Annotated in this window: 61 protein-coding genes and 1 tRNA gene (1 of these 62 only partly in view); 42 read left to right on the plus strand and 20 right to left on the minus strand. The window is 41.4% G+C overall.

The features are described from left to right. The first annotated feature begins 153 nt into the window (after window positions 1-153). From ACC612_RS13130 to ACC612_RS13145, 4 genes are all read left to right on the plus strand, one after another. The gene (locus ACC612_RS13130; protein WP_371855030.1) at window positions 154-315 is read left to right on the plus strand and encodes a hypothetical protein; all 162 of its coding nucleotides are present in this window, start codon (window positions 154-156) and stop codon (window positions 313-315) included. A gap of 74 nt (window positions 316-389) precedes the next feature. Next, a complete protein-coding gene (locus ACC612_RS13135; RefSeq protein ID WP_371855031.1) occupies window positions 390-992 on the plus strand; it encodes a hypothetical protein in 603 nt (200 codons plus the stop codon). Further along, a complete protein-coding gene (tsaA, locus tag ACC612_RS13140) occupies window positions 989-1477 on the plus strand; it encodes a tRNA (N6-threonylcarbamoyladenosine(37)-N6)-methyltransferase TrmO (protein ID WP_371855032.1) in 489 nt (162 codons plus the stop codon). The genes ACC612_RS13135 and tsaA overlap by 4 nt, the downstream gene beginning before the upstream one ends. Further along, window positions 1474-2256, plus strand: a complete 783-nt coding sequence (locus ACC612_RS13145) for a nitrilase-related carbon-nitrogen hydrolase (protein ID WP_371855110.1) — start codon at window positions 1474-1476, stop codon at window positions 2254-2256. Before tsaA ends, ACC612_RS13145 begins: the two co-directional genes overlap by 4 nt. A 31-nt stretch (window positions 2257-2287) precedes the next feature. On the opposite strand, the gene ACC612_RS13150 is transcribed toward ACC612_RS13145, so the two are convergent. Together ACC612_RS13150 and ACC612_RS13155 are read right to left on the minus strand one after the other, a co-directional pair. Beyond that, window positions 2288-2608 (minus strand): hypothetical protein, encoded by a 321-nt coding sequence (locus tag ACC612_RS13150; protein WP_371855033.1) that lies wholly within the window; start codon window positions 2606-2608, stop codon window positions 2288-2290. A gap of 131 nt (window positions 2609-2739) precedes the next feature. After that, complete coding sequence (locus tag ACC612_RS13155) at window positions 2740-3594, minus strand: PHP domain-containing protein (protein ID WP_371855034.1); 855 nt, start codon at window positions 3592-3594, stop codon at window positions 2740-2742. Between the two features lie 437 nt (window positions 3595-4031). On the opposite strand from ACC612_RS13155, the gene ACC612_RS13160 reads away from it, so the two are divergent. Then, window positions 4032-6767: a tetratricopeptide repeat protein gene (locus tag ACC612_RS13160; RefSeq protein WP_371855036.1), complete on the plus strand. Its 2736-nt coding sequence runs from the start codon at window positions 4032-4034 to the stop codon at window positions 6765-6767. A gap of 238 nt (window positions 6768-7005) precedes the next feature. Here ACC612_RS13160 and ACC612_RS13165 read toward each other — a convergent pair. Next, window positions 7006-7079: transfer RNA gene (locus tag ACC612_RS13165), tRNA-Thr, on the minus strand. A 71-nt stretch (window positions 7080-7150) separates the two neighbouring features. Between ACC612_RS13165 and ACC612_RS13170 the strand changes: the two genes are divergently transcribed. From ACC612_RS13170 to hisC, 16 genes are all read left to right on the plus strand, one after another. Beyond that, window positions 7151-7702 (plus strand): aldolase, encoded by a 552-nt coding sequence (locus ACC612_RS13170; protein ID WP_371855037.1) that lies wholly within the window; start codon window positions 7151-7153, stop codon window positions 7700-7702. 78 nt (window positions 7703-7780) lie between these two features. Beyond that, on the plus strand, window positions 7781-8389 hold the full coding sequence (locus ACC612_RS13175; RefSeq protein ID WP_371855038.1) for a CDP-alcohol phosphatidyltransferase family protein: 609 nt from the start codon (window positions 7781-7783) through the stop codon (window positions 8387-8389). A gap of 178 nt (window positions 8390-8567) precedes the next feature. Then, window positions 8568-9104 (plus strand): 4Fe-4S dicluster domain-containing protein, encoded by a 537-nt coding sequence (locus ACC612_RS13180; RefSeq protein ID WP_371855039.1) that lies wholly within the window; start codon window positions 8568-8570, stop codon window positions 9102-9104. Continuing rightward, window positions 9101-10015, plus strand: a complete 915-nt coding sequence (gene hdrB, locus ACC612_RS13185; RefSeq protein ID WP_371855040.1) for a CoB--CoM heterodisulfide reductase subunit B — start codon at window positions 9101-9103, stop codon at window positions 10013-10015. Before ACC612_RS13180 ends, hdrB begins: the two co-directional genes overlap by 4 nt. 135 nt (window positions 10016-10150) lie before the next feature. Next, entirely contained in the window at window positions 10151-12136 is a 1986-nt protein-coding gene (locus tag ACC612_RS13190) for a 4Fe-4S binding protein (protein WP_371855041.1), read from the plus strand. A 2-nt stretch (window positions 12137-12138) separates the two neighbouring features. Further along, entirely contained in the window at window positions 12139-12567 is a 429-nt protein-coding gene (locus ACC612_RS13195; protein WP_371855042.1) for a hydrogenase iron-sulfur subunit, read from the plus strand. After that, window positions 12568-13719 carry a Coenzyme F420 hydrogenase/dehydrogenase, beta subunit C-terminal domain gene (locus ACC612_RS13200; RefSeq protein WP_371855043.1) on the plus strand — a complete coding sequence of 384 codons (1152 nt, stop codon included), beginning with the start codon at window positions 12568-12570 and terminating at the stop codon, window positions 13717-13719. Further along, complete coding sequence (locus tag ACC612_RS13205) at window positions 13716-15167, plus strand: molybdopterin-dependent oxidoreductase (protein WP_371855044.1); 1452 nt, start codon at window positions 13716-13718, stop codon at window positions 15165-15167. Before ACC612_RS13200 ends, ACC612_RS13205 begins: the two co-directional genes overlap by 4 nt. After that, a complete protein-coding gene (locus ACC612_RS13210; protein WP_371855045.1) occupies window positions 15167-15355 on the plus strand; it encodes a hypothetical protein in 189 nt (62 codons plus the stop codon). Before ACC612_RS13205 ends, ACC612_RS13210 begins: the two co-directional genes overlap by 1 nt. 229 nt (window positions 15356-15584) lie before the next feature. After that, window positions 15585-16025, plus strand: coding sequence for an archease (locus ACC612_RS13215; protein ID WP_371855046.1), 441 nt, complete (start codon window positions 15585-15587; stop codon window positions 16023-16025). 116 nt (window positions 16026-16141) lie between these two features. Further along, window positions 16142-17602, plus strand: coding sequence for an RtcB family protein (locus ACC612_RS13220; protein ID WP_371855111.1), 1461 nt, complete (start codon window positions 16142-16144; stop codon window positions 17600-17602). A gap of 269 nt (window positions 17603-17871) precedes the next feature. Then, window positions 17872-18405, plus strand: a complete 534-nt coding sequence (locus tag ACC612_RS13225; RefSeq protein WP_371855047.1) for a PUA domain-containing protein — start codon at window positions 17872-17874, stop codon at window positions 18403-18405. A 104-nt stretch (window positions 18406-18509) separates the two neighbouring features. Continuing rightward, on the plus strand, window positions 18510-19361 hold the full coding sequence (locus ACC612_RS13230) for an acyltransferase (RefSeq protein ID WP_371855048.1): 852 nt from the start codon (window positions 18510-18512) through the stop codon (window positions 19359-19361). A gap of 20 nt (window positions 19362-19381) precedes the next feature. Continuing rightward, a complete protein-coding gene (locus ACC612_RS13235) occupies window positions 19382-19711 on the plus strand; it encodes a hypothetical protein (protein ID WP_371855049.1) in 330 nt (109 codons plus the stop codon). Window positions 19712-19776: 65 nt separating this feature from the next. Further along, on the plus strand, window positions 19777-20934 hold the full coding sequence (locus ACC612_RS13240; protein ID WP_371855050.1) for an acetylornithine transaminase: 1158 nt from the start codon (window positions 19777-19779) through the stop codon (window positions 20932-20934). Beyond that, on the plus strand, window positions 20921-22003 hold the full coding sequence (gene hisC / locus ACC612_RS13245) for a histidinol-phosphate transaminase (RefSeq protein WP_371855051.1): 1083 nt from the start codon (window positions 20921-20923) through the stop codon (window positions 22001-22003). Before ACC612_RS13240 ends, hisC begins: the two co-directional genes overlap by 14 nt. Window positions 22004-22025: 22 nt before the next feature. On the opposite strand, the gene ACC612_RS13250 is transcribed toward hisC, so the two are convergent. The 4 genes from ACC612_RS13250 to artA are packed head-to-tail and all read right to left on the minus strand — an operon-like array spanning window position 22026 to window position 24503. Beyond that, entirely contained in the window at window positions 22026-22397 is a 372-nt protein-coding gene (locus tag ACC612_RS13250) for a dihydroneopterin aldolase family protein (RefSeq protein WP_371855053.1), read from the minus strand. After that, window positions 22390-23070, minus strand: coding sequence for an archaetidylserine synthase (locus tag ACC612_RS13255; protein ID WP_371855054.1), 681 nt, complete (start codon window positions 23068-23070; stop codon window positions 22390-22392). Before ACC612_RS13255 ends, ACC612_RS13250 begins: the two co-directional genes overlap by 8 nt. Continuing rightward, window positions 23067-23684, minus strand: a complete 618-nt coding sequence (locus tag ACC612_RS13260; RefSeq protein WP_371855055.1) for a phosphatidylserine decarboxylase — start codon at window positions 23682-23684, stop codon at window positions 23067-23069. Before ACC612_RS13260 ends, ACC612_RS13255 begins: the two co-directional genes overlap by 4 nt. Then, window positions 23685-24503 (minus strand): archaeosortase A, encoded by an 819-nt coding sequence (gene artA / locus ACC612_RS13265; RefSeq protein WP_371855056.1) that lies wholly within the window; start codon window positions 24501-24503, stop codon window positions 23685-23687. A 61-nt stretch (window positions 24504-24564) separates the two neighbouring features. Here artA and ACC612_RS13270 point away from each other — a divergent pair, with 61 nt between their 5' ends. The 6 genes from ACC612_RS13270 (at window position 24565) to ACC612_RS13295 (ending at window position 28226) form a co-directional block, all read left to right on the plus strand. Continuing rightward, a complete protein-coding gene (locus ACC612_RS13270; protein WP_371855057.1) occupies window positions 24565-24981 on the plus strand; it encodes an NUDIX domain-containing protein in 417 nt (138 codons plus the stop codon). Beyond that, entirely contained in the window at window positions 24959-25273 is a 315-nt protein-coding gene (locus ACC612_RS13275) for a transcription factor S (RefSeq protein WP_371855058.1), read from the plus strand. The genes ACC612_RS13270 and ACC612_RS13275 overlap by 23 nt, the downstream gene beginning before the upstream one ends. A gap of 102 nt (window positions 25274-25375) precedes the next feature. After that, window positions 25376-26113, plus strand: coding sequence for a proliferating cell nuclear antigen (pcna) (gene pcn / locus ACC612_RS13280; protein WP_371855059.1), 738 nt, complete (start codon window positions 25376-25378; stop codon window positions 26111-26113). Window positions 26114-26116: 3 nt separating this feature from the next. Continuing rightward, entirely contained in the window at window positions 26117-27175 is a 1059-nt protein-coding gene (priL, locus tag ACC612_RS13285; protein WP_371855061.1) for a DNA primase regulatory subunit PriL, read from the plus strand. A gap of 77 nt (window positions 27176-27252) precedes the next feature. Continuing rightward, window positions 27253-27951 (plus strand): PspA/IM30 family protein, encoded by a 699-nt coding sequence (locus tag ACC612_RS13290; RefSeq protein ID WP_371855063.1) that lies wholly within the window; start codon window positions 27253-27255, stop codon window positions 27949-27951. Next, complete coding sequence (locus ACC612_RS13295) at window positions 27948-28226, plus strand: hypothetical protein (protein WP_371855064.1); 279 nt, start codon at window positions 27948-27950, stop codon at window positions 28224-28226. The genes ACC612_RS13290 and ACC612_RS13295 overlap by 4 nt, the downstream gene beginning before the upstream one ends. Window positions 28227-28256: 30 nt before the next feature. Here the strand turns inward: ACC612_RS13295 and ACC612_RS13300 are convergent, their stop codons facing one another. The 3 genes from ACC612_RS13300 to ACC612_RS13310 are packed head-to-tail and all read right to left on the minus strand — an operon-like array spanning window position 28257 to window position 31070. Beyond that, entirely contained in the window at window positions 28257-28820 is a 564-nt protein-coding gene (locus tag ACC612_RS13300; RefSeq protein WP_371855065.1) for a hypothetical protein, read from the minus strand. Continuing rightward, window positions 28820-29701, minus strand: coding sequence for a zinc metalloprotease HtpX (htpX, locus tag ACC612_RS13305; RefSeq protein WP_371855066.1), 882 nt, complete (start codon window positions 29699-29701; stop codon window positions 28820-28822). The genes ACC612_RS13300 and htpX overlap by 1 nt, the downstream gene beginning before the upstream one ends. Before the next feature lie 55 nt (window positions 29702-29756). Continuing rightward, on the minus strand, window positions 29757-31070 hold the full coding sequence (locus ACC612_RS13310; protein ID WP_371855067.1) for a cobyrinate a,c-diamide synthase: 1314 nt from the start codon (window positions 31068-31070) through the stop codon (window positions 29757-29759). 83 nt (window positions 31071-31153) lie between these two features. Between ACC612_RS13310 and moaA the strand changes: the two genes are divergently transcribed. Next, entirely contained in the window at window positions 31154-32080 is a 927-nt protein-coding gene (moaA, locus tag ACC612_RS13315; RefSeq protein ID WP_371855068.1) for a GTP 3',8-cyclase MoaA, read from the plus strand. A 2-nt stretch (window positions 32081-32082) separates the two neighbouring features. Then, window positions 32083-32235, plus strand: coding sequence for a hypothetical protein (locus tag ACC612_RS13320; RefSeq protein WP_371855069.1), 153 nt, complete (start codon window positions 32083-32085; stop codon window positions 32233-32235). Between the two features lie 20 nt (window positions 32236-32255). Here the strand turns inward: ACC612_RS13320 and surE are convergent, their stop codons facing one another. From surE to ACC612_RS13340, 4 genes are all read right to left on the minus strand, one after another. Then, a complete protein-coding gene (gene surE, locus ACC612_RS13325; protein WP_371855070.1) occupies window positions 32256-33041 on the minus strand; it encodes a 5'/3'-nucleotidase SurE in 786 nt (261 codons plus the stop codon). A 104-nt stretch (window positions 33042-33145) separates the two neighbouring features. Next, a complete protein-coding gene (locus ACC612_RS13330) occupies window positions 33146-33562 on the minus strand; it encodes a hypothetical protein (protein WP_371855071.1) in 417 nt (138 codons plus the stop codon). A gap of 106 nt (window positions 33563-33668) precedes the next feature. Further along, entirely contained in the window at window positions 33669-33944 is a 276-nt protein-coding gene (locus ACC612_RS13335; RefSeq protein WP_371855072.1) for a hypothetical protein, read from the minus strand. A 476-nt stretch (window positions 33945-34420) separates the two neighbouring features. After that, complete coding sequence (locus tag ACC612_RS13340; protein ID WP_371855073.1) at window positions 34421-34696, minus strand: hypothetical protein; 276 nt, start codon at window positions 34694-34696, stop codon at window positions 34421-34423. Window positions 34697-34943: 247 nt separating this feature from the next. On the opposite strand from ACC612_RS13340, the gene alaS reads away from it, so the two are divergent. Next, complete coding sequence (gene alaS / locus ACC612_RS13345; protein WP_371855074.1) at window positions 34944-37718, plus strand: alanine--tRNA ligase; 2775 nt, start codon at window positions 34944-34946, stop codon at window positions 37716-37718. Between the two features lie 49 nt (window positions 37719-37767). Here alaS and ACC612_RS13350 read toward each other — a convergent pair whose 3' ends face one another. After that, a complete protein-coding gene (locus ACC612_RS13350; protein WP_371855076.1) occupies window positions 37768-39570 on the minus strand; it encodes an ATP-binding protein in 1803 nt (600 codons plus the stop codon). A 184-nt stretch (window positions 39571-39754) separates the two neighbouring features. Between ACC612_RS13350 and ACC612_RS13355 the strand changes: the two genes are divergently transcribed. Together ACC612_RS13355 and ACC612_RS13360 are read left to right on the plus strand one after the other, a co-directional pair. Next, window positions 39755-40858, plus strand: coding sequence for a response regulator (locus tag ACC612_RS13355; RefSeq protein WP_371855077.1), 1104 nt, complete (start codon window positions 39755-39757; stop codon window positions 40856-40858). A gap of 99 nt (window positions 40859-40957) precedes the next feature. Next, on the plus strand, window positions 40958-41326 hold the full coding sequence (locus ACC612_RS13360) for a response regulator transcription factor (protein ID WP_371855078.1): 369 nt from the start codon (window positions 40958-40960) through the stop codon (window positions 41324-41326). Between the two features lie 14 nt (window positions 41327-41340). On the opposite strand, the gene ACC612_RS13365 is transcribed toward ACC612_RS13360, so the two are convergent. After that, window positions 41341-42357, minus strand: a complete 1017-nt coding sequence (locus ACC612_RS13365; protein ID WP_371855079.1) for a methyltransferase domain-containing protein — start codon at window positions 42355-42357, stop codon at window positions 41341-41343. Window positions 42358-42530: 173 nt separating this feature from the next. Here ACC612_RS13365 and ACC612_RS13370 point away from each other — a divergent pair, with 173 nt between their 5' ends. The 6 genes from ACC612_RS13370 (at window position 42531) to flaJ (ending at window position 48853) form a co-directional block, all read left to right on the plus strand. After that, window positions 42531-43796, plus strand: coding sequence for a FlaD/FlaE family flagellar protein (locus ACC612_RS13370; protein ID WP_371855080.1), 1266 nt, complete (start codon window positions 42531-42533; stop codon window positions 43794-43796). Then, on the plus strand, window positions 43786-44217 hold the full coding sequence (locus ACC612_RS13375) for a hypothetical protein (RefSeq protein ID WP_371855081.1): 432 nt from the start codon (window positions 43786-43788) through the stop codon (window positions 44215-44217). Before ACC612_RS13370 ends, ACC612_RS13375 begins: the two co-directional genes overlap by 11 nt. Window positions 44218-44281: 64 nt before the next feature. After that, window positions 44282-44806, plus strand: coding sequence for a flagellar protein G (locus ACC612_RS13380; protein WP_371855082.1), 525 nt, complete (start codon window positions 44282-44284; stop codon window positions 44804-44806). 17 nt (window positions 44807-44823) lie between these two features. Beyond that, window positions 44824-45519, plus strand: coding sequence for an ATPase domain-containing protein (locus tag ACC612_RS13385; RefSeq protein WP_371855083.1), 696 nt, complete (start codon window positions 44824-44826; stop codon window positions 45517-45519). 17 nt (window positions 45520-45536) lie between these two features. Then, window positions 45537-47189 carry a type II/IV secretion system ATPase subunit gene (locus ACC612_RS13390; RefSeq protein ID WP_371855084.1) on the plus strand — a complete coding sequence of 551 codons (1653 nt, stop codon included), beginning with the start codon at window positions 45537-45539 and terminating at the stop codon, window positions 47187-47189. Window positions 47190-47200: 11 nt separating this feature from the next. Next, window positions 47201-48853: an archaellar assembly protein FlaJ gene (gene flaJ, locus ACC612_RS13395; protein WP_371855085.1), complete on the plus strand. Its 1653-nt coding sequence runs from the start codon at window positions 47201-47203 to the stop codon at window positions 48851-48853. Window positions 48854-48880: 27 nt separating this feature from the next. Here flaJ and ACC612_RS13400 read toward each other — a convergent pair whose 3' ends face one another. The 4 genes from ACC612_RS13400 to ACC612_RS13415 are packed head-to-tail and all read right to left on the minus strand — an operon-like array spanning window position 48881 to window position 53793. Next, the gene (locus ACC612_RS13400; protein ID WP_371855087.1) at window positions 48881-49879 is read right to left on the minus strand and encodes an isocitrate/isopropylmalate family dehydrogenase; all 999 of its coding nucleotides are present in this window, start codon (window positions 49877-49879) and stop codon (window positions 48881-48883) included. Beyond that, window positions 49876-50742, minus strand: coding sequence for a hypothetical protein (locus tag ACC612_RS13405; protein ID WP_371855088.1), 867 nt, complete (start codon window positions 50740-50742; stop codon window positions 49876-49878). The genes ACC612_RS13400 and ACC612_RS13405 overlap by 4 nt, the downstream gene beginning before the upstream one ends. 8 nt (window positions 50743-50750) lie before the next feature. After that, window positions 50751-51239: a 3-isopropylmalate dehydratase small subunit gene (locus ACC612_RS13410; protein ID WP_371855089.1), complete on the minus strand. Its 489-nt coding sequence runs from the start codon at window positions 51237-51239 to the stop codon at window positions 50751-50753. Window positions 51240-51291: 52 nt separating this feature from the next. Further along, the gene (locus ACC612_RS13415; RefSeq protein ID WP_371855090.1) at window positions 51292-53793 is read right to left on the minus strand and encodes an oligosaccharyl transferase, archaeosortase A system-associated; all 2502 of its coding nucleotides are present in this window, start codon (window positions 53791-53793) and stop codon (window positions 51292-51294) included. Between the two features lie 271 nt (window positions 53794-54064). Here ACC612_RS13415 and ACC612_RS13420 point away from each other — a divergent pair, with 271 nt between their 5' ends. The 4 genes in view from ACC612_RS13420 to ACC612_RS13435 are tightly spaced (each overlapping or abutting the next) and all read left to right on the plus strand, a layout consistent with a single transcriptional unit that may run on beyond the window. After that, entirely contained in the window at window positions 54065-55153 is a 1089-nt protein-coding gene (locus ACC612_RS13420) for a glycosyltransferase family 4 protein (protein WP_371855092.1), read from the plus strand. Beyond that, window positions 55140-56030: an NAD-dependent epimerase/dehydratase family protein gene (locus tag ACC612_RS13425; protein ID WP_371855093.1), complete on the plus strand. Its 891-nt coding sequence runs from the start codon at window positions 55140-55142 to the stop codon at window positions 56028-56030. The genes ACC612_RS13420 and ACC612_RS13425 overlap by 14 nt, the downstream gene beginning before the upstream one ends. Beyond that, window positions 56014-57006 carry an SDR family NAD(P)-dependent oxidoreductase gene (locus tag ACC612_RS13430; protein ID WP_371855095.1) on the plus strand — a complete coding sequence of 331 codons (993 nt, stop codon included), beginning with the start codon at window positions 56014-56016 and terminating at the stop codon, window positions 57004-57006. Before ACC612_RS13425 ends, ACC612_RS13430 begins: the two co-directional genes overlap by 17 nt. After that, window positions 57006-57261, plus strand: partial view of a sugar phosphate nucleotidyltransferase gene (locus ACC612_RS13435; protein WP_371855097.1) — the 5' portion only. Its footprint extends 446 nt past the window's final position; the window shows 256 of its 702 coding nt (coding positions 1-256); the start codon lies at window positions 57006-57008; its stop codon lies beyond the right edge, outside the window. The genes ACC612_RS13430 and ACC612_RS13435 overlap by 1 nt, the downstream gene beginning before the upstream one ends.

Below are 57261 nucleotides of genomic sequence, written 5' to 3' on the forward strand. Positions count from 1 at the left end.
ACAAGGAGATCTGTTCAAAAATACTGCTCTCTGGCTGTACTTTTAGTGGGGATGACCATAAACCTCGGCATTAATGAAAAGAAGGCTTTACAAGCCTTTGCTGAGTGAGGATACTACAAGGACCCTAATATTGATAAGGACTGGCATGCTTTTATGAACGTAATAACTAATGATATGTTCAATGTAAAAGTTACAGTAGATTCAAATCCGCCTGTTTCTCAAGATATATTTTATCCAAGCAGTGGGTATATTATCATTAACATAAAAAATTCAGAAGTAGAAATGGGTGTAGCTCATGTAAATTATATCCCTTAGTAATATACCATCTCACTCTATTCTTTCACAGACCGATAAATATATCCAATTCTGTTACCAATCTGTCAGATACCATGCCACAGAATCTTAATGAAAAGATAAATGATGTGCTTGCAGATCGACAATTGTCAATAAGTGCTATCACCAGGGAACTTAAGGAAAAGGGTTTCGTTGAGCATAGGCTGGTATTGACGGGATACTTGCGGGCCCTTCGTGATCTTAAGAAATTGCAGGAAATTGAAGTCCCGCCGTCCAAAGTATACAAACGCCTAGAATCTCAGGAAAAGTCAACAGACATTTATTCTCTTATAGGTGATCAGATAAAGAATCTGGATATGGAGATACGTCTCCCTCTTGCTGTTTGTATTCTGTCTAAGTTATTTAAGCGACCAGTGTTCAGGGAAGAACTTGCACATCTTGGTATCAATAATAAGACTGTAGCTAATTACCTGGAATCTTCTTCCTGCATGGTAACTGTTTCAAGGGATGAGAACCTGAAACTCTATCGTAGTGGGATCACAAGGATTTCAATACCTGTAAACGATCCTGCATATGAAATAGAGGCCGAAGATGCAAAAATGGTCACTATGGCAAATATGGTGCTGCTGGAAACTATAAAGGATCTTGTGGATATAAGCGGGCTTACTCCTAAGACAAAGCAAACAAAGCTTTTATGATATCATTTGTGAATGCATCATCTATTGGTCTAAATAGTAATCTATCAGGCAGTGATAATTTGGAAGATAGGCAAAATTCTCTTATTCAAATGCAGCCCATTGGATATGTGCATAATAAGTTCAAAGAAGCTGTTTTTGATGAGAATATGTATTCTTCGATATCACATATAGTCTTGAAAGTAGAGCTACAGGATGGTCTTAAAAATATAACTGATTTCTCTAAAATCTATGTGTTATTTTATTTTGACCGCTCAGAAGATTACAAACTAATACAGAAGCGTCGTTATGATGGTAAGATGTCTGGTGTTTTTGCTTCAAGGTCTCCTAAAAGACCTAATGGTATAGGTCTTACGTTAGTGGAATTGCTGGAAGTTAAAGGGAATGTACTTACTGTCAGGGGTCTGGATGTTATTGATGGCACTCCGGTCCTGGATATAAAGCCGTTTATAGAAGATGTAACAGGTGATAGGGTACGACCTGCATAAACATAGCATGCGTGCAAATGGAAGTGGCACACTGTTCAAAAGCTGACAACTTAAAGAAAGCAATAACTATGGCAGAGAAGGCTGTGTTATCAGGTGCCGATATCGTCATATTCCCAGAGGTTTTCTCTACTGGCTTTTGTTATGAAAAAATAACTTCTCTTGCAGAGTCTTCTCCATATCCGTCTCTAGATGAACTTATTGAGTTATCAAAGAACAAAGAATGTGTTATTATAGGCTCTATCATTGAAAAGCAGTCTATTTCAGATAGTTTTGCATACTACAATCTTGGTTTCTGTGTGGAACATGGAAAGCTCATAGGTATTTATCGCAAATCTCATCCTTTCAAACAGGAACGCAAATATTTTACCGCAGGGGATAGCATCCTCCCCATTACTCTTGAAAAATATGGTCTTACAATTGGATTGGAGATCTGTTATGAATTGCGCTTTCCTGAAGTTGCCAGGAAACTAGCCCTTGCAGGTGTTGACTTTCTGGTTACTATAGCTCAGTTTCCGAATCCACGAAAACATGCATGGAGGACTCTTGCTCTTGCCAGAGCTATTGAGAATCAGATGCCTCACATAGCCTGCAACGTAGTCGGTTCTTCTCCCACTTCCTCATTCTTTGGAGGTTCTCTTATCATTGATGCAGCAGGGAATGTGCTTGCAGAGGCAGATGATAAAGAATGTATCATTATGCATGCAATTGATACTGAGAATACTTCAAAGGTCAGATCAGATATTCCTGTTTTCTTAGACAGGCGTGCAGACCTTTATTGATCTTTTTTATTAAGACGAAACTTTTTTCAATTCACTCATCAAATTTTATGCTGACGCTTCCCATTTTACGAGCCAGAGTTTTGGAAAGCATTCCTGATTCCATTCTACAAACATGCAGCACAGCACAGGGGACTAGGCAGATAGGTGTACATTGTAATTCTTGGGCTTTGTTCATTACATAGTTATCTTTTATAGCCATTGTTTCCATGATGGGAATTTCCACGTGAGACATTTTTTTTATTTTCTCACAGGGGGTTTCAATATCGATAATAATATTCTTCCCGTCCAGTTTTCCATGAACTTTGTGCACAAACCCGCATATATTGGAATTTACTGTAACGCTTGAAGGCATGTGTTATCAACTCCCTTTTACTCAACTCCTAAATTGTATATTAATCTTATTTTTGCTGTGACTGTAAAAAGAAGTGATGAAATGAAATAGGCCAGGTCCTTAAATAAGAATTATTTGATCTACAGATAGCCCTACACTGTAGATTCGGACACAGCTATCGGGGATTTTGAGAGCATCTTTATGAGTTTTTCCTGATCATAGTGGAAGTTATGGATATTGTATCCCCCAAGTGGGCATCTGCCAGTCCTGCCAGGGCCATGGTAATCGGAGCCACCTGTCATGAGCAAACCGTATGAACGGCATAGTTCTAGCATAGATTTGACTTGTTGCCAGTTGTTTTTTCCATAGAATACTTCGAAACCATCAATACCACACTTTACGAAATGGTCCACTACATCAGCAAGTAATGGCAAACTGTTATACTGGTCCAGCGTACGGATCAAGTGTGCTCCAATAGCTTTTCCACCTGCTCTATGAATTATGTCAATAGCTTCTTCTATCTGGAACTTTTCAACATCTATGAAGCACTGAGACTTTTCAGTGAGCCACAAGTCATGAAATTCATAAGTGGACATGTCTCTGTTGACAACTGCAAGTGCAATATCATGCTTTGTGATAATGCCCTTTGTTGCTTCAATACGTGCGTAGTCAACAAGCCATCCATGGGAAGATAGCAGGTCCACAAGTTCATCAGCATATTTCCATGCACGCTTTTTTGTAATCTCAAGCTTCTTTTGAAGATATGCATCATCTTGGTCAAAACCGTAACCTAGTAGATGTATTTCAATACCCAGCGGGTCAAAGTTAGTTGTGAACTCTATGCCCGGAATAAATTGTAGTCCCAATTTTTTGCATTCCCTTTCTGTAGATTCAAGTCCATCTATCGTATCATGATCAGTGACACTGATAGCTTTCAATCCCATATCCCTTGCTTTTGTGACTAATTCTGAGGGGTAAAGGTCTCCGTCGGAATAGATGGTATGCATGTGCATATCTGAAATAATTTGAATACTAACACCTCACTCGTATTTTTTGCTGTTGGCTTATAATGAATTTAATGTAAATAGATTATAGCAAAATGTATAGGCTATATTGATTCTGTTTTCTAGAATGGTGATCGTTTTTTATAATAACTGCTTTTGCAAGATTTTATCCCATATTTCGAAGTTGAAATGGGATTGCAGTTAGCGTATCGTTCCAGCACTGAATCAGCGCCTATTGGATAGTTTTCTCTCACGTTTTTCCTCTCCTCGAGTAATCAGTAATATATTTTAATTAGTATATAAAACTCCCCGTATGTATAATTCGCTTAATATAAAAAAGTTCAGAGGCATATGAATTTCACATTGTCATATATTAAAATGAATAGGATACTTATAGTATGAACTTGATTTTATAACAGATAAAAGCTGAATGAATAGATATGTCTAGCAGAGAAAGAGATATGGCTATAAGATACCTCAATAAAGGGGTATCTTTGAAGGAGAAAGGCCTTCATGCAGAAGCACTTGAGAATTTCAAAAGGGCAGAAGATCATTCATGGAGTGCTTCATCTCCAGCTCTTCTGGCTACGGTCATGCAGAACCTTGGAGAACTGCTGCAGACTATGGGTGATGAGAATGAAGCTTTTGATCAATATTCTCATGCAGTTGAAAAATTAGAACGGCTGGTTGAAGGTAATCCCTCTTTTAAAGAGCAATTAGCTATTACTCTTAGCAAGTATGGGTCTATGCTTGTGGATAGAGGAAAAGAAGCAGAAGCTAAGGCTGTGTACGAGAAAGCTATTGTTCTTTACAGGGAGCTTCGCAGAGAATTTCCACGAAATGTGCAGATTCGATCCAATATGGTTTCTACTTTGAACAACTTGGGCGGATTGCTTGCAGATATGGGCCTGATTGATGAGGCTCAATGGAAGTTCGATAAAGCATTAAAAATGCTTGATAACAAGCAGTGTGTTGCAGAGAATTATACCCATTGCTTTGAGAAAAAGGCCATGGTGCTGGAAAATCTTGCTAATTTGTTGAGTGAGAAAGGAGAACCTGAACAGGCAAGAGAGGCTCTTGAAAAGGTACTTAATATCTATTTCTCCCTGCTCGATCAGGGTCATATGCCAGATCTTTACAGAGAAAGAGTTGCTTCAGTTCTCAATAGAATGGCTCATTTACTGGTATCTCTGAACAGAAAGGAGGAGGCATTGCAAAGTTACAACTCTCTGGTGCAGATGTATGATGAACTTGCAGGTGTAGAGCCAGAAAATGCTGATCTTAATGTTGAAAAAGCATTAGTTTTGAGTAACATGGCCGATCTTCTTGAAGGGCTGCATAAGGAAAAAGAAGCCGTCGACAAATATGAGGAAGCACTGGATATACTGCTCAAATTGAAGAATGAGCTGAAATCTGAGAAGTATTCTTCAATTATCATTCCTATACATCTGAATCTTGGAAAATTGTTCATTTCTCAAGGCAAAGTTACGGAAGGTCTTGAAAAACTGGACGGTGCTTTTGTTATCATATCCTCTTCCTCAGAGGAACAGGATCTTCCTATCATTGACCTTGGCTATTCTTGCCTCATGCATGCATGTGAAATATTATCCGAAAAATCAGATGATGAAAATCCGATATTTTTCGAAAAACTGCTAGATCTGCATAGCAAGCTTGGCATGTACACGATCCCTTCTCAAGGTATGTTGTGCAAGGCGAAGATAATGGAAGCTCTCGGAAGGGCACAGCTGAATAGTGGAAAAAGTGAAATTGCTATCGGAAACCTTACTGAAGCTATAGACATATACCGAGAACTTATGAATATGGGTGATCATTCATCAGAAATATCTGATTTGTCAGATCTAATAGAAGCAAACATGTCTTGCATTACGGAAGATGATGAACTTGATGTCATCTCTTGTGAAATAAGTGATATTTTGGAAGAGGAAGATGTTGAGCCTGAAATGATAGAAGCAAACATGTCTTGCATTACGGAAGATGATGAACTTGATGTCATCTCTTATGAAATAAGTGATATTTTGGAAGAGGAAGATGTTGAGCCTGAAATTATCGCAGAGAATGGGAGCATTATGGATACACAGGAAAGATTAGCCGACCTGGCACTTGATAAAGGAAGATATGAGCAGGCATTTGATCTATATCTGGAACTATATTCTGCCGATAAGTCAAGGGAAGGTTTGCTTAAAAAAGCTGCAGTTGTACTGGGAAATCTGGAAGCTGATATGCATCTTAACAGACGGTCAGGTAGTATTCTGAAGGACATGGAATTCCTTGTTAAAGGATATACTGCGCTTGCTGGCTTTGAGCCTTCAAACTCTGAACATAGGCGTAATCTTGCAGCCATTGAAAAAGAGATGGGAAGCATGTTGCTTGACACTGGGCATGTGGACGAAGCGAGACAGAGTCTAGTGAAAGCTCTTGACAATTATCTCTTGCTACTAGGTATGCCAGGTAACAAGCATCATCTTAAAGGTACTTATGCGGTCCTGAAGGAGCTTACGGCTCTTTTGCCAACCATTGGTGACAAGGAAAGGGAACTCAAATGCCAAGAGAAGATCTCTAAGAGTTATTCTCTGATGTGTGAACTTGATCCTAAGGATGCAGGGCTTGTCGAAGACCTTGCGACTTCCCTTGATCATCAGGCTTCGTTATTAGCAAGCCTGGATAGAAAAAAGGATGCTTATGAGATTCTTAATCAGGCTCTGGATAAATATGAATTACTTTATCAGCTCGAATCTTCCTACAAACATGCTGGAAAGGCTGCTGTAGCCATGAACAATATGGGTGCATTGCTTGCCAAGATGGGTAAAAAGGAGGAAGCAAAGCAGATGCTTGAGGATGCTTTGAGGATCTATAACTATTTGCTTGATCAGGAGCCTGACAACACAGAGCACATGGTGCATGCAGCCTGTACTTTGGATAATATGGGTACTCTTTTTGGGAACATGGACAGGCTGGAGGATGCAAAGCATATGTACCAATCAGCTTTGCAGATGTATATGGATATTACTGGTGTTAACCCGGATGATACTTCATGCAATGAGTATGCGGCCACTACAATGGAAAATCTGGGTTCTGTGCTGGAACGCATGGGCAGGCGCGACGATGCCAAGTGGATGTACGATAACGCGAATAAATTGAGAATTGGAGAGGCTTGATTTTTCCTTCTCTTTTTTTCATCATATCGAATCTACTCTTCTTTTTCTATATGGGTTCTGAAGAAGGTATCAGGAAGGTCCAACTACAATCATTTTAAATTCTCATAATACAATTATAAAAGATTTAACTACACTTTCTACAAAGAGATATATGCAGATGTACACCTGCTTGCAATATGTGTGTATGTGCATACACATATATTATAAAATATTTAAACGTCAGCTCAAAAAATCCAAAAGCCCCGGGCGTGATTTGAACACGCGACCTAGTGATTACAAGTCACTCGCTCTGCCGGGCTGAGCCACCGAGGCATATATTTATGGATTGTATGCTCTACATAGCATAATAACAGATAAATTTTATGGTATTTTCAGGTGTGATCATGTGGCAGGATATATCTCGGATAGGCAGAAAGCTGGTGCAGGGTGGTCTTGTGGAGTCATATTTTGGCAACATCAGTGTTCGTATGGGGGACAAGATGCTCATTACCCGAAGTGGTAGCGCACTGGATGAGCTTACACCTGACAAGGTGATAGAAGTGGACGTATGCGGCACTTGTGCTCTGGATGTGCTTGCTTCTTCCGAAACTGTGGTTCATCGGGCTATTTACAACAACACTTCAGCATTAGCCATAGTGCATGCTCATTGTCCCTATGCTGTAACCATGTCTTTGCTAGAGGGGGAAGGCTGCATCGCCCCACTTGATAGTGAAGGCAGGTACTTTCTCGGTGATATTCCTATAGTTCAGGGTGGTATCGGCTCCGGGGAGCTTGCCGGCAACCTTGTGGAAGCCCTCTCTGTTTACAAAGCTGCTATTGTACATGGGCACGGTACATTCGCTATTGGTAGGGTTCTCGATGAAGCTTACGTGCTCACCACGCAAGTGGAGCACTCCTGCCGCATCAAGTACATGCACGACCTAATGCGCAAGTAAACTGACTCTCAAAAAATAGTTCCAGTTAGAAAAACGAAAGAAAGACATTAATCTGAAAAAGCCGTTATAGCATCACACATGACTTCTGATTCCCTACGTCCATATGTTACGCAGTTAATTTCACCCCTTGCACATAGGGTAGCAGATGCAGGTATCACTCCAAATCAGATATCTCTGTTCTCGCTGATATTTGCCGTATTATCCGGGATTTTTTATTATTACTCGTTTTCAAATCCTTTCTTAGTATTGGCCGGTGCTTTTATGGTTTTCCTCAACTCTGTATTTGATGCTATTGATGGTCTTATGGCAAGATATCTCAAAACAGCCGGTCCAAAAGGAGACTTTATTGATCATGTAATAGACCGCTATGCCGATGTCATAATTATTTGCAGCATCTTCTTTGCAGGTCATGTGCAGTGGCAGATAGGGGTCATTGCTATAGTGGGTGTCCTCATCACCAGTTACCTTGGAACTCAGGCTCAGGCTCTGCATCTTGGAAGGTATTATGGAGGTATAATGGGAAGGGCAGACCGGCTTTTGCTTATCATGGCAGCATCTTTGATCTATTTTGCATACCCTCATCAAGTATTCATGTTCAATCCCTTGGGCTGGGTCATGGTAATAATTGCGATTACAAGCCACATTACAGCTTTCCAGCGCATCTGGCATATCTGGCAACAACTCTAAATTAATTATTTTCTCCATTGACTTGTTTTTTACTTCTCAACTGTAGATCTTTTTATTGCACTGTGTGGTCTCATCATCATTATGATGGAAACAGCCCCGAAAGATATATAATAGATAATCATGTACGATAGTTGTCAACAAAACTAATCATTTATCATGAAGGTTGGGTGCTTTAAAAATGACATCAAATATTGAACGCTGCTACCAATGTGGGCAATGCACCGCTGTTTGCCCGATGGCTGAACAAGAACAGGCCTACAAAATCCGCAGATTCCTGCAGTTGGAAAAAATTGGTAAAAATAGTGAAGGGCAGATGAATATTCCTTTCATATTCTACTGTACGACCTGCTATAAGTGCCAGGATAATTGTCCTCAGGGCGTAAAAATAGTTGATGCTGTATTAGCTATCAGAGAAGCCGCAGTTCACAATGGGACCATGCTGCAATCACACAGAAAAGTCGCTCAGATGCTTATTGCCAGCGGCCATGCAGTTCCAGTGAATGAAGAAGCCAAAAAGAGAAGGCTGAACTTGGGTCTGAGCGAACTGCCTCCAACTGTGGCAAGTTCAGAAAAACAGCTTGCTGAAGTCAAGATATTGTTGCATCTTTCTGGCTTTGACCAGTTAGTTGCTGAAAAGACTGAAGAAAACTTACCTACAATTAAATCAATGGCTTTCAAGACTTGTAACCAGGTTTTTGCTGAGGGAAAGGCATGACCGAACTTTCCTTGTTTTTGGGATGTGTCGCACCTAACAGATATCCTGGTATAGAAGCTGCAACCAAAAAAGTGTTCTCAAAGTTAGGCATAGGTCTTGCAGACCTTGAAGGAGCATCATGCTGCCCAGCTCCGGGAGTATTCAAGTCCTTTGATAAACTTACATGGTTGACTCTGGCATCGAGGAACATCACACTGTCTGAAAGAAAGAATGATGACATTCTTACTGTATGTAACGGATGCTTCAGTACTCTTAAGGATGTCAATGACATGCTTAAAGAGGATCCAAATCTTAAAAAAGATGTCAATTTGAAGCTTTCAGAGGTCGGGCGCGAGTTTAAAGGCACCCAGGATGTGAGGCATGTAATTGAATATCTCTATCAGGAAGTCGGTACTGACAGGATAAGAGAAGCTGTTACGAATCCATTGAACCTCAAAGTTGCTGTGCACTATGGATGTCATCTAATTCAGCCACTGAAGGAATCACATGTTGAGATAGCTGAAAACCCTACATTCTTTGATGAACTTGTGGAAGCAACAGGTGCCACAAGCGTGGACTACGAAGATAAGATCAGCTGCTGTGGTGCTGGAGGAGGGGCAAGGACTGCAATTCTCGATTCAACTTTGAAGATGGCAGAAAAAAAGCTCGAGCACATGACAGAGGCCGGAGCAGATTGTGTTGTCAATGCATGTCCGTTCTGTCACCTGCAATTTGATGCGGGTCAGGCAGAGATCAATCAGAAATTCGGAAAAAACTATCATCTCCCTGCATTGCATTATATGCAACTTCTGGGACTTGCCATGGGTTTCTCTCCTGAAGAACTGGGTATCTCACTTAATGTAATCGATAGTACTAGTTTTATTGATAAGATAAAAATGATAACTTGTGATAAAATATGTGCTACAACGTAATGTCAGCACCATATATACTTTTAATTATATATCACATTTTAAACCATGCATATATTTATAAAACTAATCTTTTACAGATAACTGGCAATTAATGATCATATAAGCTATGCTACCGGATCAGCCCGGAGATAAAATATGGCCCAAGACGAATCAATCACTGAAACTGAAAATGCGAAAGACGTCCGAATCGGAGTCTTTGTATGTGAGTGCGGCACGAATATAGGCGGTGTTGTTAACTGCCGCGCTGTGGCAGATTATGCTGCCACATTACCCGATGTTGTACACTCCGTGGTCAATAAATATACCTGTAGTGACGCAGGACAGTCAGAGATCAAACAGGCGATAAAGAATCATAATCTTAACCGTGTTCTTGTAGCTTCATGCACTCCCAAGACTCATGAGCCTATCTTTAGGGCATGTGTGGAAGAAGGTGGTCTTAATCCGTACCTTTTTGAATTCGTAAATATCAGGGAGCACTGCAGCTGGATACACATGCAGGATAAGGATAGCGCCACAAAGAAAGCAAGTGAACTGGTACGCATGGGTGTTTCCAGGGCCCGGCTTCTCGAACCACTTCAATCCAATGAAGTTCCTGTCACGAATAAAGCTCTTGTCATTGGTGCAGGTGTTGCAGGAATGCAGGCTGCTCTTGACATTGCTGATATGGGATACAAAGTATACCTGGTTGAGAAGAATCCCTCTATTGGTGGAAAAATGGCTCAGCTTGACAAGACATTCCCCACCAATGACTGCAGTATCTGTATCCTTGGACCAAAGATGGTTGAAATTGCAAGGAACAAAAATATTGAACTCATGACCTATTCCGAAGTAGAGGAAGTGGATGGTTATGTAGGTAATTTCAAAGTCAAGGTAAAGCACAAACCGCGCTTTATTGACACAACTACTTGTACTGGTTGTGGATTATGTGTGCAGAAATGTCCTGTAGAGGTACCTTACTTTGAATTTAATGAAGGTATAGGAACCCGTAAAGCTATTTATGTTCCATTCCCCCAGGCAGTTCCACTAAGGGCAGTTGTGGACAGGTCTGTCTGTATAGACTGTGGTGCCTGTATCAAGACATGTGAGAGCCACTCAATTAATATGGAACAAAAGGAAACGTTCTCTGATATTGAAGTAGGCGTTATTGTTGTTACTACAGGTTATGATATCTACGATCCGGAACCAAAACACGACTTTGGTTACGGTCTATGTGATAATGTTGTCACAGGTATGGAGCTGGAGCGTCTTCTCAATGCCAGTGGACCTACCATGGGCAAATTGGTCCGTCCCAGTGATGCAAAACCACCAAAGCGTATAGGTTTTGTCCAGTGTGTGGGTAGCAGGGACAAGAATCGTAACAGGTATTGTTCTGGGTTCTGCTGTATGTATGCATTGAAGGATGCACAGCTTATCAGGGAAAAATATCCGGATTCTGAAGTCTATATAATGTACATGGACATTCGGTCACCTTTCAGGAACTATGAGGAGTTCTATGACAGAGCCAGAGATATGGGCATCAAATTCATCCGCGGAAAGCCGGGTAAGGTGGAAGAGGATAAGAATGGTACTGTAACTGTACGCATTGAAGATACGCTGACAAGCAACCTCTACAACCTTGAGCTTGATCTGCTTGTTCTCAGCGTGGGTGCAGTTGCGAGCGAAAGTTCAGAGCATATAAGGCAAATCTTAAAGGTCAGCAGGGCAGCAGATGGGTTCATGATGGAAGCACATCCAAAACTCAAACCAGTTGATACGACTCTGGATGGTATATTCATCGGAGGCGTGACCCAGGGCCCCAAGGACATCCCCTACTCAGTATCTCAGGGAAGTGCCTGTGCTGCCAGAGCAACTAGGTATCTTGCACAAGGTAAGGCAACAACAGAAGGTATTACTGTTGAGGTGGATGATGACATCTGTGTAGGCTGTGGTATATGCGTACCAATGTGTCCTTTCCAGGCTTTGTCTCTTAATGATGGAAAACTGAATATTATCAAGGCACTATGCAAGGGTTGTGGAACCTGTTCAACAGCATGCCCCACAGGTGCATTGCAGCAAAATCACTTCAAGAACGAACAGCTTCTTGCTCAGGTAAAGAGTGCTTTCACATTCGAAGGAGAATAAAAATGGCAGAAAAAGAATGGGAACCAAAAATAGTAGCTTTCTGCTGCAACTGGTGCAGCTACGGCGGTGCAGATACGGCGGGTATGGGTAGGTTCCAGCAGCCCTCCTCTTTAAGGATCATCAGGGTCATGTGTTCAGGACGTATCGACCCAATGCATGTCTTTAATGCTTTCCTTGAAGGCGCAGACGCTGTATTAGTTACTGGCTGCCATCTAGGTGACTGCCATTATGTTAATGGTAACTACAAAGCTGAGGTAAGATACCAATTCCTTGAAGAGATGGTAAAGCAACTTGGACTTGAACCTGAAAGGCTTCAGCTCAATTGGATCAGTGCAAGTGAGGGAGAAAAGTTTGCAAATTTTGTGCGGGATGTCACTGCAAAAATTAAGGAATTAGGTCCAAGCCCATTAAAACCTGAAGGAGTGAACTAGATGGTCGAGGTTGGAGACCGGTTATTGGGTTATGCCACTGATCCGAATGTCCGTAGCAAAGGAGCATCCGGAGGGTTAGTTACTGCTGTTCTGGCTGCTGCTCTTGAGAAAGGATTGGTCGAAGGCGTAGTCATACTTAAGCGCATAGATGAATACGAAGCAGTTCCAGTGATCACCGATGATGTTCAGGAAGTATTGTCTTCAGGAGGCAGTATGCATGCTGTTCCTGTTAATCTGGCAAAATACGTAGTCGGTAAAAAGGTAGCTATGCCAGGAAAGCCATGTGATGTACGCGGTGTAATTGAGCAGGCTAAACGTAATAGCGTTGACCTAAGCAACACCTATATCGTGGGACTCAATTGCGGAGGATCAATGCACCCTGTGCTTACAAAGGAAATGCTCATAAAAATGTATGAGATCGATCCCGAGGACGTTGTTGGCGAGGAGATCGAAAAAGGTAAGCTTATCTTCAAAACGAAAAGCGGTGAGGAGAAATCCATACCAATTGACAAACTTGAGGAAGAAGGATATGGAAGGCGTGAAAGCTGCCGTTACTGTGATGTGAAAATACCTGTCAGTGCTGATCTTGCATGCGGCAACTGGGGTGTTATCGGTGAGCTGGCCGGAAGTGCTACCTTCTGTGAAGTAATGAACGAGAAGGGTAAGCTTCTGCTTGATACTGCTATTGAAGCAGGTTATGTGGAAGTGCGCCCTGCCGATGAAAAATCCATCTCCATCAGAGAAAAGGTCAACAGCGCTATGCTGAAATTGGGCGGTGAATGGAAAGAAAAGGTCTTTGACGAGATACCTGACAAAGACCGCCTCAAATATTACATAGATCAGTTTGCAGATTGTATTGATTGTGGCGCCTGTAAAGAAGTCTGTCCTGCATGCTCATGTGGACCGGATTCTAAATGCACTATGTTCCACAATCTTGCTGATAATTATAAAATGAGTATGTATCACATGGTCCGGCTTCTTCATCTTTCTGACAGCTGTATCGGCTGTGGTCAGTGTGCGGATGTATGTCCTGTTGATATTCCTGTAACCACGATCTTCAGACGTTTTGCAAATCCTGCCCAGAAGAAACGCAATTATGTGCCTGGTATGGATCTAAAGAGGCCTCCCTTCTTGGAGGTGATGTTGAAATGAAAGAATCAATATATCAGACAGTATGTCCAGGCTGCGGTATAGGTTGCGGCCTTTATATAAGGGAGGATGATCAGGGCGCTATTAGCACTGATTTCCTCAAAAGCAATCCTGTGAACCTGGGTAAATTATGCAGGTTTGGAATGAAGCTTCCTCATTACTATTCATCAGGATCATTTAGCAAGGCAGATGGACCAGGTTCAAGTAAGGAAGACGCCATAAGGGACGCTGCTGCAAGACTCAAAGGTGCAGAAAAGGTTGCCATGCTTTCGGTTGGAAATACCACATGTGAAGAGCACATTGCATTTGGGAGGATAGCACAGACCTTGGGTTCTGTGGTAAATACAGGCATACAAGCCTATTCAAAACTGCCTTCTGAGTGTCACTCTTATCTTGAAGGGATGTCATTCCAGGATATTGAACACGCTAATAAGATAGTTCTTTTCATAGATCCTTATGTGCAATATCCTCTGCTGGTCAGGAGGTTGCTTGCTGCCAAGCGCAACAACTCACATATTATCTCTGTAGGAACGAAAGAACTTCATCTTGCAGATGAGAATCTATCTCTAGCTCCCGAACAGTATGGTCAGCTTGGGCTTGATAATAATTCTGTTATCATAACTGATCTGCATCCCCATACAGATGCTAATGACATTGGCCAAGTGATAAATCTCTCACTTGAGACAGGAGCAAAGATGCTTGCTATGAAGCCTTTTGTGAACAGTGAAGGTGTTAATCGGCTCTCACAAGTTAAAAATGATGCACATGGGCTTTCTCAGCTGATGGATGATATCAAAAAAGGAAATATCAAAACTCTTGTTCTTCTTGACAGTGATCCAATTGAACTCATGCCAGACACGGATGAAACTATGGAATCGCTCAAAAAGCTTGATAATCTCATAGTAATAAGTTCAAGAAAGAGCCTGGTGACTGAAATAGCTGATGTGGTTATTTCCACAGAACCTTTGTACAGAAAGGCCGGGACATTTATGAATAGTGAGGGAAGGTTTCAGGAAAACAGTGGAACTGATGTTACTGGTATAAAAGCGCTGTCTTTTCTTAACAAAGAGCTGGGATCCGAAGAGTTTGGGTACGAACAATTACATGAACAGGTTAAGGCTGCTCTTACAAAAGAAATACCAAAATCTGGGCTCTGTAAGATAGAGAATTTAGTTACAGCACCACATACTGACGGACACGTACTGAAATATCTCTATAATCCATTCATGTGGTCCAACCAGCCAGATGATAATGATTTTGTGATTATCAACCTCAATCTGGTAAAAGATCTTAAATTGAAAAAGGGCGGCAAGATAAGCCTGACTTCTGATAAAGGTACCATAAAGATGCGTTACAGCATTGAGAAGTTGCCCGACGGCATGATACTGACTGCCAGAAAATTACCTATATCTTTATCAAATACAATCAATGTAAAAGTGGAGGGATCGTGATGGCAGAGCTCGATAAGGAACAGCAGAAAGCCTTTGTTGATGAAATCATGGCGGCTAACAACCTTAAAGGTGCATCAAAGAAAAGGCTCATTGTATTCCTGTGCGAACGTTATGGCTGGGATAAGCAGAAGGTACAGCACAGACTCAAGAGAGCAACATTGGCCCAGAGATACGCAGAAAGCCATTAATTCAATTTTTGTCACTTGCAGCATCCTTTTGGTACGCCATAAAGATGCTGCAATTTATAATAGGATAATCGTTAGCATGCTTCAGTTAGCTTCAACTTTCTTTATGTTTTTTAGTGAGACTATGGCTATTACTGGTTTGCTTGTGCGTCTTTGATTATTGGTCTGGACTGTGAATATAAACTTTCTCAGCTTAAACACAGTTTAAATACACTTACTACTATTACTCACCATGCCTGCTGACCTTAAGAAATATGAATATCTTGACCACACTGCAGACGCCAAGTTCCTTGCATATGGCAAAACCCTCGAGGAAGCGTTTGAAAATGCGGCTCTTGCTATGTTCAACGTTATGATCAATACTAATACAATATCTCATGGACTATCGTATGATATCGACCTGGTTGCAGAAGATATTGACGGTTTACTCTTTGATTGGCTTTCAGAATTCCTGTTCCTTATGGATGCGGAAAATCTAATATTTGGTGATTTCAGAGTGCATAGCATAGAACAGAAGGAAGGGCAGTTTCATCTGACAGCTACCGTTTACGGTGAACTTATTGATCTCTCCAGGCATGTATTCGACACTGAGGTAAAAGCAGCCACTTTTAACGCTATGCAAGTGAAGAAATTAGAAAATGGATGGGTATTACAGGCTACAGTAGACACATAAGCCCGCTTTCACCCTTCGTGAGGTCAAATATTGAACCAACACCGTTTTAGATGTCAGCCTCTAATTTATATATGGGATGGGAGAATCCAAAAGAAGTTTCAAGGAATATGATATTCATGTCTGAAGATAACGATATTTCATCTAAGCTTACTAAGATCAATGATAATACTTGGGAGGTACCTCGGGGATATAAGCCGGGCATGCGCGTTCCAGGACGCCTGTTTCTGTCTTCGCCGCTTCTTAATCTGCTGGAACAGGGCACTCTGGATCAGGTGGCCAATGTGGCTGCATTGCCAGGCATACAAAAGTATTCTATGGCCATGCCTGATGCCCATCTAGGTTATGGTTTCCCTATAGGCGGGGTTGCGGCTTTTGATAGAGATGAGGGTGTCATCAGTCCTGGAGGTGTAGGTTTTGATATCAACTGTGGTGTTAGGCTTATTCGGTCCAACCTCCAAGAAAACGATGTAAGGCCAGGAATAAAAGATCTGCTTGAAAAATTGTTCCATGCAATTCCTTCAGGTGTGGGTTCCAAAAGCCGCCTGAGAGTTAATGATGATCAGCTAAACGACATTTTCATACATGGTTCCCGCTGGGCGGTGGAAAATGGCTACGGTGTGTCCAAGGATGTGGAAAGGTGTGAAAGCCACGGTATGATGGATGGAGCTTTGGTCAAACAGGTAAGCACCAAAGCACGCCAGAGAGGCAGGCCACAGCTGGGCACTCTTGGCAGCGGCAATCATTTTCTGGAGATCCAGTATGTGGATGAGATATACGACACGCAAGCTGCTGAGGCCTTTGGTCTTGAAAAAGGGCAGATCACATTCATGATACACTGTGGCTCAAGGGGTGCAGGTCATCAGATATGTACTGATCATCTGCGAACTCTTACTCAGGCAACGCAAAAATATAAGATCGATCTGCCGGACAAGCAGCTTGCATGTGCACCTACAGATTCTTCTGAGGCTCAGAACTATTTCGGAGCCATGGTATGTGCCTCCAACTACGCCTGGGTTAATAGACAAGTGATAATGCATTGGGCAAGAGAAGTATTCCAGGAGTTCTTCCATAATGATCTGGATGAACTAGGCATGGATCTCGTGTACGATGTGGCACATAATGTGGCTAAACTTGAGGAACACAAAATAGATGGTAAAAAGCGAGCAGTCTACGTGCACAGAAAAGGTGCTACTCGCGCTTTTCCTCCAGGGCATTCTGATATTCCTGATGCATATAAAAAAGTAGGCCAACCTGTGCTTATCCCAGGAAGCATGGGTACTGCTTCATATGTATTGCACGGAACACATGATGCAATGGATATCAGTTTTGGTAGTGCATGTCATGGTGCTGGCAGAGTTATGAGTAGAGCTCATGCCAAGCACGAGTTTAGAGGTGAGCAAATACAGAAGGAACTCGGGGATATGGGTATATCTGTTCGTGCTACTCAACCAGCACTAATAGCTGAGGAAGCTCCAGAAGTCTATAAGTCCAGCAGTGATGTGGTGGATGTAGTTCATAACCTGGGCATAGCAAGAAAAGTGGCGCGCTTAATGCCTATCGGAGTTGTAAAGGGTTGAGCTTAGTCTCAACTCTATACTATTTCTAATTCCTGTGCACATTAAATAAGCAAAATATTGTAAAATTAATCAACACGAAAAAGAGGAAACGGGTATTGTTTGAGGGGATGAATGGTTTGCTTGGTTACAGTTACGTTTTTCGGGTTATACAGCTTACAAGCAGTTTTCCCGTTTCCTCAAGTACTAATAAGTCATTATTATATTTAAATCTGTTTGATGCTAATTATATATCACAATTAATTAAACTATTTTGGACCTTCTAATTCGAAATGACCGCTATACATTTAAAAGGTACTTCTAATTTAGCTGCTATGCAAGATGCAGATAAGAACCTTAAAAAGGTTAGAGTCATAGCTGATTACCAGTTTGGGAAAGGTTGTGGTAAAGCCCTTTTTCCAGATGGTGTGACTTTTTTGTTGTCCAGGACCAACCGTGTCAGGCAAATAATGAACAATGGACAGCGTATTGCTACTGTCAGGGCAAAGGATGGTATGCTCACACTGAGCATTGATGGAGCTATGGTGGTACACAATGTTCTTCATGTTCCTTCTTATAGGGTTGTGGTGTGTGATGATGCTGTTCCCTTTGTATCGAAAGGTAAAACCGTTTTTGCAAAACATATTATTAGTTTGGACAAAGAGCTAAGAGCGGGAGAAGAGGTTCTTGTAGTCGATAGTTCTGATAAGCTCCTTGCCACAGGTCAGCTTTTGCTTTCCCCAGATGAGGCGTTATTCATAGGCAGAGGACCAGCTGTTGATGTACGTAATGGTATTGATCAAGAGAAAGGCAGACAGGATAATTAATAATATATACATGCCAATTTATACCATGTGTGCCGTAACCGCAGCTCCATATCATCATTCCCGGAAGTGAGATCATAGCCGAAGAACCCCTCCTTAAGACTTTTGTGGTCCCCGACAATACAAAGATGGAAGAGCACACTATTGTCGTGGAAGGTGATGTAATCGTAGGCAACCATTCCGACATAAAGTATGGTATCCATGCTAACTCTGCCATTCTGGGCGAAAGGGTTGAACTCGCCGGGGACCTTATATGTAGATCTGATGTACGTATCGATATTTGGTCTCGGATAGGCGGTAATGTCAAGACTGAGACAGATGCTTATCTGGGTGAGTTTGTGAACATCGATGGCAAACTCATTGTCAAAGGAGATCTGGATATAGGTAACGACGTAAAGATCAATGGGGGTTTTGAAGCAAAAGGCTGGATAGTCATACGCAATCCTGTGCCTGTTATTGTGTATCTTTTCCTCTACATAAGCGAGCTTCTGCGGCTTGGTAAAGATGAAGAAGTGGAAAAAGCCCTGAATGATCTGTTTGAGGATAATGTGGAAACCATGGGTTCTGCTGCAATGATAGTTCCAAACGGCTCCAGCATTTCTATTGACTCCATCCGCGTACCATCTAATGCTGTAATTGGAAACGGTTGCAGGCTTGTAGGCAATATCCGTTCCACTTCACTGGAGATGGGCGATGGTAATACACTCTATGGAAGTATAAGGACCATAGATGATGTAAATCTGGGCAAGGACAATTCTATTCATGGAAATATTGTTTCCAGGGGTATGGTCAGGATCTCAGAAGGATCTCACGTGCTGGGAGAAATAAACGCACGCACTGTAAGGATACATGAGTCTGCAAGAGTGGACGGTGTAATGAGAGCTTCTGAAGGTATTGTTTTTGAAAGGGAAGAAAAGGAAGAATTAAGCGATAAACAACTAATGCAACTTGATGTTTGATCCAAAATACAGGTGCTTGTATGAATGCAACTTTTCTTATTGCTCTGGATGTTGTCATGCGCATTTTTATGTCTGTCCTTGCTCTACTTGTCTGCTATGAACTGAACAATTACACTGCAGATGTTGTGCGCTCACGCCTATTTGTGGCCTACAACAAACTTAAGTTCAGTTTCTACTTCTTATCTCTAAGTTTATTGTTCTTCCTCTTTGAACCTTTAATATCTCCATTTCCAGTATCCGAAAATGTTGGTTACAAATATAGTTTTGCAATGTTCTTTTTAGAATTATCTCTTGGATTCTTGCTGTACAATATATACACTGCATTGAAACCACCACATAAGATTCTTTGAGCATCGTCAAGTCTTTATATATTCCAATAATACTTAACTGCCTGTAATTAACAAAGGTGTGTTCCATGTCTTCCATAAATTACGAAAGCATCGTACAGAAAGATGCAGCACATGTCATGCAGACATATGGGCGCCAGCCGATTGCACTTGTCAGTGGAAAAGGCGCAGTAGTCTGTGATATAAACGGTATGGAGTACATAGACTGCGTGGCAGGCATAGCGGTCAATAATGTAGGACACTGTCATCCTAAAGTAGTAGAGGCCATAAAGTCTCAGGCAGAGAAGCTCATACATGTTTCAAATCTATATTATACAGAGGTTCAGGCAAACCTGGCCGAAGAACTTATAAAATTAACAGGTATGGAACGTGCCTTCTTCTGTAATTCAGGCGCTGAAGCAGTGGAAGCTGCAATGAAACTGGCCCGTGTCACAACGGGAAAAACAGAGTTCATAGCAGCAGAAAGGTCTTTCCATGGTCGTACAATGGGTTCTCTTTCGGTCACTTACAAAGAGATGTACAGGGCTCCCTTCAGGCCTTTGGTGCAGGAAGAGATATTTGTGCCCTATGATGATGCCAATGCAATGGAACAAGCCATCACTGAAAAAACGGCTGCTATTATAATTGAGCCAATTCAGGGAGAAGGCGGTGTCCATGTACCTTCTGAAGGTTATCTGCAGGAAGTGCGCCGTATATGTGATGAGCATGGCATACTTCTCATCTTTGATGAGGTGCAGACAGGTTTTGGCAGGACCGGTAAATGGTTCTGTAAGGACCATTTTGGTATCCAGCCCGATATAATGTGTATGGCAAAAGCCATGGGAGGAGGTTTCCCTATGGGTGGAATCGTTGCCAAAAAAGGTATAGCATTTAGCAGGGGTCAGCATGCCTCTACTTTTGGTGGGAATCCACTTGCATGTGCTGCTGCCCTTGGTTCTATCGCAGCAATCAAAGACGACCGGCTCCTCGAGAATGCCACTGAGCTTGGAAACTATTTCATGGACAAGTTAAGGAAAGCAGGTATTTCAGGCTTTAAAGAGGTTCGCGGCCGTGGTCTTATGATCGGTCTGGAACTAGAGCGCAACTGCACTGAAATAGTGGAATATGCCAAGAATAATGGTGTACTGCTTAACAGTACTTCTGAAACGGTCGTACGCCTCGCTCCACCTCTTGTGATCACTAAGGACCAGATTGACAGGGTGGTAGAAGTAATTGAGCAGGCTTGAACTTATTGATGAGAATATACGCAATATTCCAGAATATGTGCCGGGAAAGTCCATAGAGGAAACAGCGAAAAAATACGGTCTTGATCCGGCTTCTATCATAAAACTGGGTTCCAATGAGAACCCATTAGGTCCTTCTCCAAAAGCAGTTCAGGCTATTTTGGAATATGCCTCGAAGGTACACCTTTATCCTTCAGCAGATGCAGGTGAACTTGTAGACGCTTTAAGCATCTATCTCAATATTCCGACTTCCAGTATATGTGCTGCAGGACCCGGGATGGACGGCCTTCTTGATAACCTGATGCGCCTTCTCATCAAGGAAGGCGACGAGGTTATAATTCCAATACCTACTTTCTCTTACTATGAGATAGCTGCCCGTGCAAATGGGGCTTCTGTTGTATATGTGGAAAGGAAAGGAGATTTCACTGTTGATATTGGAGCTATTCAAAAAGCCGTATCTTCAAGGACCAAAGTTGTTTTCCTCTGTTCACCCAATAACCCTTCGGGTGATGTGGTACCGGAGTCGGATGTAAGAATTCTCCTTGAGTCTTTCCGGGGATTAGTGTTTGTGGATGAGGCCTATGTAGAATTTGCCGACCACAGTATCACAGATCTTGTGATGGAATATGACAATTTGGTTGTTGGCAGGACATTCTCTAAGATATTTGGACTTGCTGGCTTACGGTTAGGTTATGGGATAATGCCTTACTGGCTTAAGAAAGAATATATGAAGATAGCAACTCCTTTCAATGTAAGTCTTCCAGCAGTTAAGGCTGGTGTAGCCGCTATTTCTGACAAGCTGCATATAGAAAAGAGCATTGCAATGGTCAAAGAAGGACGCAAATACTTGCAGGAACAAATACCATTTAAGGTATACGATTCCATGGCCAATTTCGTACTTGTGGATGTATCTCCTCTCAATGCCAGTGAAGTCTGCGAGAAGCTTCTTGAAAAAGGCATTATTGTAAGGGATTGCCGCTCATTCAAAGGTGCAGGTCCTTCTCTGATCAGGGTAACCGTTGGAACAAAAGAGCAAAATATGCGTGTTGTAAACGCATTCAGATCAGTATAACATATCAGTTTTAAATATCCCTTTACTGAGGGATATCCGATATTTCTTCTATTTTCATTAAAGGATAATCCAATTTCCTGTCGAATTTGAGAGAAGCTTTTACTATTACATTTTCGTAGTTCATGATCAGATTGACATCCAGCATACGTCCTTCCAGTTCGCAGTATCCAAATTCGCTATTTAGTTTCGAACGTATTATTTCTCTATCGATGCTAACCGTTATGCTCTTTACGTACGGTTGCACAGATATGCTCTGTGCTATTGCTTTTTCCAGACTGTCTACTGTTTTCAGGTTCACAGGTGAACCACTGAACTGATGGTATAATGCTCCAAGCTTTATTCCGGCTTCAAATAGTGCATTGTCCCTTTCATTTATGCTCTTTTTTTCACTCATGTATGTTTTCCTTGTTCTTTATGAATATTGGAGAAATGATATACAACATCATTATCAACAGTAAAGGTGATGCAAGTGCGCTTATGTAATCCTTTTGCAGGAAATAACTCAATATGGGAATAACGAAGATGATGGTCAATGGGAGAGTCTTCTCTTTACCTCTTACTTTCATGTAAGGTATACTGCTAACCATCAAAAACCCTAATATTATGCTTGCAACTTCCATTGTTATTGGTTGTAGTTGTCCTTTGCTAACCAGTAGGACTGCAGCAACTGTAATCCCGCCTGCTGTAATTGGCAATCCTTTAAAGAAATTATTGTCGTATTTGGATGTGCTAAATCTTGCGAGCCTAAGTATTCCACAGAGAAGATAAAAGCAAACGGCTATGAGTGTAAAGTATTTGTTCCCAATGTATCCATTTATAATTATTGCTGGTGCAACTCCAAAAGAAATTACATCTGACAGAGAATCAAGTGCTCCTCCTATTTCACTTCCTCCGGCATATCTGGCTAAAGTGCCGTCAAGGCCATCGGCAATTGCAGCAATAAGTATCAATATGCAAGACAATTGAAGCATTCCATTTTGTGTTGCAACGATCGCCCCAAAGCCGCACAATGCATTGAGCAGAGTGACAACATCAGGCAATTTCAGAGTATCAAATATGCCACTCACTCCTTTGGCTTTAATCTGGCTATAGCGGTCCTACCGGCATATACTTTATCGCCTTTTTTACACTCTATCATAAAGTTCTCAGGAACCGTAACATCCACTCTGGATCCGAATCGGATCATTCCGATGCGCTGTCCTTTTTCCATCACATCTCCTTCTTTTACATAAGGCACTATTCTTCTGGTGATGGTTCCTGCTATCTGGACCACTTCTACCTGTCCGTGTTCGGTATCCATAAATATGTGTTGCCTCTCGTTCCTATGCGAGTCCTTACAAAAAGCAGGTATGTACCCACCTTTTCTGTATTCTATTGCAGTGACCTTTCCGTTCAATGGTGCCCTGTTCACATGAACATTCTGAAAATTCATGAAAATACAAAGTTTCCTACCCCTTATGTCTACTATTCTGCCATCGGCAGGAGATATCATACACTCGCCCTCTTCCGAATAATAACGTTCAGGGTCTCTGAAAAATACTATAAAGAATAGAATTGCTACGATTCCAATTATCATTCCAGATTTTGCGTATATGGATTCTGTAACATAGGTAGCTACTGCAAAGCAAATTGTAATCGTAAAAGTAGTAAATATCCAAGGAATTGAACCTTTAGCAAGCATTTAATTATTTCCCAAAACTTTCTTCCTTAAATTATGCATCTGTTCAGCGGTCATGTCCCAAAGACCATCAATGAGCTCCAGGATGTCAGGCAGTATGCGCATGACCATATATGCGATCACGAAGAGAGCAACTCCTGAACCCGCCTTTGCTATCATATGGTGTGCAATCTCAAAGCTGTTAGGTCCAAACCACATTTCGCCGTATGCGATTACTACAAATACGTCTCTTAATATATTAAGTATATAGATGACTGGAACAGATGCCATGAATGCTGCAAGTAATTTTTTTAACGGCGCATTCACAGACGCTATCAGGCCCATAAAAAGAGCAATGCTCTCGATGGCCGTACATCCCAGGATGATCTCTACAGTGTGGCCGTTGTATGTTATCATGTTGCCAGTCCTATAGGCAGTAATGTTTAACGTACTTAGTGCCCACATAATATTATTTGTAACTGTACTGATCAGCCATTCATTGAGGGATGCTATCTCTGCAAAGGGGTAATAGAACACTGATCCAATGGCTATGGCATTAGTAGCCATATATGTGATGTCTATTTGCTGTTTCACTGGAGTGTATTTACTGGTGTACTCAATGAACATTCTATAAGCTATTAAGATACAAAATATGCCCATTGAAATAGTGAGTACTACATTGACATAGTCGTCTATTGCAATATAGTGGAAGGGCTGGCGTAGCCAGTGGAGGGAGAATATACTCCATCCAAAAGCCCCTATTATTCTTTTAGAACCATTTTTCACAGGTAGAATGGCACTTAGTAACATTAAAGAGATGGATATCCATAGTAAGGTAAGCATTAATAGCACCTGTTATTGTATGGACTTATATACATGTCAGCCATAATAAACTTGTTGTCTTATGAAACCGGTAACCCCTCTTTTAACAGTAGATCCAATCATTATTTATTATTCAGGCATTGTATTTGTCAAGCGTAAAAACGACCCTTTTAAGGGCATGTTCGCTCTCCCGGGTGGATTCGTAGAGGTGGGGGAAACTGCTGAACAAGCTGTAGTGAGGGAAGCTCTGGAAGAGACAGGCTTGTCTATAGAAATAGTTAAGTTGCTTGGGGTATATTCAGAACCTTCGCGTGATCCAAGAGGGCATACAGTATCTATATGTTATCTCGCAAAGGGAACAGGTATCCTGAAAGCAGGTTCTGATGCGGCAGAAGTCGCACTATTCTCAATAGATGGCATACCTAAACTGGCTTTCGATCACAATCATATAGTAGAACAGGCAAGAGTTGATATAAATGGAGTTCTGTCCAAAATGTAAGTGCATGATGTTCCCGGTCCAGGGTTCTTTCGTGTGTAAGAAGTGTGGCCATGTGAAAGGCACCGAAGGTGCATCTGATGATCTTGTATCTAAATCCCAGCGCAAGGACCGTGAAGTCACTGTTCTGGAAGAAAATTTTGATCAGGGTCTTCCCACTACATCAACCAGATGTCCTGAATGTGGGCACAATGTTGCATATTGGTGGCTCAGGCAGCTCAGGTCAGCTGATGAATCTGAAACGCGTTTCTTCAAATGTACCAAATGTAATGCCACATGGAGAGAGTACGACTAAGAATTATCTCAAGCCGCATTATTATGGTTCTTTATATAGGAAACTTTTATTAGTTAAAGGATATAATGAAGTGGTTATTCAGATACTGGATGGAGAATTAATATGTTCAAGGCAACGATTGACGCGGATATTTTAAAAAGTTCCATAGAAACGCTTTCTGTACTCGTGGATGAGGCGAGGTTTAGGATATCCACTGAGGGGCTCTCTGTAAGAGCAGTGGATCCGGCAAACGTGGCCATGGTAAGTTTTGAGCTTGCCTCAAGTGCTTTTGATGATTATGCTGCCGATGACTGTGAGATCGGCATGGACCTTACTAAGATCAATGATATATTTGGAGTAGCAGAAAAGAACGAAAAAGCCACTCTTGAACTGGATGAAATGTCCCAGAAAATGTCCATACACATAGGTGGCTTCTCTTACACCCTGTCTTTACTGGACCCTTCTACCATCCGTGCGGAACCGCGTATACCACAGCTAGAGTTGCCTGCTGAAGTCGTTCTTAATGGCAAGGAACTACAGAAAGCTGTCAAAGCAGCTGAGAAGATCAGTGACCACATGTCTCTTGGTGTGGATGAGGAAATTTTCTATATGGAAGCAGAAGGCGATACTGACAAAGTGCGCCTGGAAATGCCCAGGGACCAGTTGATAGACCTTAAATCAGGAGATGCACGTTCTTTGTTCTCACTGGATTATCTCTCTGATATTGTCAAGCCAGCTTCTAAATCAAACGAGGTCACTCTTGAACTGGGAAGGGACTATCCAATAAGAATAAGCTTTATTATTGCCGAAGGTGCAGGCAAGATCAGCTACCTGCTTGCTCCAAGGATAGAGTCAGACTGATCTATGGAAGAAAAGGACCTTGCTCTTTATCCCTTTATTACGGAAGCTTCATCCTATGTATCAGGTCTAGGTTTCAGCCTGGAAAGGCTGATCACCTCTAGAGCCATGGACTCTGCCCGTTCCAGGGGGGTTGAAAGAGTACTTCAGGCCTTGAAAGGTGAAATCTATAAACCCCAGCTTTTAGTTTCCGATGAGAGCAAAATTCTCATTGAATTGCTTTCATATCCTTTTTCCAGAATACTGGTGTCCTGTATAGATGATAATTTCCTTATACGCAGGTACGCACTTGCAGAGGCGGTTTCATGTTATGAGCTTCTGCGTTTAGAATCCTCTGAGTTTATATGTTCTATTGCATCTGATTTTCGTGTTGATGTGATTCCTCGTGATCATGAGTTCGATATCCATTTCACGGATTATATCAGGCTTGCAAGTTCTATGAAAGCATTAGAATGGAAACTTGTTAACCGCAAGATACAGAAAGGCCACGTTTATATCTCAAAAGAAGAGCTTGCAAGGTTGCTGCAGGAAGCTATACGGGATAGGATACAGAGCTCTCTTCCTCTGAATATACCTCAAGATATTTGTCAGATGTGTGCTCAATATCTCTCGCCTATACAGACTGAGCTACAGCAGATGAAGGAAACTTTTGGCTCAGGAGATTTCGGTGCAGTGGAAAGTAGTATGTTCCCTCCGTGCATGGTGCATGCCATATCCAACGTGAGGGCAGGTGTCAATCTGGCGCATTCTATGCGTTTTGCTCTTACTTCCTTCCTGCGCAATGTGGGTATGTCTGTTGATGATATTATTGCTATGTTCAATGTATCTCCTGACTTTGATATTGAGAAGACGAGGTACCAGATTGAACATATCTCAGGCTCATCCGGCACAGAATATAAGCCACCCTCCTGCTCTACTATGCGCACTTATGGTAACTGTTACGGTGCAGATGAACTATGCAGCAGGATCAAGCATCCTCTTAACTATTATAGGCGTAAGACATGGTTTAAACACAAGAATGAGGGTTCACAGCAACCTCCCTCATCAGAGCATGATACTACGTAGTATCCTCTGTGAAGTGATTTCCTAACATTTATTAAGTAAAGCGAATATCTTTATATGAAACCATAAGGAGGGAGAATATGGGCTTATTCAATCGTATGAGCACAGTTATTAAAGCCAAAATGAACAAGATCGCCGATAAGATGGAGGATCCCCGGGAGACCCTTGATTATTCTTATGAAAAACAGTTAGAGTTACTCCAGAATGTAAAACGGGGAGTTGCTGAGGTCACAACATCAAAGAAACGCCTTGAACTACAGAAAGCCAAGTTACAGCAAAGCATAGACAAGCTGGACCAGCAGGCAAGAGACGCGGTCAAAGCTAACAGAGAAGATCTTGCAAGGCTCGCTCTTGAGCGCAAGGCTGCACTTGTAGCGCAGGTACAAGGGCTTGATCAGCAGATCGCAGACCTGAACCAGGAGCAGGAGAAACTTGTGGCTGCAGAAAAGCGTTTGTCCACAAAGGTAGAAATATTCAGGACAAAGAAAGAAACCATCAAGGCACAATATTCCTCTGCAGAAGCCCAGGTCAAGATCAACGAGTCTATTTCAGGCATTAGTGAGGAAATGGCTGATGTAGGACTTGCTATGGAAAGGGCAGAGAACAAGACCGAACAGATGAAAGCACGTTCTGCAGCCCTTGACGAGCTCATAGAACAAGGCACACTGGAAGATGTGACCGGCAGGCAGGATGATATTGATCGTGAGCTTTCAAAGATAAGTTCTCAGAGCTCTGTTGATGCAGAACTGGCAAAACTCAAACAGGAGGTAGGCAAATGATTATACGTATCATGGGGCAGGGGCAGTACAAAGTTCCCAGCAGTCTATATGATGACCTCAACGCTATTGATAATCGCATAGTCGATCACGTGACTAAAGGTGATGAAAAGGCCTACAAGCAAGATCTGGCAGCTCTTATCTCTAAGGTCAAACAGAATGGTAAGGTTCTTGGTGCTGAAGAGATAGTTGAGTCAGATGTCATAGTGCCTCCTGAGGATCTGACCTTTGCAGAAGCAAAAGATGTATTCACAGGCACTGGTATCTTTGAGGACTAAATTACGTACTAAACTACTAAATAAGAAAAATCAGAAAGGTATTCCCCATAAAGGATACCATTTCTCTACATTTTTTTCGATGGGCAATTCCCTTTCCATCAGGGATTTGAGCCGGAATTCTACAGAATTATCTCTCTCTTTGTTTCCTTTAGGCACAAAGGGGTAAAAACTATCCTGCTTGAAATTGTATATCCAATATACGGTATTTTCTCCCCGGAACTTATATATAGCACATAGAAGCTGTTCACCGAAACCATGTTCTATCATTGTCTGGCTTACGAGATGTATGTTGGTGACAATGTCTTCAAAATCAGGGTCTTCCAGGATCGCCCATAAAAAATTGTATTCATCTTTTTTGAGCTTGTATGATGTTCCTGTTTCCTGACTACTGTATTTTAACAGATCTTCGATCTCAGTGCGAGCTGTTTCATAACGGGACGATTCAATGGGTTTAAAGCAGATTCCTGCCACTGTAGCTGGTTTAATTCCAAGGTTTGTTTCCAGGGTTATACTGGCTGTGGAAATGGCAAACAATCTCTCGGTTTTTGCTTTTGGGAGTTTGCTCCTTCCAAGTATGGTGTCAAGAAACCCCATCAGAACTCCAGCTCCCTTTCTAATTTCTCAAGTGCAGCTATGCGCTTTTCAGTGGATGGATGTGTTGACAGAAGTTGCATAATTGAAGAGCCGGATATTGCAGGAATGATGAAAAAGGCACTCATGCCTTCAACTTTTCTCAAGTCCTCAGATGGTACTCTCTGCATTGTACCACTTATTTTCATCAAAGCAGATGCAAGCTTTGAAGGTTTTCCGGTTATAATGGCAGCTCCTCTATCGGCAGAGAATTCCCTATATCTTGAAAGGGCGCGTATGAGCAGGAAGCTTATCACCCACACTATCATTGAAACAATCCATACTACAATGAGCCCTCCATTTCCATCTCTCCTGTTGTTCCCTCCGGTAAAGTACAATGCATATCTTACAATGAAAAAAGCAACCGTAGAAAGGAAGCTGGCTATGGTTAGTACTGTCATGTCCCGGTTTTTGATATGGGTTAGTTCATGTCCCAGTACAGCTTCAAGCTCTTCTCTGTCAAGGCTACGCATAAGCCCTGTAGTAACAGCAACAACTGCATTCTTTTGATTCCTGCCAGTTGCAAAAGCATTAGGCATCATAGTATTCATGATGGCTATTCTTGGCACCGGAAGATCTGCGATCGCACACAGCCTTGTGATGATTTCATGGAGTTCAGGCTCCTCGCTTGCAGATACGATTCTAGCTCCTGATGTCCACAATACCATCTTGTCAGAATAGTAGTATTGTACGAACATCATTACTCCTGCAAACAGAAGTATGAACATGGAATCTGTGCCACTAGCAGCCAGAAATACCAGGAAGAACAGATATACAGCTCCCAGCAAGAACATGGTAAGCAGCATTCTGCTCTCTAATCCTATATCATGTTTCCATTTTCTCATGGAGATATACTCCTATCAATGAATGTTGTTTGTAGGATGTGACCATCTGCATATATCATCTACGCTTATATTCTCTGCACATATCCACAAAGTCCTTTACAGGGAAGCTCACTGGATGAGCATGCTGGTAGCATGCCAGGGACTTGTGCTCCACGATACCGTCCCATCCGTCTTTTATTCCCTTACCGCGTTTCATCTCGAACGTAAGCCGGGCATCATTGTCACAATAGGTTGCTGAATAGTGGAATTCATGTCCTCTAACTGGTCCTTTTATGAATGGTCCGTGTGCATAACCCTCAGTATAGCCCAATGCCTGAAGCTTCTTTGTAAGTACGGTGCGTGCCGGGAATAGATCTGCCATTTTGTAGGTGACATCATCTATTTCGTAAGATGTAGATAGGTACTGCAATCCTCCACATTCTCCATAGATTGGCATTCCATCTGCAGAAAGGTTTTTTAAGGCTTTTGTAGTTGCAGAAGTTTCAAGTTCGCATGGGTAGAGTTCAGGATAACCTCCGCCATAATACATGCCGTCCACATCCGGAAGTTCTCCGGCCATAGGGCTAAAGAAGATAACTTCAGCACCGTTTCTCCTGAATTCATCGAACATATCTGCATAGTAGAAGCAGAATGCTTTGTCCATGGCCACTCCTATCTTCAGATCGGCCTCTGGTATTTCTTTTTCCTGCTGGTCATCAGTCTTTGGTTCTCTGGCAAGCCCCAAAATTGCATCTATATCAACATTTTCTTCAATGAACCCCGCAAGTTCAGTGGTATCGAACTCGCATTCAAAGGCCATGTGTAATCCCAAGTGCCTGGAAGGCACGCTTATGTCCTTGTTGCGTGGCAGGCTTCCTACAATAGGTATGTCCGGAATACAATCCTTGATCATTTTTGTGTGTTTTGGACTTCCTACTTTATTGAGGATCACGCCCGCAACTTCCACTTCCGGATCAAATTCTGAGAAACCTTTTACAATAGCAGCGGCACTACGCGACATTCCGTGGACATTAACTACTAGGATTACAGGCACATCAAGGGATTTGGCAACGTGTGCAGAACTTGCGACCTCAGAGGAGTTCATTCCATCAAAAAGTCCCATAACACCTTCGATGACTGCAATATCTGCATCTCCACAGGTACGGTCAAATTCCCTTTTGACTCCTTCAATCCCCATCATGAAAGTATCCATATTGCGTGATGTCCTTTTGCAGATAGCTGTATGGTACGACGGATCGATATAGTCCGGACCAACTTTATATGGCTGAACTTGCATGTTCCTTTTGACTAGTGCAGCCATCAGACCCATAGAGGCGGTGGTCTTTCCGACACCGCTGTTAGTTCCTGCAATCAGTACCGCTTTTGTCATGATTTTTACTGTATGTGTAACTTATATATATCAGTATGTTGACTAAAATGCTTAAAGTCTTCTAAAAAAGGGATATCTCTAGTATGAATGATTCACATAAAACGGAGTTTCTCAGGGATGCTTATGGCCGTACCATAAAGAGCCTGAGGATGTCTATTACTGACCGTTGTAATCTTAATTGTATCTATTGTCACAATGAAGGAAGTACGGGTTCCACAGGGGAGATGTCAGTGGAAACGATCTCCAATATAGTCCATGTTGCTGCTGGTTTTGGGGTAAACCGTCTCAAGCTTTCAGGTGGAGAACCTCTACTACGCAATGATCTGGAGGAAATACTGGTATCATTGCCGCCTCTAAAAGATGTGTCAATGACAACAAATGGTGTCCTGCTCAAGGAACGCGCTCAGTCTCTAAAAACTGCTGGTCTTAACAGGGTAAATATTAGCGTTGATTCGCTTAATGAGGGGAACTATAGGCATATTACCAAGTGCAAGGCTGGTATCTTTCAAAAGGTTATGGACGGTATACATGCTGCTGTGGATGTTGGCCTGACACCTGTAAAATTAAATATGGTTCTCCTCAAAGATGTGAATGAGTATGAGGTTGAGAAGATGCTTTCCTTTACAAGGGAATTCCATGGAGATGTTATATTACAACTGATCCAGCTTATGGATTTCAGGGATGTGGCCTGCTATCATGTAGATGTGGATGAGATCGAACGGGAGCTTGAGCTTAAGGCAGGATGTGTCCGGGTCAGAGAATTGCATCGAAGAAAAAAATATCTCATTGACGGAGCCGAGGTTGAATTCGTCAGGCCTGTGGACAATACGGAGTTCTGTGCAAACTGTAACAGGTTGCGTGTGACAGCAGACGGAAAGCTTCGGCCTTGTTTGCTTGTAAATGATAATCTTGTAGATGTATCCCATGCCTCTGTAGAGGAAATGCCTGATCTTTTCAGGCTTGCTGTAAGCCGAAGGGTTCCATTTTATGGAAAACAAAAGGAGACATGATCATGGAAGTGAAGTTAACAGTCGATGGAAAGGATATTGAGATAAACAATTTTGTACAAAGGATTCTCGCAGGTACTGTAATTGGTGCTGTTGGCACATTGAATGGAGTAGAGGAAGATTGTGGCGAGATTGTAGTAAAAATAAAAAGATGCTAAAAATTCAGAGTTAAAGCTGCTTAGAGCAGGTGTTCTATTTCTGAAAAATCAATTGGTGATGTTGCATCCAGGGAGATCGGCGTGACCGAGATATGCCCTTTCTGTGAAATGGCATGTACATCTGTGCCTTCTTCTTCCTCCGTTATCAGGTCCCCTGCTATCCAATAGTAGGGCTTGCCTCTTGGATCACGTCTCTCTTCCACAGCAGTTTTGAATACTTTTCTGGCGAGCCGTGTGATATCTACTGGAGTGTCCTCTTCTACCTGATGCGGAATATTTACATTTAATAGATCTACATGCTCAGGTAGTCCATATTTGATCACATTTTTTGCAATCCTTTTCACAACCTTTACTGCAACCTCAAAATCATGGTCGTATTCCCAATTATCGTCGAACTTGTCCTTTTCTTCCTTTGCCTGTATGGAAGCAGCAATAGCGGGTATCCCATAACTGGCACCCTCCAGAGCAGCACCTATGGTTCCGGATGTGGTTATTGTGTCAGTGCTGATGTTTTCTCCTATGTTAAATCCAGATAAAATGAGATCAGGCATTTCTTTCATAACGGCGAATATCCCGAGTATGACTGCATCAGTTGGGGTACCACCTACGGCATAGACGGTCATGTCGTTGATTGTAGCCTGATTTATCCTTAAAGGTTCAAATATAGATATTGACCTGCCAACTCCGCTTTGTTGCATAGAGGGTGCGCATACTGTTACGTCTCCTATTTCCTGTACACTTCGGTACGCTGCCCGTATGCCTGCAGAGTAGACACCATCATCATTTGTAAGCAATATTTTTGGCATAGGGTCATCTTTGTACGACCATGCCTTAAAACTAATCCATGAAATCAATCCAAAACCAGTTGTATTTTAGAACGGATGCTTTGTGGTGTGTGTTTGCACATTCTTTACACATTCACATACATTCTTCTATGACCCCGATCTTGCTCTTGGTTTTCTTCTTTGTCCTGCATCTGGGCCATCATCTTGACTTCTTCAATGACTTCTATCTCATCACGAATCTCTTCAAGCCTGTCTATTATTGCATCTATTTCCCGATTATGTTCGCTGGATATTTTTGGATTATTGCTAATAATTTCCAATAGCAATGACGCATCATCAAGCACTTGAGCTATAATGGTCCTGTCCATATATTCTTTGGCAGTTCTGTTCTCTCCGTATGTCAGACTGCTATTGAATTCGCTCAGTTGCTCTTCAAAAAGGCCAATATCATAATGTGCTGATTTAAAAAGTTTTTTTACATAATCTTCTCGATAAACCTGTTTGGCGTTTTTAAGTACACGGCTAAATTTTCTATAATCCATCTACTCACATCCAGGGTCGAAAGACAACAAACTTAAAGGGATTTCCAAATTTTGTTTGCCAATGGAACTCAACAAATTTCTGGTTTTATGACTCGATAAGTAACATTTACTCAGACCAGTCTTCTTCCATAATTGTTTTAGTTCTCATGGTTTCTATGCTCTTTGGTGTGCATACAGTTTCAACGAACTGCCCACCATTTACCTGATAGGAGAAATCTACTTCAGAACCATAATTCTCTTCTTCATCTGGAATTATGCAGTCACATAGGTATATGTGTAAACTACCGTTACCATCCATAAACACGGAAGGTCTTACTCCTACATTATCATATTCTTCCACTATTCCTCTAAAAACCAATGACATGTATCTTTTTGCTTCCATCGGCCATCACTATACTGACATACCAATGTTCACGCATTTAAACATAATGGCCACATTTCGTATTTCATGATCGTATTATCCTCACATGTGTACATACAGTGTCTTTAGCAATGCATAATTCTTTCATTATTTTTGAAGGTAAACACAAGCTTAATTTTTCAAGGATATTGGCTTTTTCAGATCATATTCTATAGATTATCAGCGTTCATAGCGAATTTTGGTCTCGCTTAGGTAAACACATTACCTAAAATTCTTCGAGAAAAATGCGATACCAGAATGAGAAGGATAATTGGTGAGTTCACTGGCACAAATTATCTTTATAAAAAGGTTTGTCGTTTTTAATAATATATCTATATTTTATATAATTTACTAATCTGCAGATATGGATAAATGGCAACAGATCTACAGTAATGCGTAAATGTCGTTTGTCAATGGAACTCAATAAATCTCCGGTTATATGACCCGGAAATTAATATTTATTTTGACCAGTCTTCTTCCATTACTGTTTTATTTCTCAGAGTTTCTATGCTCTTTGGTGTGCAGATGGTTTCAACGAACTGTCCACCATTAACCTGGTAGGAAAAATCTGTCTCAGAACCACAATTCTCTTCTTCATCTGGAATTATACTGTCACCTAGGTATACGTGTAAACTACCGTTGCCGTCCATAAACACGGAAGGTCTTACTCCGGCATTATCATATTCTTCCACTATTCCTCTAAAAACCAATGACATGTATCTTTTTGCTTCCATTAGTCATCACTACACACGCATACTCATGTTCGCACACTTAAACTTGATGTCCATGTTTCACATTTTATGTTCATACAGATTCCTGATATGTGCACGCAATGTCTTTAGTAACGTATTCTTCTTTAAATCTAATTGGTTTGTTCTGCAAACTAATACATGAACTAAAAAGTGTCATAAGAAATGTTTTTAAGCCTTGAAAGATAGGTGATATGATTAAAACGCGTTTCAATTATCAGATGGTACTATTATGCTTGAAGATGAATATCAACTTGATTTTTTCAAGGATAACGGTTTTGTCAGAAAACAGTGTCCTAAATGTGGCAAATTCTTCTGGACCCGTGACCTTGAAAGGGTTACATGCGGCGATGCACCATGTGATCCCTATTCTTTTATAGGCAATCCGGTGTTCAAAAAGAGTTTCGATCTTGCCGAGATGAGGGAATATTACCTCAAGTTCTTTGAGGAAAGAGACCATACCAGAATGGGCAGATATCCTGTAGTAGCCCGCTGGAGAGATGATATATACCTTACCATAGCCTCTATAGCTGATTTTCAGCCATTCGTTACATCGGGTGAGGTTGCTCCTCCACACAATCCTCTTACGATATCTCAACCATGTATCAGGCTTTCTGACCTTGATGCAGTAGGCAGAAGTGGCCGACATCTTACGACTTTTGAGATGATGGCTCATCATGCATTCAACAAGCCAAACGCTGAGATCTATTGGAAAGATCGGACTGTGGGGCTTTGTGATGAACTGCTGAATTCTCTGGGTGTTGACCCCATGGCAGTAACCTATAAAGAAGAGCCGTGGGCAGGAGGTGGAAACGCTGGCCCATGTGTGGAAACACTGGTAGGTGGACTGGAAGTTGCCACTCTGGTTTTCATGAATCTGGAACAGGTAAAAGATGGGCCCATTGAAATAAAAGGTGAGATGTACCGCAAGATGGACAATTATATCGTGGACACAGGTTACGGCCTTGAGCGTTTCGTCTGGGCTTCCAAGGGTTCACCGACTATTTACGATGCGGTTTTCCCCAACATCGTTAATGAGCTCATGAACCTTGCTGGCATAGAACATGAGCTTGCAAATCCTGAATATGCAAATATCCTTGCCCAGAATGCAAGGCTTGCAGGTCTTATGGATGTAAGCGAGAAGGCAAACCTTCTGGAATTGCGCAAGCAGGTAGCTTCCAGTATAGGTACAACTGCTGAAAAGCTTTCAGCTATTATGGAACCTGTGGAAACAGTATATGCTATCACTGACCACAGCAGATGCCTTACTTTTATGCTTGGTGATGGCATTATTCCATCAAATGTGAAAGCTGGCTACTTGGCAAGGCTTGTGCTTAGAAGGACACTTCGCATGATGAAGGATCTGAATATATCCATTCCTCTCAGTGAGATCATACAAATGCATATGAAGAACCTGCCGGAATACCCTGAGTTCGCTGAAAGGTTCGAAGTGATTGAGGATATCATCCGCCATGAAGAGATAAAATTCCAGGAAACACTGGAAAGAGGAAGGAGGATGATCAGTAAGTCTGCCAAGCATTACAAGCAGACAGGGGAAAAAATGCCTCTTGAGAAGATCATAGAGATGTATGATACTCATGGTATCCCACCTGAAATATCTAAAGAGGTTGCCATCGAAGAAGGTGTCAAAGTAGACCTTCCCGATAATTTCTATTCCCTTGTGGCAGGAAGACACAGCAAAGCAGAGGAAAAAGAAGAAAAGGTATTCCCTCATGCAGATCACGTATCCCGTCTTCCTCCTACTAAGAGGTTATTCTACGATGAACCCAATAGGATGGAGTTTGAAGCTGTAGTACTTGATATATTCGACAATTATATTGTATGTGATAGCACTCTTTTCTATCCGGAGGGTGGCGGACAGCCCGCTGACCATGGTACCTTCTCTCTTGAAGATGTAACTCTGAAAGTAGTGGATGTCCAGATCGTAAAAGGTGTGGTATTGCACCGGATAGACGCTATGGAGAATGAGCTGCATCTGCGCAAGGGTGATATTGTGACAGGCCGGGTTAATAAGGACCGCCGCATGGCACATGCATGCCATCACACAGCTACTCATATTGTCAATGATGCTGCTAGGAAGGTACTTGGTGATCATATATGGCAGGCTGGTGCACAGAAGACGGAGACCAGGGCGCGTCTTGATATTACTCACTACAAGCGTATTACAAAAGAGCAGCTTAACCAGATAGAGCTTCTGGCCAATAAGACCGTCATGGAAAACCAGAGAGTTACTGCCGAATGGATGGAACGGAACCAGGCTGAGCAAAAGTATGGTTTTGGTCTTTACCAGGGCGGTGTCCCAAAAGGTAATATGATCCGTGTGCTGAAAGTCGCTGATGATATCGAGGCATGTGCAGGTACCCACTGCACAAATACAGGTCTTGTAGGACCCATAAAGGTGCTCAAAACCGAGCGTATCCAGGATGGTGTTGAGCGTATAGAGTATGCTGCAGGCATGGCGGCTGTCAGGGCTATGCAGGAAGCAGATTACTATCTCACCACTGCTTCAGATGCCCTGAGGGTGTTGCCAGAGCAGCTGCCAATAACGATTGATCGTTTCTTCGCCGAATGGAAAGAGTTCAAGAAAGAGAATGTAAGGCTCAAGGAGGAGATGGCGCAGCTACGTGTGGTAAGGATGCTCAGCCAGGCTCAGGACCTTGGCGGGGTAAAACTTGTGGCACAGAGTGTGGACCATGCAGATACCGAGGAACTTGTGAAGATAGCAGGTGAGCTTGCCCAAGACGATGATGTTATGGCTCTGCTTATCAGTGACTTTGAAGGTGTCAAAGTAGTTGCTGCTGCTGGTAAAAAAGCTGTTGCTAAAGGCGCAGATGCCGGAAAGGTTGTACGTGAAATGTCCCGTATGGTAGGGGGCGGTGGCGGAGGACGTGCGGACATGGCCCGTGGTGGCGGTACTGATGCCTCAAAAGCAGCAGAAGCCATGGAAGCAGGCATATCTTTGGTAAAAGCCTCTTTGAATAAATGATCGCTACAGTTGAATAATGCGGTGGTAGATTATTTCTATCACCTTTTTTCTATACACTTTTTCTGGAAAATCCATTTAAAGTAAAGAAGAAAGTACTTCCTTTGTTTTTCTCACTCTCTGCCCATATTCTTCCCCCGTGACGCTCAATGATGCTTTTAGCAATGGTAAGGCCAAGGCCATTTCCATTGTATCTTCTTTTAGTACCGGAATCTACCTGATAGAAGCGGTCGAATATTCTTGTGAGTTCTTCTGGTGGTATACCTATTCCTCTATCCACAACTTTTACAGTTATGACATTCTCCAAGCATGCTGCCTCTACAATTACATCCTCGCCAGGGCTGTTGAACTTTACAGCATTGTCTAAAATCTTAGTTATTGCATAACACAGTTTTTCAGGATCAGCTTTGACGTATATTTCCTTTCGTGTTTGATTTATCACATGAATATTGATCTCTGATGTTTTAGATCGCACTTTTCCAATTGCTTTCTCAATGACGTCATATAAATATATGCTATTATAAACAATCGACTTTGCGTCTTCTTCGTCCTTGGCAACTTCCAGAAGGTCTTCTATCATCCATTCCTGCCGTTTCAAGGCTTCAAGTGATCTCTGGAGATACTCGCTCCGCTTTTCTTTATTTTCTTCTTCATACGCTATTTCTATGAATCCTTTTACTATTGTCAAGGGTGTCCGCAGTTCGTGAGATATATTTGAAATTATATTGTTTTTCATTTCGTCAACAATTGTAAGCTCAGAAATGTCTTTGATCAAAAATACAAGTTTATTTCTGTCATTGAGGTCAATATGTGCATGCCTGATCATAACTTGCTTCTTTGTTCCATTTCTTAAGACCAGATCTGTTTCAGGCTGGTTACTGCAGTGATTGTGAACATTTGTCTTTTTCAGTTGCCAGGATAATTCATTACATGAAAAAATGAACTGCTCTATTTGTTTTCCAATTATTTCTTCTTCTGCAAATCCAGTGAGGCTCAAAAAATGTTCATTTGCATATTCTACACATCCACTTTCATCTGTGATGAAAATGGCTTCGTTGCTTACGGATGTTATCACATCCAGGTAATCCTGGGTTTCCAGCACCTTTTCGGACATCTTTTGGAGTTCATGGACAAGATATTGCATTTTTGTTCCGATCTCAATGAAGATGCCAGAAAATTCGGATGATTTTTCTTTTTTCCTCATTTCCTCTAAGTAATTGAAGTTCCCTTTGCTTAATTCATCAAGTCCTTTGTTAAAAGAATAAATTGGTCCGAAAAAGACCGTTTTTATAACATAAAATGTCAAAGAAATAGTCATTATCAGAGTTAATATGTAACTTAGTAATATGCGGGGGGAATCAATTACATATCCCAAAAAATCACTTTCCTGGAGTCCAATATGTATCGTTCCCAGGGTGCCCTCTTTTATAGGCATTGTTATCTCATAGTTTTTGTAATTTGGTTGCAGGCTTACAAAAGAAAGACGGGAACTACCTACATTTTTCAGAAGGATTTTTTTTTCGTTGGATTTTGTCCATGCAACTGTGTTTCCACTGACATCTGTAACATAAATATAATCAATTTTGTTCTCATTCAACAAGATGATTTCAATTATACTTTGTATCTCATTTGTATCGTTTGTTAAAAATAAACGGGTGAACTCTTCCTCCATAACCTCCGCTATGTCTAGAACACTATCTTTTGTTTGTTTTTCCATGGAATATTTCTGGATGTTATAAGATACTGTGACCAAAGTTCCTATTAAAAATATGATGCCAACCAGTACTAAAAATCGATTTGCAATGATCTGCGCATATGGTTCACAATTTTCGGGGCCACTTTTCTTGCCGGACATTTATGATACACAATTCACTACTTATGAACCTCAGTATACCTTAGGTATCACTGATCCTATCTTTTGTATTGTTTTGCCCTAAATCTCAGCTTTCACTGAAAAGTATACTTTAAATTATATTCATAGTTTATATTTTTAATGCTAATATTTTTTTGTGTAACTATATCGAGTACCAAAGTTTAATATGAGAACAGAACAGATAATTGCTAATATATTATACAAGGTAAATATGATGAATGTAGATGAGACACACGAAATAATTCATGTCTTCAAAGATGGCCTCAGGTCAAAAACTGTTCTTTTTCTTGCTCCTGTAGATGTTGCAGTAGGACGTGTTGTTTATTTTTATGTATCTGATCTGCTGCAAAGCGATCCTCAACAAAAAGTGGTCTGGCTTTGCCTGAAAGTACCCAAAGATAAAGTGCTGGCGCAGTTCCAGGAATATAAATATTATTTTGATCCCGAGCGCATCATGTTCATTGACTTACTTTCTGCTGGAAAAGAACCATCAGATGGTGTTCTCTATTTCTCTTCTACATCCGATCATACAAAAATAGCCTCTCATATCGTGCAGCTCTTTGAAAAGTTTCCCGGTTCTCTGTTAGTTATCGATAGCATGACAGTGCTAGGCACTGATAACATGCAAGTTGTGGAAACCTTCATTAATTTCGTTCGCTCAAAAGTTTCAGAAAAAAATGGTTCTATAATTGCCATATTAGGAAAGGATACTCTCAAAGCCGAATCAGAAGCACTTATTAAGTCCTTCTTTGAAATAATTGTTGAACTCACAAGTATAGGCGAAATCCATGCAGATATAGGAATGCAAACTCTTGATGCAAGGTTCCATGTTGAAGATGGCAAACTATCTTTCGAATACATACAGAAGAAATTAAAGAGAGGCCGTCTTAAGATCCTAATTGTCGATGATGAACCGGATATACCAGATCTTCTGCAGCTTTCGCTTGCAAGTCAACCTTATGATTTTGTAGTTGCATATAATGGGCAGCAAGCCATCGAAACCACATTGAAGGAGCGGCCCGATCTGATACTTCTTGACATAATGATGCCCGATATGGATGGATACGAGGTGGTAGAACACCTTAAGCAGAGCCCTACAGCGGCTACTATTCCAGTGATAATGATCTCTGCCAAGACTGCTGTAGAGGATAAGGTGCGCGGCATGGAACTGGGCATTGATGATTATATTGCCAAACCTTTTGATAAGCGTGAGGTCAATGCCAGGATCCGAATGGTCATGCGTCGATATGGCTGGGTTGAAGAAGAGTGATCAAGGCAAAGTTTTATATTTTGTTAAAATGCATAAACACATTGTTAAAACATTGATGCTCTTCAATTTTCCGGAGCCATTTGGATGTGTCCTAAAGTAATGGTAGTAGATGATGAGCCAGACACTATTGATCTGTTAAAGCTGGTATTAGGATATGAGAATATCGATGTTGTAGGGGCTCATAGCGGTATTGAATGCTTGGAACATATGGATACAGTCGAACCTGATGCTATTCTGCTTGATTTGATGATGCCTGAAATGAATGGTTGGGAAACCTTTCATAAAATAAAGGAAAAAGATCCTCAAATTCCTGTAGCAATAATTACGGTCAAAAATCAGGAATTTGACAAAATGCGTGGTATTCATGTTTTAAAAGCAGATGATTACATTACAAAACCATTTAACAGGAAAGATCTGGTGGAACGGATTCATCGCCTCATTTCTTTGAAAAACAAAGCGACCAAATAAAAAAGTGAATTTAATTATATCTTTTCGCAGATATAAGAAGTTCTGCCTTTGGCAAAAAGAATGACCTTTCTATCCCCTTTAAGGTTCATTTCCAGCCTATTACGAATGTCCCAGTATTGAGCAGGGTCTATTTCTGTCCGAAGCAGTACTTTGCCATATCCTCTCTTTTTTAGTTCTTTGTTGATTTTCTCAGGTACAAACTCTGCATTGAACACTACCTTATACGTGTTTTTTATCATAGGATGTTCCACAGCTTTATCTGATGTAAGCATCAACCGTTTGTCATCCATCCTGAATAGTTCTACATTTTGATTTCGCATTTGTGAAACCAGCTCTGGAAGCAATTCAGCTTTTATCAGGGCTGGATCTGGTTCATACAGGTATTTTCCCGGCTTGTATACACTGTTCATCTCAATTTCGCCGAGATTTTCTTTTGTACACAATTTCACTGCTCCCGGCAAGGACACTGCAGATCTGCTGCAAGTTTTTAGATCTCCAAAATACAGGTCCAACCTGTTTAGTTCTCCATTAAGAGACAAATATTCCAGTTCACAGTCAAAAGGTATTCTTTCAGGGGGCAGCTGTGGAGGTGCTTCAAAAACGAAATTGCTTGATTTTTTGGAATAAGCTTCCAATACATCGGGTATGTGTGGAGTTAGATTATCTATGTCTCGTTCTTTTTCTTCTGCCGCTCTGGCAGGGTCAGAAAATACAATATCAACTTCAGGGATTTGTGCAATCACATCTGGAGAGATTGCATCCCCACAGATGAACTCTACATTATCAAGGCCGAAGAGTTTACAGTTCTTCCTGGCAAGATCAAGCTTAGCAGGATTAATTTCAATTGCATAGACTGTTTCGCACTCCTTTGCAAAATATACTGTCTGCCCTCCAATGCCGCAGCTTATGTCTGCAAGACTGGAGCATTTAAGCCTCTTTGCCCTATATGCGGCCGCTGGCCAAGGTGTTGCAAACCGCAGTCCATTTTCATCAGAATATAACTGCTTTTCAAAATTCTTTTTTTTAGTCACCTGGATCAAATCACTAAGGTGTGTCAATAGATTTAAACCGATCTGTCTGAAGTGCGGTGAAATGTAGTATTTAGGTACAATATTATTATATAATATAGGATATATACATCTCTCCACTATAGTAATCCTGATTAGTATAAGAATACAAATTCAAGCAAACTAAAAGGTCTATAATGGCAGGGCTTGGCGATAAGATCAAGAATCTAACTTCTCTTCTTAATAAAGGAGGGAAGAAGAAATCATCCAATTCTCCTTTCAGTGGTAACACTGATCCTTTTTCCAATGCTCCTCCTGGTCTTGGAGTTGTACCTGATCTAAAGGCTGGTATGCCTCCTTTACAGGGTGTTTCACCCCCTGGTATGCCACCTGGAATAGCAAGTCCCCCAGGCGGCTTCCCTCCTGGAATGCAACCTGTAGCCGAGAAACCATCGGTTGACGCTGCTGCACTTGAAGCAAGCAACAAGAAAATAAAGGAACTTGAAGGTAAGCTTTCAAAAGCAGAAGTGAACCTCTCAATGGTTCAGAAAGAGAATGAAGAAGTGAATAAAACAGTCTCAAAGATGGATAAAAACATCCTTGAACTGTTATCTTTATACGAGATCGTTTCTAACCAGGTCAATCCCTTTGTAGGCGATGATGCCGGTGGAAGGGCAACACTTGAGAGATTCGACAAAACTGAAAAAAGGATCAATGAAGTTGGAAATATGCTTGTAATGCTGAAGAACGATATAGATTCATTCTCACAGCGTATAAGTTCTCCAGGGCTTGCAGATACAGTTAGTGAAAAGATGCAGGATATGGAGACAAAGTTTGATGCGTTTGCAGATGCAATGGCAATGATGCACGAAAGTATCAATACGATATCCGCAAAAACAGAGGAGCTTTCAGAAAAAAACGCGCTTATCGATAATAACATTCTGGAGCTTTCCGAAATTATCAGTAAGCTTGCTCTTAAGGTGGAAGATATAGAAAAGAATGGAGCAAAGATGAAACAATCTCCTGATCAGGTGACTAACTCTGGGGAACCTACTATTTCTGAAGGATCAAATCCTGATAATCAGGAAAAACCAAAAGAAAAGAATCCATTGGTCAGATTGGATGCTATTCGCAAGGATCCCACAAGTGTTGTTGTTCTTCTCAACTGGATTGAATTCCTGATGGAGAGAGTGGGCAGAAACAATCTGATGGACGCTCTTGACTATTACGTTGATATTGGCTGGATAAGCGATAATGTACGCTCAGAAATAATGGCCTATGCAAGGGGAATCGACTATTACGTTGAGAAGCCTACATGGCGCCTTCTCCCAGAAGACCATACTAAATCATTGCTTTTCATTGAGAGGTTATGTGGCCGCAAGATAGACAAGAACATGCTGAGCAGTATTGACAGAGAAATGTCAAAGGTCAAGCATGGACTGGAGGAACTCTATGGGCTTTGAGACATCTGTAGTAGTAACCATTTTTTTGGTGTCTGCAATACTCATAGCTACAATATCTTATTCAACTATCAGTTCTTCAAATGATCTGCTTTCAAGTTCTCTTGATGAGCATTTTTCACTTCTGAGCAAAAAACTGCAAACGGATGTAGAGATCGTTGAATCAAATGCTGTCTTTCATAATTCTACTTACCAGTTATCTCTGATGGTTCTCAATACAGGCAGTGAAACTTTGAGGTCTGATGAACTGGATATTCTCATTGATGGCGTTCACGTATCATATTCAGGTGTAAGTAACATTACAACATGGACTCCAGAGACTTATGCAGTCCTAAATGTCTATAATCTATCAGGTTTTGGTGATCACAGGGTAAAACTCGTGACTAAAAATGGGGTTTGTGACTACTATTCTTATAGCGTTTGAATTTCTGTTTTCAGGAATTAATATATACTAATAATTATATATTATTGCTGTTTACTTAGTATATTTGATCCTCTTGAGAGTTGACAGAACAGTGTTTAGTACAGGGCAATCAGGTAAGTTCTTTGCAGACAGAACAGGTGAAACTGCTATAACCCATATGATATTTTTCATAGCGGCAGTTGTCATAGCCATGGGTGTTATTGCTGTTCTTTCTGTGAATATCCAGTCTATTACAGGAGCTACCTATGCAGGAAGCAAAGTTTTGTCAGATCAAATGCGCACAGATATTACCATAATTAATGACCCTGAGATCATACCTTATGACAGTTACGAGAAACGCTACACATTCTATGCAAAGAATACAGGGGACTCAGAGCTTAATACAGAGTTTGTCACCATCCTGATAGATGGAGTTCTCATAGAGCCTTCGAACGTTCAGAGTGACGTAATAGATGGAGATGTTATCTGGCGGCCAGGCGATGTACTGGTTGTTAATACAACAATGTCATCGGCTCTCAGTACCGGGGATCACCGGGTTAAGATTGCTGCCGAGAATGGCAAGTCCGGATCCATGAGCTTTAAAACATAATTATATGAGGTATACACTTGGCCGATATTTATCCATTTAGCATTCCCCGGGATGAGTTCAATGATAAACTAGGCGGAGGCTTTCCATCTGGTTCTTTCGTAGTGATAGAAGGAGGTAGTGGCGGAGGTAAAAGTACCATTACACAGCGTCTTACATATGGATTCATCGAGAACAAGATTAGTGTAACTTTTGTCTCTACTCAGCTTACGACCAAGGGCTTCATAAACCAGATGTATTCTCTCGATTATCCTATTGGACCTTATCTCTTAAATGGTACACTACTCTACATACCTGTAATTCCTCTTGTTCAGGCTGCCAAGTCCCGTCTGGATTTTGTTGAAAGATTGATGAGTGCAGAAGAGCTATTTGACAAGGATGTGATCATAATAGATACGATCTCATCTCTTATCAAGTACAGTGCCAATATTGAAAAAAGTCTGGATCTGATCTCTTTTTTCAAGAAGCTTAATGGTATCGGAAAAGTGATAATTCTGACTATAGAGCCTAGCCAGCTCAGTGAAGAAATAACATCTATGTTCAGATCAAGCTGCGATATTTATATAACACTGAAGTCCAGGCCCATGGCAAGTGAGGTAAAGAGGACCGTTGTGGTCAATAAGTTCACAGGCGCTAAAGGACCTGTAGGACAGATGATAGGTTTCAGAATAGAACCCAAGGTTGGGCTGGTTGTGGAGATTGCATCTGTCTCATGATACTGGAGGTTGTATGAATGGATGCTGATTTTCAGAAAGCTGTACAAAGGAATCCTCATCTGGGAGAGTATGTAGAGAAAGTCAAGAAAGAAAAAGGATCTGAACCCCAGTTTGTGGTAAGTTTATCTAAAGATCTGGATAGCGATAATGTCAATATCATCCTCCCCGTTGGAGATCCAATATTTATTCACATATATGGCACTCCTGAAATGGGCGAAATAAAATATTACACCGTGGAACCTCGCCTTTCTGAAAAGGAAAAAAAGAAGTATGATGCTATTATGAGCCTCGTACTAGAGAAGTCTGCAAAGGAGCCTGTACCACAATCTGAGACCGAGCTTAAAGAGATGATCTCTAAATTATTGAACAGCTCAGTGGATGTGGGTGCCGGAGGCGACATAGAAGAGGACAAAAAAGGACCAGGGGTAATTCAAAAGCTTGTTCCCGTAAAGAAAAAAGTGCCTCTTAACCAGCAAGAGTACAATAAGATCCTCTACTATATCGAAAGGAACATCATCGGGTCAGGTCCAATAGAACCAATTATCAGAGACCCCTATCTTGAAGATATACACAGCATAGGTGTAAACAGCGTTTATATTGTCCACAAGATATTTGGAATGATTCAAACAGATATCACTTTTGGAGATGATGCAGGACTTGATAGCTGGCTCCGAAGCATGAGCGAGCGCATAGGCAGGCCTGTAAGTGATGCCCGTCCAATTGCTGATGGTGCGCTTCCCGATGGTTCACGTATAAACATCATCTATAGTCCGGATATCAGCCGCAGAGGCAGCAGTTTCACAATGCGTAAATTCATGGAAGTGCCTGTGAGTGTCATTCAGCTTGTGAAATGGGGTGCTCTTAGTGCTGAAATGGCAGCTTACATGTGGATATGTCTGGAAAATGGTCAGAGTGTTTTCTTCAGTGGCGAAACGGCAAGTGGAAAAACCACAATGCTTAATGCATGCTTATGTTTTGTGAATCCTAAAGCTAAGATCTTCACTGCTGAAGATACCGCCGAAGTGCAGCCTCCCCAGCCTGTATGGCAGCAGCTTATCACTCGTGAAGATGGTCCTGTGGATTCGAGGGTAGATACATTTGCACTACTGAAAGCTGCATTACGTTCCAGGCCAAATTACATCATTGTAGGTGAAATCCGAGGTGTGGAAGGTGCTGTGGCTTTCCAGGGTATGCAGACAGGGCACCCTGTGATGGCAACTTTCCACGCATCTGCAGTTACTAAGATGATACAGCGTTTGACGGGTAATCCCATTAATGTACCTGTTACCTTTATCGACAACCTGAATGTTGCCATGATCCTTTCTGCAGTATACAGAAAAGGCAAATTTCTCAGACGTTGCCTTGCTGTTGAGGAGTTAGAAGGGTATTACGAAGAAGCTGGCGGTGTTGTCACAAGGGCTGTTTTCCAGTGGGACCCTGAGACTGACAAACATATTTTCCGTGGTCTAAACAACAGTTACATTCTGGAAAATAAAATAGCTGCTAAATTAGGTTATGATGATAAGCGTAAGATCTACCAGGATCTGTTCCTGCGTGCTAAAATCATAAACGAAATGCGGGCCAGAGGAATAGAAGAGTATCATGAAGTACTTGAGGTAATTATCAATTTCTACAAACATGGTGTTGAAGGGCTACCTTTCTCAGTCTAAAGGTGTATTTAATGTACAGCAAGGCATTCCATTGTATGGGTATGGAACCGGAAACTTATCTGAAAAAGATTGCAATTCCGGTTGTTGTATTTGGTTTTATCTTTTCCTTTTTACTTTACAGTGCCTTGCCAGGTCTATTTGAGGGAAGCACCAAGGCGATCCCTATTATGATCCCTGTGGTCTGTATTCTCTTTGCAGTATACTATCCCCTTTCTATCTATGGAGGACAAGCATCACGTATTGACAACAATATGCACTATTATATCACTCAGATGGGTTCAGTTGCAACTGCCGAAACCCCACGGCTTGATATAATCAGGATAGTTTCCGATAACAAGGAGTACCGAGAGTTAGCCACTGAAACAAAGAAGATCTATAATCTTGTTACTGTGTGGAACATGAGCCTTGCAGAGGCATGTAGGTTCATTTCGAAGAGAACACCCTCTGTCATATTTGAGGACTTTCTGGATAGATTTGCTCATGGGTTACAGTCAGGAGAGAATATCAAATCCTTTCTTTTTGCAGAGCAGAACGTTGTCATGAACGAATATGAGGCCATGTATAATGGCGCTATGTATAATGTTGAGATCATAAAGGAGCTTTTTGTATCGTTGGTAATGTCTCTCATATTTCTTGCCTCTTTTGCTGTTATCATGCCAGTAATAACAGGTATGGATGCTGTGGCTCTTATGGGAATGGTTGTGGCAGTATTCGTTATAACTGACATTGTGATTCTTCTGTTTACGAAAGGTAAGGTTCCAAAAGATCCTCTGTGGAGCAAGTCCAACATAATTCCTGATTATAAGATCAAATTGTATCGTTCCATTCCTATTTCTATAGGGGCATGCATCCTTGTTACTATTGCCGTTGTACTTTACGGAAAGATAGTCATGCCTATTGCTATTGCAATTTGCATAACTCCTCTGGTGTACACTGGAAAGGTGTGCAGGAATATAGAAAAGAGTATCAGGCGTAGGGATGAGAATTTTCCTGCTTTTATTCGGTCACTGGGAAGCTCCGCAGGTGCCAGGGGCGGAGTAATAGATGAAGCTTTGAAAGCATTGCGTATCCATGATTTTGGTCCGCTCACAAAAGATGTGAATGAGCTATACAAGAGGCTTAACACAAGAATAAATAAATTCAAGTCATGGGAATTCTTCTCTGCAAATACTGGCAGCCACCTTATACAGAGATTCTGTATCATGTTCGTTGAATCAACCAATCTTGGAGGCAAGCCAGAGATAATAGGTGACATCATAGCCTCAAATTTCCACAGAATAGTAACTTTAAGAAAGAAGAGGGTGCAGTCTGCTTCGAGCCTTGTAGGTGTGCTTTATGGTCTCACTGCAGGAATTGGTTTTACGATGTACATTTCCGTAGGTGTGATCGATCTGATGCAGAGTATGTTCTCTAATATCGAAATGCCCGCAGGAATGTCTATGGGTATGGTGATCTATACACAGGTGGGAGACGTCAAAGTGTTGTCTTTTTTGGTATTGCTTATCATGATAGCTCATTCTCTGATGTCTGCGCTCCTCATCAGAATCGTAGACGGGGGACATCTGCTTAGTTCCACTGTCGACTTTGTGATCATGGTGTGGGTATCAGGTATTACTGCTGTGATTACCCAGACTGCCATCTGGTCGCTCCTGGGTATGAGTTGATCGTAAAATAAAGAGAAGAGACTGTTATCAGTCAATAAGTTGTCTTACACGGTCTGCAATGGCTTGTCCCACTTCGGGTGTAGTGGATTTGCCTCCAAGATCCGGTGTGACACTATTTTGGTTAATAACATATTCAATGGCATCCTGCACAATTATTGCCTCATCGGTCAATTCGTACCACTCAAGCATCATTTTCATGCTCAGGACAGCAGCTATAGGGTTAGCTATACCTTTTCCTGCGATATCAGGTGCGCTTCCGTGCACAGGCTCAAAGAATGCATGCTTTTTTCCGATATTGGCACTTGGCACTAACCCAAGCCCTCCAACCAGGGCAGCAGCCATATCGCTTAATATGTCTCCGAAAAGATTTGTAGTTACTATGACATCATATCTGTTAGGGTGTACTATCAGGTTATAAGCCATAGAATCTACCAAAGTGTCATGGTATTCTACATGTTGGGAAGAGGCTGTTTGGCGGCACACATCCAGAAATAATCTGTCTGATTTAAGCACATTGGATTTATGGACTATTTCAACACGATTTTGTCTGTTTTTGGCAAGTTTGCATGCATATTCGGCTATTCTGGTAGAGCCTTTGCGGGTAATGACCCTTTTAGTGTATGCTACGTCTTCATGTATCTCTTCTATACCTGAGTACATGCCCTCTGTGTTCTCCCTGACTATCACCAGGTTGAAATCATTGCGTCCGGTAACACCTCTGATCCCATCAATAGGTTTTATGGGACGGATATTGGCATACATGTCAAGCTCCTTTCTTATTGTAAGGAGCACACTCTTATAACTGGGATCGGATGGTGTTGTAATCGCACCAAATAGTATACAGTCACATTCCTTAAGGATATCAAGGTCTTCATATGTGATAGCAGAGCCAGTCTTTTCCCATTTTCCATATCCCAGCTCAACAGGTACCTTTTCTATAGGCAGGGAAAGTGCATCGAGTACTTCTATAGCTGCAGGTATGACTTCTTTGCCTATTCCATCTCCTTCTACCACTGCAAGTTTCATTGACCTTCACCTTTTTCTTTCTTTATGTTCTGCACGAGTTCCCTTATTGTTAACGCTACCTGGAACTCCGAGGCTCCCCAGTGAACCACTGCTCCTTTTATTCCATTAATTGTTGCAAGCCCGGATCTTTCAGAAAGACAGCATCGGGTAATGAACGTTCCTTGCGGTGTATAAATATCAGATCGGAATGGGCAGATATTGATGAAATCATATTTGAGGCCTGGAAACCTTGATTCAAATAATTTCCGGGATATCTCGCAGCCCACAAGCAGTGATCCATCTTCAGTAACAATATCGGAGTCAAGGCATTTTCCTTTAAGCCCTGATGAAGAACATGGGAAAACCGTTTTATCCCCTTCGAACTGCCGGAGATCTTTAGTGTTTTCTTTAAACCGTATGCACAAATCCCCAAAGATGCCGCTTGCCTCCAGTTTTCTAATCACAAGGCTAAGCCAGGATGGCTCAGGAGGAACAACATCTACTATTTCAATGTCGATTATTTCAGATGGATCTGGGTCATGTACGAATGTGACGTGCCTATCAAGTCCTGTAAATATTACTGTATTCACACCATGCTCACAAAGTTCAGCAGCTTTCTCGATGAGAAGCCGCTTATCCTTTAAGTTCAAAGGCTCATCGTATTTGATAACCTGTTCTCCATATGCTATAAGCTCGACCTTTGTGGCTTTCCTTAATAAATCTTCTCCGGTGTGTTCAACCCTATAAATTGAGCATTCTTTACCGATATCAGTGCTTTGTTCAACTATTATGTATCGGCTAAGGAAATATATCGGCTCGTCATGTGCATCATCAGGACTGATATGTGTGACTCCAACATACTTGTACTCATCCGGAAATATCATCAGAACCTCTATTTTTTACCTTGCATAGCCTTACGATGGGGTACAAGTCCCCCATCACTAAGCATTTCAAGAAGGAATTCAGGCAGTTTGTTTCCTGGATATTGTTTGCCATTAACAGTAACATTTCCGTTTTCAAGGTCTACTTCCATTTCATCTCCTTCTTTACATTCAACATTGGATTCCATTAGATGAAGACCAACATTTATGGCATTGCGGAAGAATATCCTGCCAAAGGACTTTGCAACAACACAAGCCACTCCTGCATACTTAAGGGCTAATGCAGCCTGTTCTCTTGAAGAACCGCAACCGAAGTTATTACCGCCTACTACTATATCTCCAGGCTTTACCTTTTTCGAAAAATCAGGGTCAACGCCCTCCATAGCATGATCTGCAAACACCTGCATATCTGTCGTACGCAAATATTTTCCAGGTATTATGACATCTGTATCGATGTCATCGCCAAATACCCATGTTTTTCCTTTAATTATCTTTTCCATAAGTTCAACCTCGGGAAAGCTTTTAGCTATTACTATGCGTATATAGCGGGGTTTACACCTCTATTGATAATGTATTTCCCTGAAGTACGTCATTTTCGGTAACCTTTACTTCTTTTACCACATTCCCATAGCTGATCTGGTATGGCTGTGTGGGAGCTACATCAAACTGGGTCTGGCCTGAGATAGGTCCTTCTGTTGAATATGGAACTGTGAAGGAGTATGTACCGTTTGATGTTGTTGTTTGTGAATATGTGAATGAGCGTCCCTGGCTGGTGCTGATTGTAGTACTTATCGTCACATTCTCACCTGCAGGTGCTGTTCCTGTGATCTTTGCCCCTTCTACATATTCGAATATCTTTACGTAACCCGTGTTATCTTCTTTTATTTTTCCACCTAAAAGTACGTTGTATACATTCTTGTATCCAATTTCCTGACTCTGGGAACTAGTGATACCGGGTGATTCATGAACCATGCGGTAATGCTTGAGGCCGTTACCGTCAAAAATATGCAATTTAGCTTCCATAGAATTGTAGTAACGTTCATAAGGAACATTCATCACTCCCTGGTCAGTTTGCACAGCTGTGTAATAATTGTTAGTGTCCAGTGTCCATGAGGCCATAGCATAGAACTTTCCGGTGGCCATCTCCACATCTGATACTATGTATCTGGCCCCCATTTTATTTTCATCCGGATGAATAGCTTCAAGGACAGCAGTGGCTTCTTCCTCAGATGAAGCGGTAAAGAATGTGGATGCTCCTGGCCGATTCTCTTCTTCTATACTATTCGTACGCCCGCCGATACCTTGCTGGAAGGGATTGGCATTTGGGATTCTGCGTCCAATTACTTCTATCCAGTGTCCATAGTCCCACCAGGACATAACTCCGTAAGCTGTATCGGGGTATGAATATATCTCTCCGCTTGCAGGTGCTTCATATAGCTCATTAAAGTCCAGGCCAGGGTCTGGTGTGTTAATTCTCATCCAGTTAAGTGCTTCTAACCATTGATTGCCCGGCCCACCTGCATATTGTGCCTGCTGTGTTGCCAGACTGTAATTGGGTAGAACAAGTACAACAATGACTATAACAAGTGATATTATGTGAATGGGTTTAAGTTTATGAGTTGTAGTTTCTTTTGTTTTACCTGCAGACTTTTGTTTAACTTTTTCAGTTGCCATCAAGTTGCTCAATCTGAGGTCTTTCCAACCTGCCAGATCCAGGAATTTGATTCCGAGGTATGCACTTAGTATCGCTGCATTAACTGCATAGTAGTAAGAGAAGCGGTTCTGTTGCAGCATTGCCCACAGCACCATGAAAGTCCATACTATAAGCAATGTCTTTTCCTGTGTGTTCTTCTTTTTTGCAGCCTCATATATCAATATCGCAAGTGCAAGGATCGAAACAAATCCCATGGCTGCAAAATAATAGTAGAAAGAACCATCAAACAGGTCAAGAGGTGCTGCTTCTCCTATGGTCAGGGCACCGCCTGTTCTCTTGAAGAACCCAAATACACCAATAAGCATTGTGTATACGGATGGTGCAAATGCCTTAGATGTCAGTATAACTGCTGCAACACCAGCTAATATGGACAAAGGATAGATCTTCTTATTCAGTTTTCTTTTTTGCATTTCAGTAGAAAGGAGCGTTAAGAGGGGAAAAGCCAGTATACCGGCGAGCAGTCCTTTCTCATGCATTGATTTCGTACCTCCTATCTCAGGAACCATCAATACCATCATGAGAGTTACTGCAAATATGATCATTCCACCTACTGCAAGGTAATCAGTGGTCCTGCCATGCATGTGGTCCACAACGTGCTGTATTGTAATGTAAAGGCCAATGATCAAACTGAAGAAAAGAGCTCCTTTCCAGGTAAGTGTATATGCTCCCATGGAAATTCCGGTAAGTATAAAATAAGGCAATGCGGGTTTAATTGTCTCTATAGGTTTTTCTTTAAGGTTTGAGAATGTTATTGGATGTTCTCTTGCAACCTTTACTGCCATGACCAGAAAGGCTGCTGTCATTGTGCTGAATAAAACTTCTGCAATATGGTGGTCGTTGAAACCTATGATGGACCTTGAGAGTATCTGGCCGGGTGCAAGAGCTATAAGTACAGCTGCCAGCAGTCCGACTCGCCTGTCGTCAAATATCCATTTGGTTACGAAATATGTGGCTATGACTACCAATGAGGCTATGAATGCGGGATAATACGCTGATACTGTGTAAATGAGCTTCTCACTTGGGTTTCCACGTCCCAGTATCCAGAGTATTATGCCAAGTGACATGTCAAACAGTGGTGCAAAGACCTGAGTAGTACCTCGGGGATAATTTGTATACGCATCGAACCAGAGCATATGTGGGAAATTATGCAGCATTGCTTCCACATTTCTTAAGTGGTACCAGGGGTCGTTCTCGCTTAGTTTCACAAAGTTCTCAGCTACAAAAACCTGTGCTTTAGGGATAGTCCTTATATAGAACGCTACGAGACATGAGATTAAAACCCCTAATGCATAGGGTATACTCCCTTTCAGATCTCTTTTGGCGGCTTCCTCTTTGGTCATGGATTCAACTCTTTCAAAATGTGATATGTGTTAAATTTATGCAGGATAAAAGGTCACTTCATACATATATGTTGCACCTAACATAAGATTATCCTTTGTTTAGTTTGCATAACAGTTTTCTAGATATATATCTAGAAAGGGGAGCACACATATTTAATGTTGCCTTCAGGTAACATTTTTCATTTTGATGCAAAGGAATAAAATGCATGACATCTTACTTGTTCCTGTTTAAGATACATAATAATTCATTTTGTGCAAGGATGGTCTTGAATTGAGGATATGTCTTATCGCGGATGCGACTTCGATACACACCTTACGGTGGGCAGAATATTTTGTTGATCAGGGCGATGAGGTTCATATCATCACATACGAACCACCAAAGAAAGAGCTAGAAGGAGTCAAGGTCCATATCATACGATCTATTTTCAATAATCTTTATCTTGATTTCTGTCCACGTCATTTGAGAATGTATTTACTCGTCAAAAAGATAAAACCTGACATTCTACACGCACATTTCATATCAAAGTTCGGTTTTCATGCAGCTTTCTTAGGTTACAGGCCACTGATAATGAGTGCTTGGGGTGGTGATATTTTGGTAGTACCTTATTGGTCCAAGTTGCTGTGGTACTTTACAGGTATATCGCTTAAGAGAGCAGATGTTGTTTATGGTGTTTCCAAAGACATATGCGGAAAAATCGTCAGTAATTTCGGAGTTCCTTCACCACGAGTAAAATTAGTTCCATTTGGTGTGGATACAAAACTTTTTCATCAAGCAGCTGGAAAAAAAGTTACAGGAGATACTAGTATTGTAATCCTTTCTAACAGGACCTTCTTAGATATATATAACATTGAAACCCTTATCAACTCAATACCTTTTGTAGTTGAAAAAAATCCAAATATCAAATTTGTGATCAAAGGTACCGGTCCCCTGGAGGATTCTCTGAAATCTCTTGTTCTGGAACTCGGTGTATCGGAATACGTGACTTTTATTGGTTGGGTCGAGTATCAAGAAATGGTTGGGTTATTGCATAATTGTGATATCTATGTTTCAACCGCTCTCTCAGATGGTACTCCTGTTTCGGTATTAGAGGCAATGGCATGTGCAAAACCATGCATTGTTACAGATGTAGGCGGTGTAAGTGAATGGATAGACGATGGATTAAATGGATGTCTTTTTACTCCTAGAAACCCTCAGGAACTAGCTCAAAAGATCCTCGAACTTGCTGCAGATCCTATTAAAAGAGAAAAACTTGGAATAAACGCTCACAAGGTCATAGAAGAAAGAGGAGATTGGTACAGAATAATGGAAGATGTAAGAGAGCAATATGAGGAATTGGTGAAAAAGCATGCAGTACAGTAATGCTGCTGTTACCGGCAGTACAGGGTTCATAGGTTCATATCTTACTGATAGATTAAGAGAAATGGGCATTAATGTCTTTGAAATATCCCGATCTTCAAGTCGGACCGACATTACTTCTTTGGATCAGGTAAAGAACATTCCTGCACAAGAAATTGTTTTCCATCTGGCAGGGATTACAAATATTTCTCTTTCTTTTGAAAACCCATATCATGCATACATTAACAATGTTGTTGGAACCTTGAACATGCTTGAGTGGTGCAGGATAAATAAAGTCCCTAAAATGGTATTCTTAAGCACTTTTGTATATGGTTTTCCTCAATATCTTCCCGTGGATGAAAAACACCCTGCAGCACCTACGAATCCATATTCCACCAGTAAACTTCTCGCCGAAGAATTATGTCAGGCGTATTGCCGGGATTATGGTCTTAACGTTGCTGTACTTCGCCTCTTTAACGTATATGGTCCAAGGCAGAAATCTGATTTTGTGATCCCACGTATTATCGAGCAATTACCGACAGGCAAGGTGAAATTAGGTGCCTCTGCTCCTAAACGAGATTTTGTTTATATAGATGACGTTGTTGATTCAATAGTCAATGCTTCGAGGTCAGAAATACGTGGCTTTGAGGTCTTTAATATTGGTAGTGGTATTAGTTATTCAATAAAAGAAATAGCATCAGAATTGTCTTCCCTCTATTTCAAAGAAACTGGTAATTATGTTTCTCTCAATTTTAGTGATGTTCTTAAAAAGGGAGACGTACTTGATACTATTGCAAACATTGAAAAAGCCAAGAATATATTGAACTGGTATCCAAAAACTGATATAAATGCAGGATTATTAAAAACACTTAGGGCGTATCTGGATGAACATAAAGAATAAAAATGTTGTAGTTACAGGTGCCGGTGGTTTTATTCCAAGCCACCTCACGGAAGAGCTAGTTAGAAGAGGTGCCAATGTAAAGGCTCTGGTACATTATAATTCCCGCAATGACAATGGTATGCTGAGATTAGCTGATCCGGAGCTTGTTGATAAAGTACAGATATCTCTTGGAGATATCACCGATCCATATTATGTAAAGCAAGTAACGAAAGATGCTGATGTGGTCTTCCATCTTGCTGCCCTTATTGGTATACCATATTCATACATAGCTCCTGAGCAATATGTCAATGTGAATATCAAAGGCACTTTAAATGTGCTTCAGGCAGCACTTGAGAATGGTGTGGACAAAGTGGTTCACACCTCAACCAGTGAAACCTACGGAACAGCTATCTACACACCAATTGATGAATCTCATCCCTTGCAGGGTCAATCCCCCTATTCTGCCTCTAAGATCGGCGCAGATAAGCTTGCTGAAAGTTATTATCTCTCTTTTGATCTGCCAGTGGCGACCATAAGACCTTTCAACACCTTTGGTCCCCGTCAGTCTGCAAGGGCAGTAATACCGACTATAATTTCTCAGGCATTGGTAAAAGATGAGATTCATGTGGGTTCTCTTGATCCGGTGAGGGATATGACGTTTGTAAAAGATACTGTCAATGGTTTTATTGCAGTGGCAACATCTGAAAGTTCTGTGGGCGAAGTCATAAATGTAGGTACAGGGAAGGGTCATACAATTGGCGATATTCTTAGTACTATTCTCAAGATAGTTGACAAGGAAAATATGAAAATTACAACAGATGTCCAACGTGTTAGGCCTGTAAAAAGTGAAGTAATGGAATTGATCTGTGATAATTCCAAGGCGAAAAAGTTGGCTGACTGGGAACCTCAGTACACTCTTGAGGAAGGTTTAAGATTGACCATAGATTGGTTTAAAGGACATAACAATCTGTATGATACGAAAGGATATGTGGTATAATGCAAGCTGTAATTCTTGCTGGCGGCAAAGGTAAGCGTTTGGCACCATACACCACCATTCTGCCAAAACCCTTGATGCCCATTGATGACATGCCAATTCTGGAGATTGTATTGCTCCAGCTTAAAAAGCATGGATTTACAAACATCGTTCTTGCTGTTGGCCATCTTGCAGGGCTGATACAGGCTTATTGTGGTGATGGTTCCAGATGGGGATTGAATATCACCTATTCGATGGAAAATGAACCTCTTGGTACTG

The organism is Methanomethylovorans sp. (assembly GCF_041447285.1).
Classification (GTDB): Archaea; Halobacteriota; Methanosarcinia; order Methanosarcinales; family Methanosarcinaceae; genus Methanomethylovorans.

Excerpts from the sequence above, each read along its gene's own strand:
- ACC612_RS13130 (WP_371855030.1), top strand. The coding sequence starts at position 154 with ATGAACGTAATAACTAATGATATGTTCAATGTAAAAGTTACAGTAGAT.
- ACC612_RS13135 (WP_371855031.1), top strand. The coding sequence starts at position 390 with ATGCCACAGAATCTTAATGAAAAGATAAATGATGTGCTTGCAGATCGA.
- tsaA (WP_371855032.1), top strand. The coding sequence starts at position 989 with ATGATATCATTTGTGAATGCATCATCTATTGGTCTAAATAGTAATCTA.
- ACC612_RS13150 (WP_371855033.1), bottom strand. The coding sequence starts at position 2,608 with ATGCCTTCAAGCGTTACAGTAAATTCCAATATATGCGGGTTTGTGCAC.
- ACC612_RS13155 (WP_371855034.1), bottom strand. The coding sequence starts at position 3,594 with ATGCATACCATCTATTCCGACGGAGACCTTTACCCCTCAGAATTAGTC.
- ACC612_RS13160 (WP_371855036.1), top strand. The coding sequence starts at position 4,032 with ATGTCTAGCAGAGAAAGAGATATGGCTATAAGATACCTCAATAAAGGG.
- ACC612_RS13170 (WP_371855037.1), top strand. The coding sequence starts at position 7,151 with ATGTGGCAGGATATATCTCGGATAGGCAGAAAGCTGGTGCAGGGTGGT.
- ACC612_RS13175 (WP_371855038.1), top strand. The coding sequence starts at position 7,781 with ATGACTTCTGATTCCCTACGTCCATATGTTACGCAGTTAATTTCACCC.
- ACC612_RS13180 (WP_371855039.1), top strand. The coding sequence starts at position 8,568 with ATGACATCAAATATTGAACGCTGCTACCAATGTGGGCAATGCACCGCT.
- hdrB (WP_371855040.1), top strand. The coding sequence starts at position 9,101 with ATGACCGAACTTTCCTTGTTTTTGGGATGTGTCGCACCTAACAGATAT.
- ACC612_RS13190 (WP_371855041.1), top strand. The coding sequence starts at position 10,151 with ATGGCCCAAGACGAATCAATCACTGAAACTGAAAATGCGAAAGACGTC.
- ACC612_RS13195 (WP_371855042.1), top strand. The coding sequence starts at position 12,139 with ATGGCAGAAAAAGAATGGGAACCAAAAATAGTAGCTTTCTGCTGCAAC.
- ACC612_RS13200 (WP_371855043.1), top strand. The coding sequence starts at position 12,568 with ATGGTCGAGGTTGGAGACCGGTTATTGGGTTATGCCACTGATCCGAAT.
- ACC612_RS13205 (WP_371855044.1), top strand. The coding sequence starts at position 13,716 with ATGAAAGAATCAATATATCAGACAGTATGTCCAGGCTGCGGTATAGGT.
- ACC612_RS13210 (WP_371855045.1), top strand. The coding sequence starts at position 15,167 with ATGGCAGAGCTCGATAAGGAACAGCAGAAAGCCTTTGTTGATGAAATC.
- ACC612_RS13215 (WP_371855046.1), top strand. The coding sequence starts at position 15,585 with ATGCCTGCTGACCTTAAGAAATATGAATATCTTGACCACACTGCAGAC.
- ACC612_RS13220 (WP_371855111.1), top strand. The coding sequence starts at position 16,142 with ATGTCTGAAGATAACGATATTTCATCTAAGCTTACTAAGATCAATGAT.
- ACC612_RS13225 (WP_371855047.1), top strand. The coding sequence starts at position 17,872 with ATGACCGCTATACATTTAAAAGGTACTTCTAATTTAGCTGCTATGCAA.
- ACC612_RS13235 (WP_371855049.1), top strand. The coding sequence starts at position 19,382 with ATGAATGCAACTTTTCTTATTGCTCTGGATGTTGTCATGCGCATTTTT.
- ACC612_RS13240 (WP_371855050.1), top strand. The coding sequence starts at position 19,777 with ATGTCTTCCATAAATTACGAAAGCATCGTACAGAAAGATGCAGCACAT.
- ACC612_RS13250 (WP_371855053.1), bottom strand. The coding sequence starts at position 22,397 with ATGAGTGAAAAAAAGAGCATAAATGAAAGGGACAATGCACTATTTGAA.
- ACC612_RS13260 (WP_371855055.1), bottom strand. The coding sequence starts at position 23,684 with ATGCTTGCTAAAGGTTCAATTCCTTGGATATTTACTACTTTTACGATT.
- artA (WP_371855056.1), bottom strand. The coding sequence starts at position 24,503 with ATGCTTACCTTACTATGGATATCCATCTCTTTAATGTTACTAAGTGCC.
- ACC612_RS13270 (WP_371855057.1), top strand. The coding sequence starts at position 24,565 with ATGAAACCGGTAACCCCTCTTTTAACAGTAGATCCAATCATTATTTAT.
- ACC612_RS13275 (WP_371855058.1), top strand. The coding sequence starts at position 24,959 with ATGGAGTTCTGTCCAAAATGTAAGTGCATGATGTTCCCGGTCCAGGGT.
- pcn (WP_371855059.1), top strand. The coding sequence starts at position 25,376 with ATGTTCAAGGCAACGATTGACGCGGATATTTTAAAAAGTTCCATAGAA.
- priL (WP_371855061.1), top strand. The coding sequence starts at position 26,117 with ATGGAAGAAAAGGACCTTGCTCTTTATCCCTTTATTACGGAAGCTTCA.
- ACC612_RS13290 (WP_371855063.1), top strand. The coding sequence starts at position 27,253 with ATGGGCTTATTCAATCGTATGAGCACAGTTATTAAAGCCAAAATGAAC.
- ACC612_RS13295 (WP_371855064.1), top strand. The coding sequence starts at position 27,948 with ATGATTATACGTATCATGGGGCAGGGGCAGTACAAAGTTCCCAGCAGT.
- ACC612_RS13300 (WP_371855065.1), bottom strand. The coding sequence starts at position 28,820 with ATGGGGTTTCTTGACACCATACTTGGAAGGAGCAAACTCCCAAAAGCA.
- htpX (WP_371855066.1), bottom strand. The coding sequence starts at position 29,701 with ATGAGAAAATGGAAACATGATATAGGATTAGAGAGCAGAATGCTGCTT.
- ACC612_RS13310 (WP_371855067.1), bottom strand. The coding sequence starts at position 31,070 with ATGACAAAAGCGGTACTGATTGCAGGAACTAACAGCGGTGTCGGAAAG.
- moaA (WP_371855068.1), top strand. The coding sequence starts at position 31,154 with ATGAATGATTCACATAAAACGGAGTTTCTCAGGGATGCTTATGGCCGT.
- ACC612_RS13320 (WP_371855069.1), top strand. The coding sequence starts at position 32,083 with ATGGAAGTGAAGTTAACAGTCGATGGAAAGGATATTGAGATAAACAAT.
- surE (WP_371855070.1), bottom strand. The coding sequence starts at position 33,041 with ATGCCAAAAATATTGCTTACAAATGATGATGGTGTCTACTCTGCAGGC.
- ACC612_RS13330 (WP_371855071.1), bottom strand. The coding sequence starts at position 33,562 with ATGGATTATAGAAAATTTAGCCGTGTACTTAAAAACGCCAAACAGGTT.
- ACC612_RS13335 (WP_371855072.1), bottom strand. The coding sequence starts at position 33,944 with ATGGAAGCAAAAAGATACATGTCATTGGTTTTTAGAGGAATAGTGGAA.
- ACC612_RS13340 (WP_371855073.1), bottom strand. The coding sequence starts at position 34,696 with ATGGAAGCAAAAAGATACATGTCATTGGTTTTTAGAGGAATAGTGGAA.
- alaS (WP_371855074.1), top strand. The coding sequence starts at position 34,944 with ATGCTTGAAGATGAATATCAACTTGATTTTTTCAAGGATAACGGTTTT.
- ACC612_RS13350 (WP_371855076.1), bottom strand. The coding sequence starts at position 39,570 with ATGTCCGGCAAGAAAAGTGGCCCCGAAAATTGTGAACCATATGCGCAG.
- ACC612_RS13355 (WP_371855077.1), top strand. The coding sequence starts at position 39,755 with ATGAGAACAGAACAGATAATTGCTAATATATTATACAAGGTAAATATG.
- ACC612_RS13360 (WP_371855078.1), top strand. The coding sequence starts at position 40,958 with ATGGTAGTAGATGATGAGCCAGACACTATTGATCTGTTAAAGCTGGTA.
- ACC612_RS13370 (WP_371855080.1), top strand. The coding sequence starts at position 42,531 with ATGGCAGGGCTTGGCGATAAGATCAAGAATCTAACTTCTCTTCTTAAT.
- ACC612_RS13375 (WP_371855081.1), top strand. The coding sequence starts at position 43,786 with ATGGGCTTTGAGACATCTGTAGTAGTAACCATTTTTTTGGTGTCTGCA.
- ACC612_RS13390 (WP_371855084.1), top strand. The coding sequence starts at position 45,537 with ATGGATGCTGATTTTCAGAAAGCTGTACAAAGGAATCCTCATCTGGGA.
- flaJ (WP_371855085.1), top strand. The coding sequence starts at position 47,201 with ATGTACAGCAAGGCATTCCATTGTATGGGTATGGAACCGGAAACTTAT.
- ACC612_RS13400 (WP_371855087.1), bottom strand. The coding sequence starts at position 49,879 with ATGAAACTTGCAGTGGTAGAAGGAGATGGAATAGGCAAAGAAGTCATA.
- ACC612_RS13405 (WP_371855088.1), bottom strand. The coding sequence starts at position 50,742 with ATGATATTTCCGGATGAGTACAAGTATGTTGGAGTCACACATATCAGT.
- ACC612_RS13410 (WP_371855089.1), bottom strand. The coding sequence starts at position 51,239 with ATGGAAAAGATAATTAAAGGAAAAACATGGGTATTTGGCGATGACATC.
- ACC612_RS13415 (WP_371855090.1), bottom strand. The coding sequence starts at position 53,793 with ATGACCAAAGAGGAAGCCGCCAAAAGAGATCTGAAAGGGAGTATACCC.
- ACC612_RS13425 (WP_371855093.1), top strand. The coding sequence starts at position 55,140 with ATGCAGTACAGTAATGCTGCTGTTACCGGCAGTACAGGGTTCATAGGT.
- ACC612_RS13430 (WP_371855095.1), top strand. The coding sequence starts at position 56,014 with ATGAACATAAAGAATAAAAATGTTGTAGTTACAGGTGCCGGTGGTTTT.